The sequence below is a fragment of the Flavobacterium sp. 22659 genome (assembly GCF_052044235.1).
Taxonomy (GTDB): Bacteria; Bacteroidota; Bacteroidia; order Flavobacteriales; family Flavobacteriaceae; genus Flavobacterium; species Flavobacterium johnsoniae.
Window position 1 is genome coordinate 1 of record NZ_JBQEMU010000019.1, and the last position, 57,671, is coordinate 57,671.

A 57,671-nucleotide genomic window follows, 5' to 3' on the forward strand; every position below is an offset into this window, starting at 1 on the left:
AAAAATTATGAAAACTAATAAAATAATCAAAAAAGGACTTTTAATTCTCAGCGGAATATTTGTACTGTTTGCCGCGATTTTGCTTTTTCACATTATAACGGCCAAACCCCCAGTTTATGACACCCCAAATCTTCAGGTAAGCAGAATCGATTTTAAATCAGACATCGATTCTCTGCAGGCCAGAAAAATCTGTGCCGACCTGAGAAGCATAAAAGGCCTCACATCAGATTCTATCATCGTTAAAAGAAATGTTGTGGTGTACTTCCACAATAATAAAATTACAAACTCTGAGAAAGTTTTCAACGAGCTGATGGCTAAAGGACGTTACGATGCGCATCGTTATATTTTACCGGCAAATTTAGCAGACAAAGAAGTCTGCCCAATGAATCAAAATAGTTTGAGCTATAGACTGTCTCAAAAGATAAATCGTTTTTTTAATTAACCCTTTAATACTTTAAATTTATGAAAGTTTATTCAAAACTTACACTTAGTGTACTAATTGCTGCATCGGCAGCTATGATTTCCTGCAGCAGTAATGACGATGAAACCCCAGCACCGGTTAAGGCTTCTATCTACGAGAGATTAGGCGGAACTAAAATGGTTTCTGATCCTGATAATTCCGGCCAGATGATTGAGCAGGGACGTCTGAGTTTCCGCAAAGTGGTAAATTCAACTATCGGATTGATTGTTGCTGATATCCAATCCAACGCGTCAGGTAATCTGCAGGCACATTTTGCCCCTTTATTAGCAGAAACTGGAACTACCCAGTCTACCAATATTGCTAAATTATCAGATAACCTTACTGATTTCTTTTCGTTTAATACGGGAGGAACAAATGCTGTAAATACATATTCTGGTTTGAGTATGTCGGCTGCGCATGATCCTGCAAAAAATCCTCGTATGGGAACAAAATCAAGCAGTGCAGATTATACAAAATTTGAAGGATATGTTGGAGCTGCGGCCAATGCTAATGGCGTTGCTTCAAATACAGAACTTTATACTGATATTGTTGCTGTTTTGGAATCATTGAGAACTCCTATAGTTCAAAAATAAATTTCTTCTCAAAACGCTGCCTGAAAAAGGCAGCGTTTTATATTTCAATACTATTTGAAGTATATAAATATTTTTCAAAACCTGTCAGCTTTATGATACCTGGAAATTATATAAAACCGCAGTTTAATCCATTATTCCATAGTGATGTAAAAAGCACTTCCGGCGCTGTTATATAATTCTGCAGGCAATAATTTTTGAACCTTTTAAGGAAACCATAAATATGGAAAATTTTAATATGTCCAGATCCTCCACTTTTTATGCATTGGGGTTAAGCTACAAGAAAGCAGATGCGGTTATTAGAGGAAAATTTAGTCTAGATGCTAAAGCACAATCTGATTTATTGCTGCAGGCCAAAGCAGAAGGCATAGAATCACTCCTCGTTACTTCTACCTGCAATAGAACTGAAATTTATGGTTTTGCCCATCATCCTTATGAATTCATCAAACTGCTCTGCGAGAACAGCAATGGCTCTGTAGAAGAATTTCAGCAGGCTGCTTATATATATAAGAATGAAGAAGCTGTCAGCCATATGTTCCGGGTAGGAACAGGTTTGGACAGTCAGATTTTGGGTGATTTTGAAATCATCAGCCAGATTAAAACCGCTTTTAACAATAGTAAACAGGAAGGCTTGGTCAATACATTTCTGGACCGGTTGGTAAATACAGTTATTCAAGCCAGCAAAAAAGTTAAAACTGAGACGAAAATTTCTTCCGGGGCAACGTCAGTTTCTTTTGCATCAGTGCAGTATATAATCCGAAATGTGGCAGATATTGGAAGCAAAAATATTTTGTTATTCGGAACAGGGAAAATAGGAAGAAATACGTGCGAAAACTTAGTAAAACATACTAAAAACAGCCATATTGCCCTTATAAACAGAACAAAAAACAAAGCCGAATTACTGGCTGGCAAGCTGAATGTTATTGTAAAAGATTATGCTGATTTAAAACAGGAACTGCAGCAGGCTGATGTGCTGGTTGTAGCTACAGGAGCACAAAATCCGACTATTGACAAGACATTGCTTGCATTACAGAAACCCTTATTGATCTTGGATTTATCCGTCCCGCGAAATGTAGATATCACTGTAGAAGAAATCCCCGGTGTAACTTTGATACATCTGGATGATTTATCTCAAATTACTGATGACACGCTGGAAAAGAGAAAACAGCATATTCCTGCTGCAGAAGCCATTATTGATGATCTAAAATTAGAACTGAATATCTGGGTGAACGGCCGAAAATGTGCTCCGACTATTCATGCCTTAAAATCCAAGCTAAATGATATTGTATCAGCAGAATTTGCTTTTCAAAAAAAGAAAACAACCCATTTTGATGATGCACAGATGGATTTAATCAGTTCAAGGATTATTCAAAAATTAACAAACCATTTTGCCAGCCATTTAAAAAATGAAAACACTTCAGTGGATCAAAGCATTGAATTCATTGAAAAAGTATTTCAGATAGGGCATCTTGCACCGGATAAGGCTTCTTCACCAATAGAAGAAAAATACAAAATCAATCTGTCATAAATGCTTAATGAACTGCAGTTTTAAAGCTTACCAGAGTTCTGAAACAAGTGATGCAAAAATAGAACCCGTCAGCTGCGTTGCACGCTGCGACGGGATAGTCCATAAACATAATCTTCCAAAAAATGTTTACTTAATTCTGCATGGGGTAATCAATTCCTCATTTGGTAAAGTTAGACTAATTAATTTATTGATAATTAGATGATTATTAATTAATTTTATAATTAGCTTTTTTACTATAAATTGCCTCACATCATTGATCCATGTTATAAAAGAAGCGGCGTGCCAAACGCTTGAGGAGTAAACTAATTTACTGCCTCAGCTGAGAAACAATTGATAATCAGAGAATGAGAGCGGAAAATTCAATAAATGATAAATAGTCAACCATTTTTAATGGGTTGTCATTATTTCAATTAATAGAAATTTAAAAAAAGGATGATGTAGGCTATTCCATTTTTGGTGTTCGAATCCTATTAACTTTTAACTTACGCTAAGCTACAATTTATCTTATTTTTCAAGTCGATTGAGAAGATGATTATTTGAAATTGTTAGTCAAAAACAGTTTATAAGCATCTTTAAGGGTTAAACACTAAAAAAAACTTAAGCATAAACTTTTTAATCATATAAAGGATCAGTGGAAAGTATATAATTATTAAAAGCATTCTTTAAAATTCTACTTTGGCGGCACAAATTTAACTATTATCATTAGAGAATATTCAAATCAAAATTTGACGATGATTTTAGATTTTTTTACTACGACTAAGGGGTTTGGATAAAGTTCCGCCAGAGTATAGTTATAGTATTGAATCCCAAAAAGCGCATATTGAATAGGATCAATATGCGCTTTTTAGTTTGGACTTTTTATGGAATTAGACTTTTCCTAAAGTATAAAGCTGCTCCATTGTAGGTGTAAGGCTTCCCCCTGCAGGTTCCAGCGTGATGCCAAAAGCTTCAGCTGAATCGGTTTGGCTTACAGCGAAGATTTTTTGAGAGTTTTCTTCAAAATTATCCAGCAGACCAATACTTGTCGGGGTAAGCACCGGACTTAGTTTTAAAGACCAAACCTGGTAAACCATTCCTTTTGGAGGGTTTGGCAGACCTGCCGCGTCGATATAAGTCGATTTTGTTTCTTTGTTCCAGTACACTTTTGCAAATGATGCCGGAGATACATATTGTCCGCCCAGAGTAACGCTTGTGTTTTTAATGTCTCTCACAATGCTTAGGTTTTTCTCAGTCTGTTTATTCTGCTGATCTAAAAAAGCATATTCTCTTTCAATTTTATTTTTTTCGTCTCCGGTATCAGAGACTGCCTGTTTGGATTTTGCCAGTTCTAAAGTCTGATATCCAAAACCTAGCAATAATAATACTGTAGCTGCCCAGCCCAAGTATTGAGGCAGGTTTGATGCTGGTTTTATATTGACAACTTTAGTATGTTTAAGCTCTAAACGCGCTTTTATTTTGTCGAAATTGGCAACCGAATGGAAAGGCGAGAAGCTTGATGATAAGGCTGAAACAGCTTTTTCTATAGCAATGATTTCACTTTCAACCTCGGGGTTTTCTCTGGCCAATTCGGCAATTTCCAGGTTTTCTTTTTCTGTCAGCAGGCCGTAAACGTACAGTTCTAATATGCCTGATTCAATATATTGCTTCGCTTCCATTTATATCTTTAAATAATTTCTTAAATCGTTGATACAGTTTCTATTTTGTGTCTTTACAGTTCCCAGAGGTATAGCTAGCTCTTCTGAAGCTTCCTGCTGGGTATATCCTTTAAAGAACAGCAGATCAATAATCTCAATGCATTTTGGTTTCAGTTTTTTAACGAACTCCTGAATACCAATTGCATCTAGTTTATTAGCTAATTTATTGCTGTCATCTAACAGATTTACGAAATTATCCGAAGAAAGGTTTTTTTGGGTGTTGTTGAAATTTTTGGATCGCAGCTTGTCAATCGATGTATTCCTTGCAATATTAAGGATCCAGGTGTAGAACCGGCCCTTGCTTTCACTGTAGCTATCGATGTTTTTCCAGATTTTTACAAAGACTTCCTGCAGGACATCTTCGGCTTCTTCCCGGTTTTTTACCAGAACATTTATGACCGAAAACAAGCTTTTTGAGTACATATCGTAGAGATGGGTGAAAGCTCTTTCATCTTTTTTGCGGATTAATACCAATAATTCTTCTTGGCTCATAGGATTGGATTTAAAGCTTAAATAAATTTTAATTTCGTATAAAGTGGTAATGCCGGATAAAGGTAATTTATTTTTTACGCAAATAATCCAAAAGCAGAAATAAAGGGCATCACTTTAAAAAATCCCAATTTTAAGGGTGTATGCTGTGCTGCTGTTTTAATCTTGCAGAAATCGATAATTTTGCCTCTTTCTTAATGCCGGATGCAGAACTTTTGTCTTGTTTAGCCGCATCCATTTTTTTGCGGCTCCTTTCAGTAGAGAGTTACATTCCATTAGAGATTGATTTTTTTTCATGCAAATAGGATTATTGCTTTTAGAGATGCACAACGGCATTGAACTGATCTCCTTCTTATATTTTGAGGACATCCTTTGAATTGCTGATTTTTTGAGTTGCTTCCGTTGTTTTTAGAGTTGGAATAACAGTTTTTAAGTTTTAAATTTGTAAATATGACAAAACTGATAACCTTAAAAATATTTATGCATTTTTTCCGCTCATCTTCGGTAATTCCAATGAGTACGCTTGAGAGAAATATAAACTGTTTTCGGGACAGCTTCTGCTGGCCCAGCAGTAAAAGCTGTTTTGTTTTTAAAAGTTGTTTTTTGAGCATTGTCCTGAATGGAATGGTGTGGAAATGCAAATATAAACCGCCAGCGCGGTTCTCTAGGATATAATGTTAATGTAATGCCAATTTTGAAAGGCCTTTACATATGTGCCGATAAAACCACCAGCAGTTCAGCAATAAACTGATGCATTTTCATAAAGGACTCAAGGTGCCTGCGGAAAGAAGTTCCCAGATTTATTGGATAAAAACAGCTTCATCCATATGATGCTGCTTTTATAGATAGGTAAGGCCTAAAGATATTGGTGATATTGCCGGCCTTGAACATTCCAGCTAAATTTTAGAAGATGGGTTTTTTAATTTTTGAGCCTTTTTCAATATCGCCTGGAAAAATAGAAGAAAAATTATTTTTTTTATAAGCCTAAGAAGCAGGATTTAAAGCATTGGTGCTTTTTTATTTCATTTTTTTCAATATTATTTTTTTTTCATGAAAACCAGAAAGCAGTTTAAAGCGTAGATGACTTTATAACTTTAAAAAAAATGTAATTATGAAAACTAGAAATTTTTTAGCCTTGGCAGTCTTAGCATTGGGATTCGGATTTACGATGAACGCTCAGAAAACCGTAATGGTGGGAGGGGCAGCAATGTATCCAAATAAAAACATAATAGAAAATGCAGTCAACTCTAAGGACCACACCACACTTGTGGCGGCGGTAAAAGCGGCGGGACTGGTAGAGACGCTTCAGGGAAAAGGCCCTTTTACCGTATTTGCGCCGACAAATGAAGCCTTCGGCAAACTTCCTGCAGGAACAGTAGACAATTTACTGAAACCGGAAAACATAAAAATGCTGCAGACTATTCTGACCTACCATGTGGTTGCAGGAAAGATGAACAGTTCCGATATTGCAAAAGCGATAAAAGCAGGAAAAGGAAAAGCAGTGCTGAAAACAGTAAGCGGCGGTACGCTGACAGCCTGGATGGAGGGTAAGGATTTATATATCAGCGACGAGAACGGCAATAAGTCTAAAGTTAGCATAGCGGACGTAAACCAGTCAAACGGAGTAATCCATGTGGTTGATGCTGTGCTGCTTCCAAAGATGTAATACTGTAAAGAAATTTTAATGCGATAAGCCCCTTTAAAAAAGGGGCTTTTTGTATGCTTTTTTGTGTTTGGATTTCCCGGCGGAAAGAAGTGAAGGCCGGCAGCCTTTAAATGATGCCGCTTTTTTAATTTTATGCAGTTCTAAAGCCTGCGTCTGGAGATCATGTCTCTTATCTGAAAAGGAAGAATCAGAAAAGACGTATCAATTGAAATATTTATATTTTATAATCCGACTGACTCGTTTTCCAGCAGGTATTCTTTCCTTATTTTCTGGTTCATTTTACTTAACACCGAAGCGAATAGATAATCGGACTCTTCAGGTCTGCTTTCTTTTAGGATTTTAGCTTTTACCAGAGAAAAATAAATATGTTCGGCCGGCAGCTCTTTTTCAATCTGAGAAAGAATTTGCAGCGCCTGCTGCGTTTTTCCAATTTTTGCCAGACAAAAACAATAGTTCAGTCCTGCAATAGGAGACTGGCAGACCTGCTGCATGATTTCATGTAATTTCACAATATCAAGCCAGTCATTTTGTGTTAGCTGCGCAATGGACATGTACCTGCTGATGATAACCGCTTCAAGATAAAAACGGTTTAAGGTTTTGGGCTTTTTAAGGTAATGAAAGCCTAAAGCGATCAGTTCCGTATTCCATTTTTCGCGTTCCTGGCTGAAAAAAGAAATGAGTCTGCCATTGACAACCCGGGCTGCACTTCTTGCGGCATGAAAGCAGAAAAGAGCCAGCAGACTGCCTGTGGAGCCATACTTATAGCGGCCGTATAAAAGTTTAGTCAGAGCCATTGCGTCCAGGCATAAATCTTCATTGAAAACCCCTTGGGCCTTTTCATCAAAACAGTCGTAGCCTATATTAAAGACAGCGTAAAATATTTCTTCTGCCCTGGCGATTTCTTCCCTGACGGCTGCTATTGAATCCAGTTCGACAGTTTTGCCCTTAAATTGGGATCTTATGTTTTTCTTTGTCCTGGCAATGCTTTTGTAAACGGCTTCTTTACCCATCAAGGTGCAGCGGCTTATTTCAGATATCCTTAGTCCAAAAATATCCTTAAGAGCAAAGAGTATTTTGGCTTGGCTGGAAATATTTTCTACAGCAGATATAAAGAGAACTGTCTGAAGCCGCAGGTCAGTCTGGCAGCTTTCCGCCGCATAACCTTCCATATGTTGCGCAGAAAAACTGTTTTTTTCTTTATTCTTTTTGATCTGGTTCAGCAGGTCATTTCGGGCAACGATGAAAAGCCAGTTTTCCATATTGTTCAGGATGGTATTCTGGCTGCGTATTTTTAAGGATTTTAATAAGGAATTATGAATGGCATCCTCAATTTCAGAAATATAATCTGCACCAAACTTATTTAATAACGCTGCAAACAGCTTTCCGTACAAGGCCCGGTAATTCCTTTCTTCCCCGAAAAACAATTCATTGCCCATAATCTTCCATTTCCATTATCTGGCGGATTTCGGTAGTGCCTCCGTAAAGATGCGTGGGACATTCCTTGGCCAGTTCTACAGCCGTTTTTAAATCCTCTGCCTGCAGTAAGTAATATCCCCCAATAATTTCTTTGGATTCCAGATGAGGCCCGTCTTTGATGATGCAGTCTTTCCCGCTGATCAAAACACTTTTTTCCTGCAGTCCGTCGCCTGAAATCAAATGTCCTGCTGCGGCTAATCTCTCTGCCCACCTCATATGTGCATCAGCCAGCTGCTGCATTTCTTTTGATGAGAGCTCGTTTAGTTTTTCAATGTCTTCATGAAGTAATAATAGGAACTTTTTCATAATAAATTATTTTTAAAATTTCATTAAAGACATCTGGGTGTTCCGGTTTTGGACATTTATTTGTTTTTTTTTAAATAAAAAGCCATTTGGCCCCTTGTGTGTGATGGATGTACAATTCCAGCTGTTACTGGGCTGTATCTGAATTCAAAAAAACTAATAAAACTAAGGAGATTTTTTTAAATCTCCTCAGTTTTTATGCTTTAGTTATGAATCTGCTTTTAAATTTCTTTGAATCGGTAATCTCAATAGGATGGGATGAATTCTTGCTTTTGTGCCGCTGAAAAAACAGCTTTAACTTTTTGCCGCAAAGTTTAGAGAAGCTTTCCGCTGTTCGGCTTGCAGCAGAGAAGAGTCTGCATTTAATGAATTAAACCCCATGTGAAGAGTTCAAAATTTAAAAAAGGGCATGTTTTATAAAAAACAATCCCTTTTTAATAGTTGTAAGCAATGCAATGGAAATCTGCAGTTTAGAAATTCTTTATGGCTGCCATAATATCCTTTCGCTGCTGCTGCAGCGAATATTGTTTGGTCAGGAAAAAGGCGGCCTTGTTTTCCATGGCAAAATTCCTGTCAAGATCACTTGAGGATGTCGTATATATGATAACCGGTATATCCTTCAGGTCGGGATCCATTTTAATGTGCTGCAAGAAGGTACGGCCGTCCATTATGGGCATATTAAGGTCCAGAAAAATCAAATCCGGCTTTGTAAAGTTTTCTGATTTAAGTTTTTCAAAGGCATCTGCGCCATTTATGGCTTGCTGCAGTACAATTGAGGGATGGTCTTCGGCCAGCAGTTCAGCAAAGATTTCGCGGTCGTCTGGATCATCATCAATTAAAAAAATGGTCGTCATATGTATAATAATGGAGTGTAAATATACTATTTTCCCTCCTAATTTTTTATCATCCCCCCATTTTTTTCGCGCAGTTCAGGCATAATAATAGTAAAAACAGTGCCTGAGCCTTCCTGCGATGCGACAGTAATTTCACCATTATGGTTCTGCATGATCTTGCGGCACATGGCAAGGCCGATTCCGGTGCCTGAATACTGGTCGTTTCCATGCAGGCGCTGGAAGATATTGAAAATCTGTTCGGCGTACTGTTGTGAGAATCCAATGCCGTTATCTCGCACTTCTATTTTGATATAGGGAAGTTCCAGATCCAGTGCATGCAGCCTGAGTTGAGCTTCTGGAACAGGCTGTGCGTTAATGCTGATTTCGGGCCTGGTGCCGGGCTTGGTATATTTCAGGGCATTGGAGAGCAGATTGCCGAAAAGCTGTGACATCTGAAGCGGTATGGCCTGCACGAGGGGAAGCTGCCCGATGCTTACCTGGGCATTTTTCTGTTCGATGACCAGGTCAAAATCTGCCAATATTTCGCTGAGCACTGTATTGAGGTTTACCGGTACAAATTGATGTGAAATGTGGGTGAGCTTTGAAAACTGCAGCACATCCTTAATGAGGTTCTCCATCCTTCTGGAAGAAGAGCTGATCTTGTCGATATAAGTATTTACCTTCTCGGGGTTCTTTCCCAGATTGTTCTGCAGCAGATCGGTAAAAACGCTGATCTTTCTTATGGGTTCCTGCAGGTCGTGGGATGCGATATAGGCAAACTGCGAAAGCTCGCGGTTGTTGGCCTCCAGTTCGGCATTTTTAGTCTGCAGCTCGGCGGTCTGTTCCTTTACCTTGAAGGTAAGCTCCTGCTGGAGTTCCTTTTCTTTGGTCACGTCCTGTGCCGTACCGCTGAGTGATTTTACCACACCATCCTTGCCGTACTGCACCTGGGCGTTGGCATGGATAATGCGCTGCTGTCCTGTTATTTTGTTTACAATCTGAAATTCATAATCATAAAATTGTTCGGCCGAACCACTGAGGGCCTCTTCCAAGGCCGCAGCAATTTTATGCCTGTAGGGTTCGCTGATACGCTGCAGGAACTCTTCCCGGTCTGCGGTGCCGGCGCTTAAACCGAGCCAGTCCTTAAAACGGTCCGAACAGGTAATGGTTTTAGTTTCGGCATCGAGCGTCCATGTGGAGAGTTCGGCCAGTTCAATAGCCCCTGCGAGCGCCATCCTTGTCTCTTCGAGTTTTTTGGTGGCGATGACCTGATCGGTAACGTCAATGGCAATGTCCATAACCCCGTAAATCGTGCCTTTGGAGTCGCGGATCGGGGTATAGGTAAACTCAAAATAGTAGGTGCTGATTTTTCCGTTGAGCTTCAGGTCCGCCGGTACGGAATGGCCGTAATAGGTTTCGCCTGTACGGTAGACCTGCTGCAGGATATCCATAAAAGGCTGCCCCCTTAATTCGGGAACAGCTTCTTCCATGGGAAGCCCTATCACGGAGCTGTCCTTGCCCCAGTATCCAATCATGATATCATTGGCAATTTCGATCTTCATATCCAGTCCTGTAAAGAGGCAGATCCCCACGGGGGACTGCTGGATCATCGAGGTGAGCTGGTTCTGGCTTTCAATAACGGCCTGGCGCACGGAAATAATTTCATCGATGTCCATGCAGAACCCGGCGTAGCCCCCGTACTGTCCTTCGGCATCATAAAAAGGGTCGCCGGCGGCGCGGCACCAGATCAGCTGTCCATCGTTTTTCTTTGCCCGGAAAAGCACATCGAAATGGCTTTTCTGCTCCAGGGCCTTAAGGTATGCTTCTTTGGTTTTTTTATAGTCCTGCTCGGCAATGACCCAGGTCCATTTTCCCTCCAGCAGTTCCTGGTAGGGAACCCCTGTGAAATCAATAAGGGTTTTGTTGAAATAGGTAAACATTCCCTGCGGATTGGAAAGCCATAACCCGGTAGGGGAGCTGTCGGTTACATTTGAAAAATGGCGGTCTGCCTCCCGCTTGGTCATCTCAAGTCGTGACTGTGCCTGCTCAAGGGCCAGACGGCTGTTTTCTTTTTCGGTGATGTCGGCGACCGTTCCGGAGAACATCGGTGCTTTTGCTTCGGAATTGATGATGCGTGCCGCTGATATGGCAATGTGGTGTATGCTTCCGTCGTCCCAAATAACCCTTGGGGCATAGTTAAAGGTGCCATTTTCCATGCCGCTTTTGATGGCGCCGGTCCTCAGATGCAGGTCATCGGGATGCACGTATTTGAGGAAATCCTTCCTGCCCAGGCCGGGTTTAAAATTCCCGGTGAGTATCCTGCTGAATTCAGCGGAATACTCCAGGGTATCAGCGGCATAATCCACGCTGAAAAGTCCCAGAGCCATGCTCTGTATGGTAAGATCGGTGAGCTGTCTTGATTTTTGAAGCTCTTGGGCCGCTTTGCGGTGCTGGGTGATATCCTGCAGGATGCCGTTAAAGCGGTATGCGGTTTTAGTATTGTCAAACCATGCCTTTCCAAGGGCATGCACAATCCGCGGTATTTTGGTAATGGGGTGGATGATGGTATACTCAATATCGTATCGCCCGCCTGACTCGTATCGGAGTGCATAATTAATTGATTCAGTGACACGCTGACGGTCCTTCTCTGCGACTGCCCCCAGGGCATGTTCGAGTTTCACCTGCTGATCGGCCTTGAGCCCGAACCAGTCCTTGAGCCTTGCATTTGAAGAAAAGCGCCGTGTCCTTGGATCCAGGTCATAAGTCCCAAATTCGGCTGCGTTGATGGCAAATTCCAGCTCGTCGCTGCTTTGCTGCAGATGAAGTCTGCTGTTTACTTTTTCAGTGGTTTCATTGCAGATTACCAATACACCCTTGATCTGGCGGCGGTCGTCCCTTATCGGGCTATAGCTGAAAGTCCAGTATACGTCTTCCATTTTGCCGTTTCGGAATATTGGCAGCAGCAGGTCGTCGTACCATATGCTTTCTCCCGTTGACAGCACTTTTTGAATCAGCGGATGGATAAAATCCCATATTTCAGGCCAGCAGTCCACGGCTTTCTGTCCCATGGCTTTGGGATGTCTGCCCTCATTTCCGAAACTGGGACGATAGGCATCATTGTAGAACTGTATCAGCTGATCACCCCACCAGAGAAACATCGGAAATTTTGAGGACACGATTGTGGCAATGGTGTTTTTGAGGTTCTCCGGCCAGGTGTCCGGAGTGCCCAAAGTATGGCTTTCCCAGTCAATATTTTCAATTAGCTCGGCGGCTTCACCTCCATTTTGAAGAAAGTAAAAGTCTGAAGTATTTGGGTCTTGATTCAATTTTCTAGTTTTAGGAAGGGCTGCTGCATACAGGATAACAGTTTTGGTTTGTAAAAGTAAGCAATTTTATTTTTTGTTGCGGTTCCGATGGAACGGACTTCTTCATCCGGTATGCTGTTTCTGCCTAACAGCCAGCGTAAAAAAATAGTTTTTGTCTTGCGTAAAATTAATTTTTCCGCTGTGGCAGCTTTTATACAATTTTTATGGAAAATTTTAAAATTGTCACTTTTAAGTCTTTAGTTTTTCAACTGCATTTGCGGCATAAAACTTTAGTTAAATAATGCCAAACACTACATCTGCATACTGCAATGGCATTTTAAGGTTTTGTTTGTGGGAAGCCGGAGCCGACTATTTTTTTAAACCATTTTTTTTGGATGTGTTAATTTGGAATCCGGGCTGTTTTAAAAACATTGATCCGCATCGCTTTTAAAGAGTGTCTGATGTCTTACTGCTTATTTATTTCTAAAAAAAACGCAGGGCGGATGCTGTTAGATTTTTTATCTTTGAAATATTCAATTTTTATTTAGGCCTTTAGCTGAAACTTTTAATAAAAATTGTGATGATTTCAACTAAATTAGAAGCCCTGTAATTTGGTTAAGCATGATGGGATACTATGGCGGAAAATATAAATAATACAGCGTTTATTGAAGCGGATTTAATCAGCGAGTTATCCCGCCTTGCCGAGCAGACCAAACAGCAGGCTAACAGTTCTTCAGTGCTGCTTTTTTGGGAAATTGGATTTAAAATTAATGAAACAATACTTGATAAAAAACTATCAGAAAACGCACGACAGATCGTGACTGCCTTGTCGTTGGAACTAACGGATAAATTCGGCAGCAATTTTGAAGAAAAAAATCTTCGGACAATGATGCGGTTTGCTGATGAGTTTGCAGACAAAGAAATTGTCGCGAGACTGTCCCGGCAATTAAGATGGTCCCACTTTTTAGCTATTCTGCCTATCAACAATACAGAGGCTAAACTCTTCTATGCCAATCAGATTAAGGACCTGCTGATGAGCGTCAATGATTTAGGAGAGCAGATAGCCGCGAAAACTTTTAAACGTACTGAAACAGGAAAATATTAACAGAACATCTCCATTTGATGGACAGTACTCTTTTAAAGAACCTCCTGGGATGTTTTTTTAAATATAGGAAATGTTTTTTTAGAAAAGACTTGTTACAGGAATACTTGGTTAGGTAAAAAAATGGAGAAGATTTAATTTAGTTTTACTTTTTATCATCAAAATCAAATCGCCGGCATATAGAATTGCAGTATCTCATTATCAGTCTCTGATTGCTTTTATAAAAAATAGAGTATTTTGATGTAAATTTTTATTGCAGCCAATAAAAACCTCTGCAGACTGCTATTGCAGAGGTTTTGTACTTTATAAATCCTCTCTCTGATTGATTATGGATTGCCTTCACCGCCGCTTGAGCCATAAATCTGCCCAGTTGCATAGCTGGCATCTTCAGCGGCGAGCTGTACATAAATGGAAGCCAGTTCGGCCGGCTGTCCTGGTCTCCCCAAAGGAGTTTGGGATCCAAATTCTTTGAGTTTTTCCATACTGGCACCTCCGCTTACCTGCAATGCAGTCCACACTGGTCCTGGGGCTACACCGTTCACTCTGATTCCTTTTGGTGCCAGCTGTCTGGCCAGTGATTTGATGTAATTTGTAGTGGCGGCTTTTGTCTGGGCATAATCGTATAAATCTTCGGTGGGAGCATAGGCCTGCACAGAACTTGTTCCGATGATGGATGATCCCGGTTTCAGGTAAGGCAGCGCCGCTTTGATAATCCAGAAAGGAGCATAAATATTGGTTTTCATGGTCCAGTCAAATTCTTCTGAGGAAATATCTAAAATGGATTGGTGAGCCTGCTGTCTTGCCGCGTTGTTGACTACTATATCTAATCCGCCAAGGGCTTGGGCTGCCTGATCGACAAGAGATCTGCAGAACGTCTCATCGCGGAGATCCCCGGGAATGGCAGCAGCCTTTCTTCCTGCGGCTTCAATGAGCTGGATCACTTCCTTTGCATCTTCCTCTTCGGTAGGGTAATAGTTTATGGCAACATCAGCTCCTTCTCTTGCATAAGCAATTGCGGCGGCTCTTCCCAAACCGGAATCGCCTCCTGTAATGAGGGCCTTACGGCCTTTTAATCGTCCTGTGCCTTTGTAGCTTTCTTCACCATGATCCGGTCTCGGATCCATTTTACTGACAAGACCCGGCCATGGCTGCGACTGCTCATTGAAGGGCGGTACTGCATATTTGGTGACAGGGTCTTGCATTTCAGCAGCATGGCTGTTTTGCTGTGCGGCTGGATTTAAGGTGTTTTCGCTGTGCAGCGCGCTTTCTCCAAGTGCAGGTGCCACACCGGTCTGCTCAGCATTCTGCGGTATATTGTTTTTGCTTTCCATAATCATTTACTTTTTGCATTTTTAAAAATCATCTTCTTTTTTCCTAAAAAAAATGGAATCAAATTTAAAAAACGAACCAGCCTTCATTATTATAAGATTACAGCAATTTTTTGCAAGATATAGAGTATCGAATGGTAATCTGCTGTTTTCAGCTGTGCATTGCGATCAGCCGCTTCTTGGGAAGCTCAAAATTTAGATGGTCCTCTTTTACAGCGTTTTGCGTTTTTTGTCCCGCTTTTTAATTCTCTATCCGGGCAGCTTGGGCCACCATTCGAAACAGAGGTTCGTATTTTCTCAGCTGGTGATCCAGATTCTGGTGCGCAGCAGCAGGGCCGATGCTGCCCTGCAGGCAGTATAACTTGCCCCCACTTGCCGCCATAAACTGGAGCATGCGCACTTTCATGTTTTTTTGGGGCTCGTCCAAAATTTCCTCTATTTCCGCCATTATGCCCGGCATATCATCGATGGTAACCGGCTCTGTGCGGATCAGCCTGCTTTGCGGGGGTATCATTTCCTGCATGGATTTTTCATTAAGTGCAAGGTTTTGGTATTCTTGGGGCAGATCATGAATTACGATCAGTATCTTTTCATTTCCTTTTCCCTCACAGCTGGTAAACTGCTGCACGGCTGCGGGCATTTGGGCTTCCTGCGCCTCCCAGCTTTTGGGTATCGGCAGCACAACCACGCTTTGGTCTGCTTTGGGATGGCCCTTTGTGGAGAATTTTACCGTATGGCCGTCGATTATTTCCTGATGGGGCGCGTCATGGTAGGCAAAGGCGAGCAGGCCTTTGGGAAGAGCGGCAGCCGGGCTGAACCCTATTTTGTCTTTGACGGCCTGAAGAAATTTGGCCGTATATTCTTTCTTTTCAATAGGGTGCTGCAGCTGCTGGTTTATCAGGGAGTCAATGTGTTTTTGAAAGCTGCTGAACTGCGGATCAGCGAGCTGCTGCCGCAGAAAGAGTTCCGCATTTTTCTCTGCCCTTCCAAATACCGCCTGAGCCTTTTGCTGAAGGTCGGCCGCTTCTTTTGCAAAGGCAGGGAATTGGCTGGCGGCCTTTTTCAGGGCGGCACTCTGTCCTTTCAAAAAAGCATAGGTTTCCATGGCAAGAAGCACTTTAGGATCATGGTGCTGCTGCGGATAACACCCCCAGACAGCCAGTGCACAAAAAAGGAGCAATAGGGTTCTCATAGTCTGCAGTTCTAATTTAAAACCAAAATAATACAGATAGGCAAGGATGAAAAATCCTATAAAAACGCAAAAATAATCTTCACGGCAGCATTGTTCTTATATAATTCCAAAATAGAGTTGTAAAATTTCCACATCTGGAGGCCAGCATCCATTTGCCGCAGAAAATCGCCGTACCTTTAAGGCGGCTTTATAGGTGATTTATCTTTTTTTGCCTGCCGCGCCAAACCGCATCGGGCTAAAAACCGTATTTAACTGCAGCCGAGGAGCTTAAAAATGTATGTGCCATGTTATATAGAAATATTCTGCTTATCGATGATGACCGTGAAGATGCCGAGCTGTTTATGGAAGCGGTAGACCAGCTCAATAAAAACATACTGCTGCGATGGGAGAGCAGTCCGCAGACTGCCTTGGAAGAACTCAGGGGGTCTGATAAGCTGCCCGAACTGATTTTTCTAGATTATAATATGCCCAGAATCAATGGGCTGGAGCTGCTGGTCTCTTTAAAAAATGACGCAAGGCTGAAGGATATTCCTGTAGTGATGATCTCGACCCCCTCAGCGGATTTCATGAAGAGCAAAATCGGGCAGCATAACATCCTTGCCTATATCAGCAAGCCCAACAGTTTTGGCGAGCTTCTTTCCCAGCTGGATTCGCTTTTGCAGCCATAGCCATTTTGATGTTTCGAGCAAGAAAAAAAATAGAAAGCCTCAACAGATTTTACCTGAAGTTCAGCGGGCGGATTGGTACAATATAAATAAAGCAGAGGTGCTTTTTACAATGCTGATCCCGGAGTAAGGCTTAGGCGCCAGTATTCCACAATGTTTTTTATCATGGCTTGATAGACTGAGAAGTCTTCTTCTTTCCTAAAGTATCCCTGTACTTGGCAGCGGTACGCCCTGAGCACATTTTCTGGGTTTTTCGAGGTGGAAAGAAAGATGTAAGGAGTACATTTCTCGCGGATTTCCGTCAGGGCAAGTATCTGTTCGCGGAGTTCAAAGCCATTAATCTTGGGCATATTGATATCTGACAAAATAAGGAAAGGCCTCACCTTCGAATTGGAAAGGTAAGAAAAGGCATCCATTGGGTCTTCAATGAATTTTATTTTGTTGGGATAGTCCAGGCTTTCAAAAATATCCTTAAGGAAGAGCCTGTCATCCTCGTCATCTTCGATTATTATTATTATTTCTCCGTTACTTCTCATGTCTTAAAGATGCGCTTTAAATTAAGTAATTTAGCTTTGTCCAGTTTTGATTTTCCATTGTGAGGGCTAAACGTTTTTAAGATTCTGCCTTCCTAAAATTAAATCATTTCCTTATTTTTTTCTTACAGTAAATTTTATTTTTCTTACTAAATTAACATGTACGGTAAAATGCTGCTTGTCTTTTTTTTAACAGTACCCGGTGCTGCGGCTGCGGTCTTAATTGCTATATTTGATAGGAGAATTACAACTACCCTAACATACAGATCTTTCACAATGGAAAAAGCAATACAATTAAAGGTGAGAAAAGATTTGGACCCGCACCAGCAGCTCACCGTGATCAAGCTCAAAGGGAGCCTGATTTCGAAAGGCTATACCGAGATCATCCATATCCTGGACCAGGACGAGGAGTATCATCTCAATACCTTTGAAACGGATCTGGAGAAGCGCGGTGAAGCCCGGCAGTATATAACGGCCTTTATCGATCAGGAAAACCTTGCCGATGCGATTACCTTAAAGTAATGCGGCTTTGGCAGGCATTGGAATCCAGAGCCCGCCGTCCGGGAGGACGGCGGGCTTTCGGGCTTTGATTTCACTGCATAAAAAAAGCCGATATGCTTATCGGCTTATAATTTTGGGTTTTCTTTTTTTCATGCGCTCCTTTATCTGATACAAGTTTTGGCTCAGCAGCTGCAGGATCTGTCTGTGATGTCTGGAGGGCTTGTTTTTCATTCCCCTGCACTGCAGGATTTCCATACGGCTGAGTGAAATTTCGATGGTTTCTACGGAATTCTCGCAGACCTTTGCCGAGAGTATCAGCGAATCTTTTCTAACATAATACTCATTGGTGAACACGCAATGCCCCAAGTCGTCGCCCTCGGCCATAAAATCTTTTACTTCTTCAATAACGGAAATGCTGAGCTGCCCATCGCGGAACGACAGCCCGAAAAAGCGCTTTTTGTCGCTTGCATATCTTTTCTGCGCCTTTTCGATTTCAAGGCGCAGGTCGCGGAGTTTTTTCTTGCGAAGCAAGTCCCTTTTCTTTTTTACTAAATGGTCGTGCGCTTCACTGAGGTTATCGGGGCATACATAGAGCGCACACGAAAGGTCTTTTTTGAAATACCGCAGCAGTTCGAGATAATCCTCCCAAACGGGGACATCTGAAATTTTGTAATGGTTTCGGATGACGGTTTTGACCGCCTGCCAGTTGCGGCGGATGTTCTGCCGTGATGCGCACAGGTAATACTGCAACAGGTTCAGCTGTTTTGCCTTTAGCAGGGTCTCGGCGATGGGGTCGCTTAGAAGCGATGAAAACAATAAGTGCGGTGCAATGTCATATACCGAAGTCTTGAATCCGTTGCGTTTTAAAATCGGAAGCACTTTCATCTGCGGATAGACCTTGAAAGGATTGATATAGAATCGGGCGTTGCGGACGAAGTCCTTTGGCTTTATTTCAAGCGGGGAATAGAATTTCCAAGCATCAAGGCTACTGGAAAACACATTGGTGCTGAGCGCAAGGGTGCGCACTTCCCCTTTGGGGTTTATCCAATGCTGCATGACTTCCTTATGGAAATAGCAGGGCAGGAAATTCTTTTTCATGTGTTTATGAGATATGACCATGCGCACCACCTGATACCCTGCACATTGCTGCACTACGGCAAAATATTCGCTTTCTTTGAAATGCACCTGATTATAAGGCATCATTTTGAGTCTGCCTGCGCAGGCAGGGCAGGAAGTGAACTTGGCGCAGGTGGTTGGACAGGAGGGTTTCCAAACGTGGGCGCAGTCCAGGCAGTAGAACCTGCTGCGGGACAACACACCCCATTTGAGAAAAATAGTCTGCTCTGCCCAAGTAAATACCTCTTCTCTGATAGGCGCAAGAGAGGCGCTCAGCGCCGTCAGCTGCTTTTCGATGATGGTTTTGGGTGTCATAGGTCAAAGAGTTTCAGAGTGGTCTGCACCGCAGGTTTTACGTCTTTTTTTACGGTTGGAACAGGTTCGCTTTTGACTGGCGCAGCAGGGATTTCGGGCTGCGTAAAAAGGTCGGACGGTGCAGGGGTCTGCACCACGGCTCTGCACGCAATCGATGCAGGCTTGCCGATAGAATCATCGGTGTAGTACTTTACTGCCATGTCGAAGATTTCCTGATTGTCAAAGGCGCACAAGCCTGTTTTTTTGACCTCGCCGAAGATATAATGGATGCAGCTTTCCAAGTTTTTGGAAGCTTTGGCATAGTTTGTCTCAAAGGCGGCATCGCCCTGCGCCAAAGTGCTGAGGTATTTCTCTATGGCATTTTTAAAATTTTCAGAAGCTTTCATAAGAATAGATTTAAGGTTGAAAATTTCTATTCAAAGAGCCTAGAATAGAGCTCATAACAATATTCCTCGAAGCAGAGCCAGCAGACAAAGGTGTAATGCGGTGCCCCAAATCGGTTTTCGATCGGCTCGCCGACAGCTTCTTCCAATTCAGTACGTATATTTTCAAGGTCATCGATATGTTCGATGTAAAACGCTTTGCAGTCCGTGTGGTAGATAAATTCTGAAATCATGCCGCTCACGCATCCTCCCTGCTGCAAATCAAGGAAAAAGGATTTGAGCTTTTCCCTGCGTTTTCCGCTGTAGGAAGTAATGCTTTTTAGGATAATTTCATTAAAGGCATCGCTTACACGGTACCCACTGTAATTTGATCTTTCTAAGGCTTTCATACTATTTCATTTAGGCGTGTATAAAAATTTAATGGAGATAACAATTAGAAGGGCAGGTCGTCAGGCTCTTCGTTTTTATTGTCCTTTTCAGCCGCGGGTACTGCTTTTGTGCTCTGCGTCTGTGGGAATACAAGGATTTTAATATCCGAGGTGTGAAAGGTCAAAGCGCCGTGCGCACGGGCGTCATTTCCGATATAGACATTCAGTCCGATGCGTCCGAAGAGCTGGACGAGAGTACCTTTTTTAAGCCACTGCACCAGTCCCGACCTGAGCCAGTAAGAACAGTCGATATAGGTTACAATCTTTTTGACCTCTGTGCTTCCTTTGGGTTTATAGCTGTCGTTGACCGCTATGGAGAAGTTTACGACCTCACGGTTTTCTTTTACTTTGAAAACGGAGGCATCTTTTACAATTCGTCCTGTGATTTCCATGACAATAAAGTTTTAGTGAATACTCTTTTAAGTTTTCTTTTCCCCTGCTTCCCAAATGAAATTTTTCAAAAGAAAAAACGGGAAAAAAGAAAGCAGAAGAAAAGTGTCCGGATACCGAACCGGAGTGCTATAAGTCCCGAAGGGCGGCCAGGGGCCGTTATGCGCATGCAGGTGAGGGCGGGCACTACTTTGGCTGCCCTTTTAACCCGTTTTGAATTGAAAATTAACCTCTCTTTTTTCTGTTTTTGAGATCCGCCTGAGAATAGCTATCTTAGCGGTGAAGAAGAAAAAACAAACAGCAGCAGACCCCTAAAAACAATATGGGACCAGACCAGTATATCAGACTCTCACAGCTCACCGGCCAGATCCAGGATACGATCCATTCCCGCTTTAAGGGACAGACGTACTGGGTAGTGGCTGATATCACCAACCATTCCTTCAAGGCAGATAAAAAGATCCATTATTTTGAACTGGTGGAGAAATCAGAGAAAGGCAGTGTGATCACTGCTAAAATAATGGGCAAGAGCTGGGGAGCAGGAGCGCTGAAGATCCTTGATTTTGAAATCATCACCGGACAGCGTTTTACCAACAACCTTCATGTTCTTGTTCAGGTGAGCGTGGATTTCCATCCGCTGTACGGTCTCTCGGTAAACCTTCTGGATATCGACAGCAATTTCATGCTCGGCATCCTGGAACAGCAGCGCAACGCTACCCTTACAAGGCTTGTAAGGGAAAATGATTTTATACACAAAGAAGGCGAGGGATACTCCACGCTGAACAGCCGTCTTAAATTTGCGGCAGTAATCCAGAGAGTTGCGGTGATTTCCTCAAGCAGTTCTGCCGGGAATGAGGATTTCCGCCATACGATGCAGCATAATGATTTTGGCTATGTTTTTCAGATTGATGACTATCATACCGTTGTGCAGGGGGACAATAACGCCAAGCTGTTCCTAAATAAACTCATAGAAGTCTATAATACCGGAATTCCTTATGATGCCGTTGTCATTACAAGGGGAGGCGGATCGCAGTCTGATTTTCTGATTTTCGACAACTACAATATCGGAAGGGCTGTCGCAAAATTCCCGATCCCTGTGATAACCGGCATCGGACACCAGAAAAATGTCAGCATTACCGATCTGATGGCCCATACCCATACCAAAACCCCAACCAAGGCGGCGGAGTTCATCATAGCGCACAACCGCAGTTTCGAGCAGCACATACTCTCGCTGCAAAGGACCATAGCCATCAAATCCCAGCAGCTTTTCCTCGGGCATTACAAGGAACTCAGCGAGATCAAAAATCTGGTCAGCCATAATGCAAGGGAACTGATTGCCGCGAAGAAAGAAGGGCTTATGCTGCAAAAGCAGCATATTTCGCAGGCTAGCCGAAACCTGCTGGCAGAAAAAAAGCAGCATCTTCTGCTGGCTGCGCAAAAAGCACTGCAAAGGCCGCAGAGCATCATCCAGCAGGAAAACAGCAATCTTCAGCATTTAAAAGCGAACCTGAAGATCTTTACCAGCCAGTACCTGCGAAGCCGCAGACTCCAATTGGAGGACCACCATAAAACTATAAAGCTGCTCTCCCCGCAGAATGTGCTCAGCAGAGGATATGCCGTGATCCGAAAAAACAATAAAATTGTAAACGGAGCAGGGAGCATAAAGGAAGGCGAAGAGATTGAAATAGTAACAAAAGATGCCGTACTGAAAAGTACGGTCAACGAAAAAATAGAATATGATGGAAAACACACTGACTTATGAGGCTGCAGCCAAAGAGCTGGCCCTGATCGCCAAAGAGATGGAAGACGAAACCATCTCTGTGGATGAACTGGCTGCCAAAGTAAAAAGGGCATCTGAACTGATAGAGTTCTGCCAGGCAAAACTAAAATCGACCGAAACTGAAGTGGCTAAAATTATCAGCGGCATGGAGAACAGCAAGGAGTAAAACAGGATGATGCACACTAAAATACAGCTTTGCAGCGTTATAGTTTAAGGTACATTCAGATAACACCGCATGCATGCCTTTTATGAAAAAGTTTCAGGTACTGCCTATTATACGCCGATACAAGACAAAGCCCATTGCTGTTTGAAACAATGGGCTTTTGTATAAAAAATGATTTAAGTACCGATACGGCAATACCGCTCTGATGAGCCGGTTTTTACCATTCTTCCTTTTTACTGTCTGTATTTTAATCATTAAAAATACGGCTATCCTCACTGTCAGCAAAGCCGTTCTGCTGCTCCTGGTCTGCAAAGGGATCCGGTGCATTTTTTAAGTTTTCCTGGATATCCAGAAGTTCGGCAGGGGAAGAACCCTCAGGTTCAGCATCTGATGCGGCAGTTAGGAAACGAAACGAAAAGTCAATGGGTTTCTCTTTTCCCATTTCAAAAAAATGCACCGTGTACTGGTTTTTCTCCCTGTCCACAGCAAGCACTTTCCCTTTGTTCCAGACAGGATGCATTACAAGATCCCCTTCAATGAACTCGGTATCTTCACTGTTTTTTGAGGCCGATGCCGATGACTGTGCCGCCTGGAGGATTTCTGCTGACAGTTTTCCTTTACGCACATAAAATTCTTCCTTGATTTCAAAGAGGAATCTTGACGGGTACTTGCTCAGCCCTGTGGTGAAATTAAAGCCTTCCGAATCGGTCATATAAAACCTTTTCTCGGCTCTGGTAACGGCAACGTACATCAGTCTTCTTTCCTCCTCGATAGCCCGTTTTCTTCTTTCTTTTATGGAAAGGGCGCTTGGCAGCACCCCTTCGGTAAAACCGCATAGGAACACATAGGGAAATTCAAGCCCTTTGGAGATGTGGATGGTCATCAGGCGCACCTTATCCTGATTTTCCGTGTCTTTGTCCAGATCGGTATAGAGTGCAATTTCCTGCAGGTATTCGGCAATATTTACAGGGCCGTTGTTTTCTTTTTCCAGCAGCAGCATGGAGCTTACCAGCTCTTTTATATTTTCCAGCCTGTCCTCATCGCCGTCTTTTCGGTAGAGTTCGGACAGTCCGCTTTTATCGAGTATGATCTTAACCAGATCGGAGATGGAATTTGTCTGGGCATCTGTTTTCAGCTCTTCAACCAGAGCCAGAAAATCTACAGCCCCTTTTTTATTGAGCTCTTTGTCCTCAATATTATTTTGCAGCGCCTGAAGCAGGGACAGGTTCTGTTCGCCTGCCAGAAGGCTGAGCCTTTCGAGGAACTTTTTCCCCAGCCCGCGGGATGGATGGTTGTGCAGGCGCAGGAAAGAGAAATTATCTCCTTGTACGATAAGCCTTAAAAAGGAAAGCACATCTTTGATTTCTTTCCGTTCAAAGAAACGCACGCCGCCAAATATGGCATAGGGAATGTTTTCTTTAATAAGCGCCTGTTCAATATTTCGCGAAAGATGATTAGAGCGGTATAGGATAGTGATATCAGAATAAGCGGCATTTTGGGTCTTCAGGATTTCCTTGATTTCGGAAGCCACCCAGAAGGTTTCCTCAAAGTCATTTTTTCCATGGAAATGCACCACTTCAACTCCTTCGGGATTATCCGTGACCATATCCTTGTCCACCCTTACCTTGTTGTTTTTGATAATATGGTTGCCTACTTTGAGGATGTTTGGCGTAGAGCGGTAGTTCTGGTTCATGATAATGGTTTTCGTGTCAGGAAACATCCTGTCGAATTCCACCAGGTATTCGGGTTTCGCACCGCGCCACTCATAGATCGTCTGGTCGGGATCCCCTACCAGAAACAGGTTCTGGTGCACACGCGAGAGCATTTCCACCAGATGGAACTGGCTGTCGGAGCTGTCCTGCGCCTCATCGACCTGTATGTAATGCAGCATTTCCTGCCATTTTAAAAGCACATCAGGATTACTGTCAAGTATGAAAGCCGTAAAATGGATCAGGTCATCGAAATCCAGCGCATAGTTGCGTTTCTGCTTGTCGAGGTATTTCTGATACACGCGGCTGGAGAGCGATTCCTTCTCATCGGGCTCAAAGCTTTTATTCTCGAGCATATATCCCAGATAATCAGAGGTGCTTTTCTGTTTGGAGATAAAGCGGAGCACCTGTTTGAAAGTGAGGTTTTTGGAATTGATATCCAGTTCGTTGAACACCTCCCTTAAAATGGTTTTCTGGTCTTCGGCATCCAGTATGATAAAATTTTTAGGGTAATGGATTTTGTTGATTTCCTCACGCAGAAAACGCACGCAGAAACCGTGATAGGTTGTGATGAAGCTGACATCAAAAAGATCGCCAATAAGCGCCTTGACGCGCCTTTTCATTTCCTGCGCCGCTTTATTGGTAAAGGTCACGCAGAGGATATTGGAGGAATTGATGCCCAGCCTGTCCACAATGTAGGCAAAGCGGGAGGTAAGGGCCTTTGTTTTTCCTGAGCCGGCTCCTGCAATAACGCGCACATAGCCTTCTGTGGTTTTCACGGCTTGGAGCTGGCTGGGATTAAGGTTCTCTAGTATTGGATCGTTCATTTTTAAAACGGAATGTTTTTGATCTCTATTTATTTTTTTAAAGCAGAGGGGCAGATCAAAGAGTCTGCAGCACAAATTTATGCAATTAACTCAAAAGAAAGGTAAGAAGCAATTGTTATATTCAGGATGATTAGCTATCGGTTAATGAGACAGCGGTTATCTTAAAATAAAATCCTGAAGAGCATCATTTGACTGCTTAATCAAAAAAATGCCCTTCAGGATCTTTTCCATCTTCTTGTTTTTACTTTTTATAAAGCAATGATTAATAGGGATGCCGATACGTTTTTTACAACTTAAAGCTGTGATAGTTTTGAAGGGTCTGTTGCCTCTTCAATGCTTTTTCCTTCCTGATTGTGATGTTCACCATTCTCCTTTTCATCATGCCAGGGACCGTCTTTCAAACGGACCGTTTCAGAAGCGCTTTCTCTGGAAGGAGAATTATCATTCAAGTGCTTGGCTACTTCTTCCACAGTAGTGCCTGCTGCCCTTACGGCATCTTTTAGTATCTCCTCAGGGACATTTAACTTTTCAGCCCACTGCTGGATTTCAGCCTGCTGTGAAATATCAATATGAGCGTTCTGCTCTTGTCCGTTATTATGTAGATTTTCCATGATTTTTAAATTTAATAGTGAATTCCAAAGTTAACATGACAGAAAAATAAAGCTGTTATATTTTAATCCCCTATTATTATAGGATTGCTATGGTTTTCAGTCGGTTAGAAAGGAGTCGTTATTTTATATTTCCCTGACCTGACGAAAGGTAAGGTTGATTCTGGGCAGTACGGGACGGGCCGTCTTAGGCACCTGATGCTCCCAGTAGGTATTGGTGCTGCCTGCCATGAGAAGAAAGGTTCCGTGGTGCAGTGGAATTTCGATTGGCGCCATATTTTTGAGCACTTTATGACGCAGTCGGAACAGACGCGTTTCTCCGAAAGTCACAGAAGCGATGTTCATATTCTTATTGCTCGATGAGGTCTTGTCGCTGTGCCATCCCACACCATCGGTGCCATCTCTGTACAAATTGAGCAGTACGCCGTTAAAGTTTATGCGGGTTTCCTTTTCCACGCGCTCCCTGATCTGGAGCAGTTCCAAAGGCCAATCCGGATTTGATTTACGTTCAGGCCTGCTGCTGTCCCCGTACCACGAGATCATGCGGGGAGCTGTAACCACTTTGTCATACATGGGCATTTCATATTCCCTCCACGGTGTGCCGTGGTATAAAACATTGTAGTAATGATCGGATTCGGTTTTGCTGAAGAAATTATCAATCAGCAGCAGATCCGCATCAGGGACGTCAAATATTCTCCTGCCGCCGTTACCTGATGAAAAAATTTCGGTGTCATCAAAAAGCATCATTTTCTTTATTTTTTTAGTTCATACTCAGTGCAGGCTTAAAGCCTAAAGCCGAAGAAGCCTGTTAATTGCTCATTTTAAGCCTTGGAATATTGATTTCATGTTCCTGCGGATAGGGAGCGCGATGGGTCATGCTCACATCTTCGCGCATTCTCTGCTGCGCCCAGTATTTCCAGTCGTTCTCCTGTTCATAGCGCGGATCTGGTATAAAGGGCATTTTAGCCATCTTGGTAACCGTTATGGTGGGGAAATGGTAATCCACTTCCACACTGCCCAGCAGCAGGTAGCATCCTCCTCCCTGAAAAGGATACATGGCCAGGCTGTCGGTAAAATGCGCCGTATCAAAAAGCTGCCCTTCAGCATCTATCCAGGTGCCGAAATACATAGCGCCCATCTTTGTGGGCACATGCTTGCGGGAGATCAGATAAGCCAGCATTCGGACCTGTTTTTTATGATGGTCCAAAAGGTCTTTTGCCATGACACTGCCCCTAAAAGGAGTCTGAAGCAGATCAAAAGGGGAACAGGAGACAGGAAAGCCCAGCAGTTCAATCTCATCAAAGGCATCTTCAAAAGCAGAACGTTCCAGCTGGGGAAGAACAAATTCCTTTACAGGCTCCTGAAGCAGCATCGGTGCGCGGTTCTCAGGCTTGAAGTTTACCAGAATTAGACGGGCAATGACCAGCAGCTGGTTTTTTGTTTTCCCGGTGAACCGGAATGCGCCGATGAAAATCAGAATCTGTATGGCTTCAATTCCAATGGGTATGCGGTTGATAAAGTCTTCCAATGATTTGTAAAGCCCGTTTTTTTCCCGTTCCTGCTGGATCAAAACAGCTGTTTTGGATTCAAGGCTCTGCAGGTGCATGAACCCCAGATAGATATCAGAACCATACAAAGTGGTTTCCAACTGGCTTTTGTTCACGCAGGGATTGTGCACTGCCGCCCCTGACATCTTCGCTTCGTGGACATACACTTCGGTGCGGTAGAAACCACCCTGATTGTTGATTACCGCCACCATAAATTCGATGGGATAATGCACCTTCAGATACAGGCTCTGATAGCTTTCCACGGCATAGGAGGCCGAGTGCGCCTTGCAGAAGGAATAGCCTGCAAAGGACTCGATCTGGCGGTATATTTCCTGGCTGAGCGCCAAGGGATGCCCCTGGGCCGCGCAGGATGCAAAAAAATTGTCTTTTACTTTCTGCAGTGTCGCTTTGGAGCGTCCTTTTCCAGACATGGCACGGCGCAGAATGTCCCCGTCGGCTGCAGGAAGCCCGCCGTAATGCAGGGCAATTTTAATGACATCTTCCTGATATACCATAATGCCGTAGGTTTCCCCGAGCTGCTGCTCGAACACCGGATGGAAGTATTCAAACCTGTCGGGATGATTGTGCCTGAAGATATATTCCTTCATCATTCCTGATTGCGCGACCCCCGGGCGTATGATGGAGGAGGCCGCCACAAGGGTTTTATAATTGTCACATTTCAGACGCCGCAGCAGCCCTCTCATGGCAGGGCTCTCGATATAAAAGCAGCCTATGGTTTTTCCCATTGCAAGAAAGCTGTTGCAGCTGGCTTCATCTTTTGAAATGGTGGTGTCACGAATATTGAGCCTTATGCCGCGATTTTTCTCAATCAGTTTTACGCTGTCATCAATATGGCCGATCCCGCGCTGGCTCAGGATATCAAACTTTTCAAGCCCGATATCTTCAGCGGTATGCATGTCAAAAAGCACTATGGGAAAGCCCTTTGGAGGCATTTCCAGCACGGAATAGTTGGTGATGGGCTCTTCGGAAATCAGGATGCCGCAGGAATGCATGCTTCTTTGGTTGGGGTATTTCTCGAGCATCATTCCGTACTGCTGTACTTCACGGACCACTTCATTTGCAGGGTGCAGGGTCATCGGGTTTTTGGCAAGTGCATCGAGTTCTTCTTTTGGAAGCCCAAAAACCTTGCCTACCTCGCGAAAAATCGAACGGTATTTGAATTCTACATTGGTGCCGCAGAAGGCCACATGGTCATATCCGTAACGCGAGAAAATGTATTCCAGAATTATGTCACGTTCCTTCCAGCTCCAGTCAATGTCAAAATCGGGAGGACTTTTGCGGTTCAGGTTCAGAAAACGCTCAAAATACAGATCCAGTTCCAAAGGACATATATCGGTAATTCCGAGACAGTAGGCGATGATGCTGTTGGCACCGCTGCCGCGCCCAATATGCAGAAATCCCTGAGAATTGCTGAAACGTATGATATCCCAGGTGATTAAAAAATAACCGCTGAATTCCAGCTGGTCTATTACCTTAAGCTCGCGGAACATCCTTGATTTTGCCTCTGCATTATGCTGCCCATAGCGCCATTCGAGCCCCTTCTGGGCAAGGGTGGTCAGAAGCTGCAAGTCGTCTTTTTTATTATTGGTGTAGTATTTCTTGTTTTTCGGCGTTTTGAAATCAAATTCAAAATGGCAGTCCGCTATTATTTTTTCCGTATTGGAAATGATCTGCGGGTATCCTTCATAACATTTCAGGATCCTGCCCAGATCCACCATTACTTCTGTCTTCCTGCAGTAATCGGTATTGCCGAGTCGTGAAAGAATTACATTCAGGTCAACGGCCCGCAGTATTTTATGCAGCTTGTATTCCGTTTTGGTGCGGAAGGTAACCGGCTGTAGCACGACCATCTTGTCTATTTGGTTCTTCCAGTCACTGAGAATCAGTACAGGGGTCTGTTCAGGACGAATCCCGATAAACTCATGTTCTTTTAAAACTGCGGGCACGTTCTCCAGAGGATAAACCACAAAAACATTTTCAAAGTCCGGAGCGGACAAAGGAAGCGGGGCATTATCAAAATTATGCCAGGTAAGAAAGCGGTTCATCTCAGCAAGGCCCGCCGCATTTTTTGCCAGTCCGATAAAACGGAGCTGATGCTCTGAGCGGAATTCTATTCCGACAATAGGCTTTATATTCACAGCCCGGCATCCTTTTACAAAGTCATAAATCCCTGTTACGGTATTAATATCAGTGAGTGCCATAGCCCTGACACCCAAGGCGGCTGCCTTGGATATCAGATCTTCGAGCGGTATGGTGCCATAACGCAGGGAGTGGAAGCAGTGGCAGTTGAGATACATGATTTATTTTTTACGTTTTAAGATTTCGTCTTTGGTATTGGGCTTAAAGGAAGCACCGGCGCAGCGCATCACCGCATCAAAACCGTAACGGTTTTTCATCCGGTCCATAGCCTGGTAGAGCGCCAGCATTTCCTGGGTATCGTTAAACAGGTCGATCTGATAGGTTCCCCGCACCAGTCCGCTGAAACGCACCCCGATCAGGCGCAGGCGCATCCGGCGCTGGTAGAGCCTGCCAAAAAGATCCATTGCGGTCTGGGTCAATATGTGGTCGGCCGAGGTATACTGGACCCTGCACTGCTTGGTTTCTGTATCAAAATTGGCGTACCTGATCTTGATAGTTACAGTCGAGGTCAGCCACTGCTCAGAGCGCAGCTGATAGGAAAGCTTCTCGACCATCCCCAGGATGACCCTTCCCAGTTTATCTATATCGATTGTGTCCTGGGAAAAAGTATGTTCGGTGGAGATCGACTTTCTTTCGGTATACGGTTCCACGGGATTGTTGTCAATGCCGTTTGCTTTTTTCCAGAGTTCGATCCCATTCTGGCCGATCATGCGCTGCAGGGACTCGGCGGGCATTTCAGAAAGGGTCTTGATGGTGCGGATTCCGATTCGGGATAAGAGCTGGAAGGTCTTGTCACCCACCATCGGGATCTTACGGATCGAGAGCGGGTTCAGAAAAGACTGCACCAGATGTTCTGGGATCTCCAGGTTCTGCTTCTGTTTTCCTTCACCTGTTCCGATCTTCGATACCGTTTTATTGATCGAAAGGGCAAAGGTGAGGGGAAGGCCGGTTTCCTTTGTGATGCGGCGGGCCAGCTCGTCGGTCCATTTGTAGCTTCCGTAGAATTTGTCCATTCCGGTAATGTCAAGATAAAATTCATCAATAGAGGCCTTTTCCACCACAGGGGCTTTCTCCTGAATGATTTCGGTAACGTCATGGGAGAGCCTTGAATAGAGTTCCATATCGCCTTTCATCACTTTGGCCTGCGGACAAAGCCTGAGCGCCATCTGGATGGGCATTGCTGAGCGCACCCCGAAACGCCGCGCCTCATAAGAGCAGGAGGCTACAACGCCGCGCTCGCCCCCGCCGATAATGAGCGGAATCCCATTAAGTTCTGAATTGGTAAGCCTTTCGCAGGAGACGAAAAAGGTATTCATGTCAATGTGTACAATAGCCCGGTTCATAATCTTTATCATTTATACCTGTCAAAATTAGCACAGATGATAACAATTTTTAAAAATATTATGTTCTAAATAATAACAAAAAATCAAAACACTGATTTTACGGGCGGTCTGGATTATGCTGCAATTAAGCAGAAAGACTTTATTCAGAATTTACGGCAGGTCTTTATTTTGGATTTTTTTAAACCGGCGCCGCCAGCATATTTGGATTTTTCCAAACAGGCATTTCAGCCACAGAAATCATCTTTTTTTGGAAAGTTTTTTCTTTAAAAAAAAAAAGAATTATCTTTACAGTTACCATCAAAAAAATGTAATTCTATTTTTCAATAGTGTAAGACCTAAGTTTTTTTACCAACCACTGCGGCTCTAAGATCTCTTTTTCTGGCCGCATTATAAATTTAAAAGCTATGTCACAAAAGCAGAATTGGGAGAAAATTATTTATCTGGCAGAGGATGATGAAGATGACAGACTGCTGTTTCTTGATGCTGTCGAAGAATTAAACCTGCCTGTTCTGGTAGTGCAGACGGCAGACGGCTGCGAACTGCTGGAAACCCTTGAAAAGGCGAAGCATCTTCCTGAAACGATATTTCTGGATATCAATATGCCCCGAAAAAACGGATTTGAATGCCTTAAAGAAATTCGAAACAGCGACAGCGATTTCAAAAATATAAAGATTATCATGCTGTCCACCAGCAGCAGTGCGATGCATATCCGGACCGCCTATAATCTCGGGGCGGATTATTATGCCGTAAAACCGCCTACCTTTATGGAATTGAAAGATCTTTTAAAGGGGATTTTGGACAGGGATCTTAAGAGCTTAAGAAAAGAGATGAAAAAAAAACTGCCCGCCTGCTAAAGATAAAAATAATGATGAGGGATCTGAATACTTGCGGATCTTTAATCAGACAAGATCTGACAGGACGGGGCTTTATTCTTCAGGGACAGTTTCTTTTTCAGGGCTCCCTTGACTGGGCATGGTGCGTTTGATGTGCAAGTAAAAATCCTTGAGATGCCACCAGGCCGGGCATCTCTCTACAGGACCGTTGAAATTGCGGATGCCGATGTAGCAGCTCTTCAAAAAAAGCTGCGTATCTGTAATCTTTGCCCAGGGCTTCCATTCCACCTCAAGGGGAGGAGGAAACGCTTCAAAATGTCTTTTTATATCTTCGTAATTCATGCTGCAAAAATAATCCAAAACCATATATCAGACAAGGCCGGCATTGCTTTAACAGCCCGCCGGGCTTCTGTTTTTGATCAGGGTTTTCACTATTCTGGAGCCCAGCCCTTTGCCTGTATTTGACCTGTACTTTTTTGCCAGAATGATTTGGTTTTATATCGTTAAGGCCAAAGCGTGCTGCTTTTTTTTTTTAAAGGACGTATAAATACCATTTGTACGCCGCCTGATCCGGAGAATGATTAAATCAAATTGTCAAAAGAATGGGCTTAAGCCTTAAAAAGCTGTAATTCTGAAAGGATATACTGTAAGGGATCTACGTTAGATTTTGGTAAATTTGCTATATACTGGTAAAGGTAAACAGCAATTTAATCAGTCAGAAAAAACAGGGGACCGGCGGGGTTCGTCTGAAGGTTCTGTACAATGATTTAGTTAGTTACCGCATACCATTTCAGGCACCCGCCGGCTGCCAGAAAGCTCCTTAAATTTTGAGGGGCTTTTTTTGTCGGCGGACGTGCGCTGTAAACTTTATGCGCATCAGAGAAAATCAGAAAACTGCAATTCTTTCATTTTTTTTATTTTAGTATTGTATTTATTTCAATTGCAATTATTGGATTATCAGTGATTTAGTACTGTGTATTTTGTAAGAGCTGTATTTTAATTTTATAACGCAGCGGGGAAAAGCTGTGTTAAATTTGAAGTTTATACGAATAAAATTTAATTATTATGAAAACAGCATACTCATCCACTGTTCCTAAGGAATTAAGCAGCGGCCTGATCATTTTTGCAGGAGTTGCGCTTTTCTTTTTACTCATGGAGTTTTTGAATCTCTCCCATGTATTTTATCTGCGTTTATTGAATGTGTTTTTTATATTTTACGGCGTAAACAGGATTTTAAACATTAACCTTGCCCAAGGACAGAATAATTTTCTTTTTAATGCGGTATCAGCCATGATTACTTCGTTTATAGGCGTAGTGCTTAGTCTTGCTGCACTTATGATCTACAGTTATGCCCGGGGAGGCGACCATTACGTTGAATCCTTGTCCCAGACCTTTATGTTCGGAGCGGAACCTTCGGTTCCCATCTATATCCTTTGCCTTTTATTTGAAGGAAGCGCTTCGTGCATAGTGGTGACACTTGTTCTGATGCTCTGCAGAAACAGCAAGTTTAGAGCCGATTAAATATTTTGTTTTCAATTTTCGGCCTTTCATTGGAACAAGGATCTTTTTTTCTGCACATCGGAAAGGATTTAATGTATTGATTTTTAATTATGTAAGCATTCTGTCAAAAAAAAAGGGCTTTCTTTCCTAGCGGGCTATTTTATAAAACAGGAATGCAGGATGTTCCAATTATGAAAAACCTAATTTTAAAGCTGTAAGCTTTTTAAATCATGGGGCAGTATTTTTACGTTTTCTTTAAAAATTATAAAATCACAGCGGAATGAAACTATTTAAAAGCAATAAAAAGCACATCATCGACCGTGCACAGCAATCACAGAAGAGAAAAGGAGCTATAATAAATGCAATGGTCATTTCAATAGTATTCTTTATTGCCGTTCTGCTGGTTTCAGTAATAGTGTAATGGCGGTCTATTTAAAAAAAAACTTGCTGATTTTTAGATTTTACCATAAACTTTTGTAATAAAACACTGAAATTATGTAAGAATATAAGCAGGTTTTCTTTTAACTTGGGATTTCAAACTAAAAAAATATATTGTTATGAAAATCAATTTTAAATCTGGGTTTGCAGTTCTGCTGGTGCTTGCAGGGCTTTCCATTTCGTGTAAAAAAAATGAGACAGTTCCTGCTGAAACCAATGATACTTATGCAGACAGCTCTGCTGTTGTGGCTGATACCATCAGTACGGTTCCAGCCGATACTGTTGGGACCGATACCTCTAAAACTATGACTCCGCCGCCAGCAAAGTAGGTTCTTAATTAAAATAAATGGTTATTATTAATTCAAAAAGCCTGCAGAAATATAATTTCTGCAGGCTTTTTAATTTTTTCCAGCTTAGCCACTGCCTTGTAAATATTTGTATAAGTTTCGACCTAAGCTTTTTAGCAATTGATTTTCCTGGATTCCTATTTTATGGAAAGGCAATGCGCCACGATTTTGCCACAAAACTTAGACCGGTGAAATATCTTTAAAAACCGATTTAACTTTTTGTGGCAAAATTGAAGGCAACTCCAAATCTGGAAATATTCGAAACCATATTTATTTAAACTTGATTTTGCCAAATTTAAGATTTCAAAAAGATTGTGCCAAGGTGATTGGGGGAAATTATTGAGAACGGATTAAAAAACTGTATCTATATCCATGAAATATATATTTACGGATCTTTATCAAAAGCCAGAATAAATGCGTTTCTATTAAATGATCTGCAGGTGCGGACGGATCTGCATCGTGACGATATCGCATCTTTTTGGCTGCGAGAGACAAAACAAAGTGCTCATTGCAATATCGTAAGCTTCCAGCATCTCCAGTTTCTCAACTTTCTCATGCTGCACTTTCTTCGGATCGGTCTGCATGTCACTTGTCACAGCGCCCGGTTCAATAAGGGAAACCTTGATCCCAAGAGGATTTAGTTCCTTGCGAAGTGAGGTGCTGAATCCGCGAATGGCTGTTTTTGTGGCTACATAAATGGTGCTTTCAGGCGTGCGGCTCTCCGCACTCATTGACCCGATATTGATGATATGTCCTGATTTGTGCTTTTTCATTCGTGCAGCAGCTGCCTGAGCAAAGGCAAGATAACCGGTAATGTTGGTATCGATCGCGTATTTGTAATCCTCATAAGTTTCCTCTTTTAGTCCCGGGGCTGCAACGGCCGCATTATTGATAAGAATGTCAATTCCACCGAGCTCACTATCTGCTATTGCCAGTATTTTGTCAATGTCCTCCTTTTTGGTAACATCGGCCGGAGTACCATAAACCTCGCTGTCCGGGAACTGCTTTTTTATATCTGCAACGGCTTTTTCAAAATCTTTTTGATCCCTTCCAAAAATAAGTACGCGCCCGCCGAGAGAAACCAAGACATCGGCAATTGCTTTTCCTATTCCGGTTGTTCCACCAGTTATAACTATTTTTTTATCCTTGATGTTCTGTCCAAAGTAGTTTGTTAATTTTTCCATAAGTGTTTTTTTAAAGTTATTATTATCTATTCTGTCCGGCATTCCAAATTGAAATGTCTCAATAATACAGTTTCTTAGTATGAATATTGGTCCGCAAATCAGGTATTATCTATGCCATTTTACTATTTACAGAAGCGCATAGTAAAAAAAACGTATTTGAGATCATGCTTTCCTGTAGTTCTTTATGCTCATTTTCCACATTCTGAGCCTTTAAACTGCAGGATCAAAAATTACCATTGAATTTTTACGGTACCCCGACCTGAAATTCTATACTCGTGTATATTCGCATTTGCTGAAAAAGGTTTTTGTGTTTGCTTATCCTGCAAGACCTCCATTTTAATGCTGCTGTTTTTAATTTTTATAATTTTTAAGTTGCAGTTCAAGTCTTTATCTCCATCTAATTTTATGGTGACTGTATTTCCCCTTTTACTTTGGTGAATAATGGGATAATCAACAAACAGTAGAAACGTATCGCCAATTTTGATGTATTGCCTTGGTACGACACCAAAGGCCATTCCGGCGCCATAGACTTCTTGACCGACCTGGCCGCTTTTCTCCCATCCGTTGTATAAATCTTCAAGTGGAATCCACAGATCAGCCTGAACTTCTCCGGTTTTAACTTCTTCAGAAATCATATCTAGAGGAAGCATTGCTGGATAATAATAGGCAATCCTGCCGACAGCATATTTTATAAACTCGGGAATTAGGGTTCTCAGGGCCGGAAGAATCTTAACATCTTCTGCCTGAACCATATATTCTGACAAGGCAGCATAGACTTCCATCTCCTCATATGCGGCGGTATAAGGGGCATCATTCAAGGGAAAAATGGAGAAGAAATTGGTGTAATTTTTACCAAATCCGTACCTGCAGTCATAAAGCTGAACATTTTTAAATAATCCCGTCAGGCATGTGTAACTTAAATCGAGGTAAAGTTTTTTATTGGTAATTTTGTATAATTCCAATAATGCTCCGGCTGCAAAAGCAGTGTTATTGGCCTGATACAGAATATTTAATCCGAGTCCTTGCAGTTTTTTTGCCGCTTTTTCTGCCTCGCTTAAGTATCGTTTTTCTTTGGTTAATTTAAATAGCAGCAGCATTAAATGCGCATATGCTCCCGGGACATCCCTTTCCCCGCCAGCACCAGATGCTGTTTCTTTTTTGATTACCTCAAGGGTTTCCATATTATAAAATACAGGCCACTCATAATTAAAATGGTGCGCCGTTCTTATAACATATTCTATCGAGTCAAGCACAAGTTTTTCTGAAGTTTTATCACCCCTTAAGGCAAGTCTGGCCAGATTCATCAATGGATGATGCAAATACCAGGAATCCATCACCATTTCTTTTTTCTGCTCTTCGGACTGATCCAGTTTTTCAACCATCGAGGGAAGCCAGCGGTTTATGCAGTTTATTTTTTCATCATAAAATGCAGGTAATCCTTTAATTAAATCTTCGCAGATAGGCTCTTTTTCGCCGCTCCATTTTTCATATTCTTTAAAAGGAGCCAATACGGCAAGCTGGACCATACTTTCGGGCGGCGTTTCGTAGTCGCATAAGTAGGCATTTAAATAGGGGAGTCCCTGCTTTTGTGTCCAGGAACCCTTATTAGTCTTTAAATCTGAAACCACTTTCTGAGCGATTTGCGGCCAGTTGTGGTATTCGATCCGCGGCTGTTCAAGAAGTTTGTATACCGTGACCAGGTTATTTAAGAAATGCTCGCAGATTGTTGTTGTCTGATCAAATATCTCAGTATGAAAGACTACATAGGCATTCGAGATAGTGAATGCTTTTCCCGCCGGAAGAGGCAGTTTATCAGTGGTCGGGAGTTGAAACCCGATTTCGGGCCAGCTTCCGCCTACTGTATTTTTGGATTCCGTTTCCGTAGCTTCACAATACTCGGATAGGGATGTAAGGTTTTGAAAATAAAAAAACGAACCTGTCTGCGGTTTTGTAATGCTCGCAAAAAGAAGTCCGGAGCGGGATCCGAACTGTTCCATGTGAATTGTCCCAGAAGTGTTAGCAATATTCCCGTTTTGCGTCAGCGGAATTATGTCCCTCGGCCAAAATGGCATAAGAAGAGGAATATTAGCATTGAAGGATGTGGTGTAATGCAAAACTGGTGCTTCGGCAGAGGGAAATTCAATACGGACTTCATAAGTGCCAAGTCTGGAATTCAGTACTACGATTACAATATCCTGGTCTTCAAAAAGATTGGTAACTTCAAAACAGCTGTTCATGGCAAATGTGGCACGAAAGGCTATTTTCCCATTACCGGGCATTATAGCAACAATCCAAAGCGAATCGCCTGTATTATAAAATTGATACGTGGAAGAATGAATTTTTTTCTCCAAAATTATTTCACTATTTTCAATATCTGCCTGGGCAGTTGCGCTCCATGGTGTAACCGTATGCATATTGATCATTTTTAGTTTATAAAAAGTGAATAGGGAATAGAGATTCAGCCTGTATTTAGAAGCACATCAAAATTATTCCCAGTTAAAGAGAACAAAACCAGTCACTACCGCTCCTATAGAGAGCAGAAGGAAATAAGTTAATAGGCCGTAATTTCTAAAAAGGCATCCATCATCCAATTGGTTTATATCAAATTTCGGCATATCGCTCATTTTTCTTCTTACATAATTTATACTTGTTTTTACAAGATTTTCCAAAGACCGATGGTCATGGTAAATGATTACTCTCCTGAAATAGATCTGGACCAAAGCTGGTCTCCAGAAAAAGAACGGAGACAGTAAAATAAAAAGCTTGTAGAAGGAAATTGGAAGCATACTATGCCTATTGGGCTTTCTTGCGCGTGCCAATGACGGACCCTCTAGGCTGATTCACTAAGATAAAATTGTCTGCAGGTTATTGCCAATATGTGATGCGGAGCGGGGATCATACCTGCACAACAGTGTTTTATCTGTAAGAATTTAAAATGATCCTGTAAAATTAATGACTTAAATTATAGTTACTTAGCTGTCTATTAATTTAAAAAAGGACATCATGAAAGCAGCAGTTATTCACGGACCTGGTTCGATTAAATATGATACGGTAGAAGATCCAAAAATCATAGCACAGGATGATATTATTCTAAAAGTTACTTCCACGGCAATATGCGGATCTGATCTGCATATTTATTCTGGTGCCATGCCAACAACTCCCATGGTGCTTGGCCATGAATTTATGGGTATCGTGGAGGAAACGGGCTCGGCTGTCACCCACCTGAAAAGAGGGGACCGCGTTGTGGTTCCTTTCCCGATTGCCTGCGGGAATTGTTTTTTCTGCAATCACGATGTTCCGGGCAACTGTGAGCACAGCAACCCCGAACATTACGGTCCTGAGGGTGGAATTCTCACAGAGAAAGGCGGGGCACTTTTCGGTTATACAGACCTCTATGGCGGGTATGACGGAGGTCAAGCACAGTATGTGCGCGTACCATATGCCAATTATGGCCCCAGAGTTGTTCCTGAAGACCTAAGCGATGAGCAGCTTCTTTTTCTAACCGACATATTCCCGACAGGCTATACCGGGGTGGACTGGGGGGAAGTCAAGGGCGGAGAAACCGTAGCGATATTTGGCTCGGGACCTGTTGGTATCATGGCGGCCAAAAGCGCCTGGCTTAGAGGCGCGGCGCAGGTCATTGTAGTTGACACACTTCAGTATAGACTCGATAAAGCTAAAGCTACAGCGGGCTGTATCACAATTCTATGGCAGGATGGGCCTAAAGATGTTGTTGAACAGATTCGTTCTCTAACAAATGGCCGCGGCGCAGATGTCTGCATTGACGCGGTTGGATTTGAACCGGACCGTAATTTAGCGGACCGTATAAAGGCAACCATCAATTTCGAAAAAGGATCAACAAAAGTTTTAGAAGCCTGCATGAGCGCCGTAAGAAGAAGCGGAATTGTTTCTGTTTTGGGTGTTTATCCTGTCAACTATGATAATTTTCCGATAGGACAGTTTTTTGATAAAGGGATAATCCTAAAAGGAGGGCAGGCTCCGGCTCACAAACACATTGATAAACTTTTAGAATATGTGGTTCAGGGAAAGGTGAAGCTAGATGACATTATAACGCACAGACTACCGTTGAGTGAGATTTCACATGCTTACGATATTTTCAAAAAACGTGAAGACGGATGTGTAAAAGTAGTACTTGATCCATGGAAATAGAAATAATTTTTCAACGCGTCATGCTTATTATATTTAAAAACCGATTGCGTTAAATATAATTATCGCTCTGGTTATTAATTGTTTAAAGTACTAAATCTGTAAATACTTCATTTAATGATATAACGATCTCAACTTTTAAGATATTAACTTTGAGGTTATTGAAACTAAAATAGGACATTATGAAAACAATATTAAAAACTTCATTCCTTACACTGATCTTTACCCTGGTGCTATCTTGTAAAAACAATCAGAATTCCAGCACAGATCCATACGCAGATGAAACAGATTCAACGCAGGCAGCTGTTGACAGCATTGGAGCTGACTCGGATACGACCCGTACAAGTACAAATGGAACAACTGGTGCTACCGGCGAGGGTTCGACTGGTTCTGGTTCGGATGGAACTACGCAAAAAGGGACTACAACTATAAACAAAGATTCAACATCTAACAGTAAAGGCAGTAAATAGCTGCCAAGGTTGATTATTTATATTTCTATTTAAACCTGCATCCTGTTTGGATGCAGGTTTTTTTGTGTGCACAATCCTTCTATCTTTTGGAATTTAAACGTTTAAAAAAATCGTGCATCCATGGTGCTTGCTGCCACATTTTATGCTTCTTATAGTTTTTCTCACACATAGTAAGCGCGACGGCGGTTTCCAGCAAACTGGTTCTTCAAAATACTAGCAACCTTTAGTGTTTTTTAAGTGTAATAGGTTCGAATAATTATTGGCAGCTTTTGTTTCCGATGTATTAGTTCGCGTCTGTAACCTGCTGATTTATATTGCTATGAGGTTTGAATACTGTAAGATATAACGGATCATTATGTAAGGCTCTCTGTTGATGGCTTTGTAAATTTGGATATAATATTAAATTAAAAAATTATGGCAACTACAGCAAAAAAAACTACGGCGGATAAAGCAAAAAGTACGGCATCCAAAAGTACTGCATCAAGAAATACTGCAAAAACAGCATCTAAGAGCGCAGACGGAAAAGTAAAAGCAAAATCGACTGCTGCCGATGGACTAAGAGAACTATTTGTAGATTCATTGAAAGATATTTACTGGGCAGAAAAAGCCCTGACTAAAGCATTGCCAAAAATGGCTAAGAACTCCACTTCCGAGAACCTGGTAACTGCTATCAACGATCATCTTAGCGTTACAGAAGAACAGGTTAAAAGACTGGAGCAGGTTTTTTCTTTAATTGGCGAGAAGGCTGCGGCCAAGAAATGCGACGCAATGGAAGGACTTATCAAGGAAGGAGAAAGCATTATGGAAGAAACCGAAGCAGGACCTGTTCGTGACGCAGGAATCATAGCAGCGTCTCAGAAAATAGAGCATTACGAGATTGCAACATACGGTACATTGGCAGCTTTTGCTACTACACTTGGCGAAGATGATGCGGTACTGCTGCTGGAGAAAACATTGGCGGAGGAAAAAGAAGCAGATACACTGCTTACCGAGGCAGCCTATAATACCATTAATTTTGATGCAAACGAGGAAGATTAGGCCTAGGAATAATATAAAAGTTGGCCTGTACTGTGAGTACGGGCCTTTTTTATAAGCGTTACTAGTATGCAGATTACCTAAAGTTCAGATCAGGTATTGTAATCCGGTTAATAAATACAAATACAGTACCTCGCAGGTTATATAATCTACAGCTCATCGAAAGGAAGGTGAAATTTACAGGTCAGGCCTGCAGTCAGCTTATATTATTTGTATTAAGAACTTATAAGAGATGGCCAGCTGATGCAAGTTTTGGAGTACTGTTTTTTTTCATATATGATATTATATTTATTTTTATTATGCAACATTTAAAAATTACAAGAATAAATGAAAGATTTATTAGAGAAATTTGAAAACGATTTGAAAATACATCTCGAAAGTACTTTTGCTTCGTCCAATCAGGAAGATCCGATCAGAAAGTTGGACGAAACAGAAAAGACTGTCTTTGATTACGTCGACAATTACCTTTTGGAATCTTCCCTTATCGCAAAAGATGTAGAAAGATCTGTACAGCTGATTTTGGACGAATTTGCTAAATCAAAGATTAAATACATCCAATAACCGACGAGGAAATTTAGTTTATAAAAATTTTCGTCCTGTCTCACTATCTAGTACTGCCGCTGAGAACTCAATTCTGCCTGCCAGACCCATTTTACCCATTCCAATCCTACTTGAATTTTCCCATCTGCTGTAAATCCTATAAGTATTAGAGCATATCTTGTAATTGATTACTATTTATTGGTAATACTTTTGGATATGCAAATCAAGACTAATATTCTCATTTTAAAGTATTTGAGTAGCTATTGATAACTAATTAATTTACGCTATATGAAAACGAAATACCAGTTTACTGCATTTCTATGTGTGATGGGGCTGCTTTCCTACGGCCAGAAAGGCATACCTCCTAAAGAAGATACCAAGAAAGTGACCATTACCAATTTCCCTACCCATCTTGAGTACAGTTCCTCACTCGCATCGGGCCTTAAAACGGCAAATGGCTGGCAGGCGACCCCTGCCGCGATGGGACTTGGAAAACCAAGGATGCTGTATATCGGCAAAAAAGGCCAGCTCTATGTTACAAGACGCGATGCGGGAGATGTGCTGATGCTGACCGATACCAACAACGACGGCAGGTTTGACGATATGACACGTGTAGCTGATTTTCCAGGAGTACACGGCATTACGGCCAAAGATGATTTTATGTACCTGTGCAATAACAACAAAGTACTTAGATATGCATTAAATGCTGATGGAACTTTGGGCAAGGCCGCCGATACGCTGATTAAAGATCTGCCGAGCGGCGGGCAGCATGCGAACCGCACGATGGATTTCGGGCCTGACGGCAAATTGTATATCTCAGTGGGAAGCGTCTGCAACGACTGTAAGGAAAGCGATAAGGAAACTGCCGCCATGCTGCAGGTGGACCCGCAGACTTGGAAAAGAACGCTTTATGCGTCAGGGCTTCGAAATACCATCGGTTTTGACTGGCAGCCTCAGACCAAAGAAATGTGGGGTGTGGACAATGGCGGAGACACTAAAGGAGACGACTGGCCTCCCGAAGAATTAAATAAGATTATTATGGGAGGCAATTACGGATTTCCTTTCGCCTACGGCAAGAAGGAAGTGGATCAGAGCAGGGAAGACCCTGTGGGCAATACCAAGGAGGGCTGGGTCAAACCTACTCAGGCATCTATACTGGATTTCCCGGCGCACAGCGCCCCTATTGCTTTTGCATTTTTCGACAGCGGTAAAAATAAAGGAGATGCACTGGTGTGCTGGCACGGCTCATGGAACAGACAAAATCCGAGCGGTTACAAAGTGGAACGCATCAAATTTGACAGCAAGGGCAATCCCACAGGGTCTGAAGATTTCTTAACGGGATTTTTAATCGGCAGCGAACGGTTCGGCAGACCCGCAGGACTGGCGGTCGGTTCTGATGTGGTTTATATATCAGATGATGCAAATGGTATTATTTATGCACTCAAACAAAAATAAAGATGAAAAAATATATTATACTACTGTTAGCAGCCCAGTTAACGTGGGCTCAGCAGCCAACAAAACGCATTGAATTTGAAGCGCCTGAAAGTTATCCCGAGGGAGTGGCTTTCGATAAGGCTGCCAATGTGTTTTATGTATCCTCGGCAAGATTGGGTACCGTTGGAAAAGTTACCAAAGAGGGCAGGTATTCGGAATTTTATGCCGATAAAACCCTTAAATCAACCTACGGGCTGAAGGTGCATCCCGACGGAAAAAGGCTTTTTGTCTGTGCAGGCGATGCCAACTATAGCAAATTCAGCACGCCTGATACCAAAAAGAAAATGGCAAGGCTTCTTATCCTTGACCTTAAAACAGGTAAGAAATTAAATGATATTGATCTGGGCGGGTTTATTGCTGGAGAACATTTTCCTAATGACCTGGCTTTTGACAAAGAAGGGAATGCTTATATCACGGATAGTTATGCATACGCTGTGTATAAAGTGGATGCAAAAGGAACAGCGTCAGTATTCAGCACAAACGAACTGCTTAAAACAGCAGGAGTCGGACCCAATGGAATTGTTTATCATCCGGAAGGTTTTCTGCTGGTAGCAAACAATGGGAAAGGAGCACTTATAAAATTGCCGATTTCAAATCCCAATAGCGGGACAAAGGTAAAAATAGAGCAGTTCTTTCCAAGCGCAGACGGTATGCTTTTAAATGACAATTCTACTTTGACACTAGTGCAGAATGGAGGAGTAAACAAAATATTCAAGATTAAAAGCATCGATAATTGGACTACGGCAGAGGTTTCGGAATCCACTTCTGTAGAAGACCGTTTTGCCTTTCCTTCTACTGCGGCTGTTTCGGGCAGTGAAACCTGGATCATGAATGCGAATTTCAGCGAACTTACTGAAGGTAATAACGTACCATCAAAAAAGTTTTCCCTGCAGCAGGCCGTGTTTGCTCCTGTAAAAAAATAAAAGATTAAAAAAACAATAACATACCATACATGATAGAGTATATTCCTTACAGTGATTCGATCGAAGTTATACAGCCCGACGAACAGGAGATCAGCCAGAAAATTATAGATTCGATGGCAAGGGTTAACCGCCTGATGTACGAGAAATACCGACATGCCATACGCGATGCGCATGCCAAAAGCCATGCTGTATTGAAAGGCGAGCTTAAGGTATATGATAACCTGCCCGAACATCTGGCACAGGGGTTGTTTGCCAAGGCCAGAACCTATCCAGTAATTGTGCGCTTATCAACGGCGCAGGGCTCCATCGTACCCGATAAAATGTCAGCATTCAGGGGTATGGCCATAAAAGTAATCGGAGTGGAAGGAGAAAAGCTGTTGCCAGAACTCTCAGACGCCGTGACCCAGGACTTCCTTATGGTAAATTATCCTGTCATTCCAACCGGAACGATAAAGGAATACCTCAAGATGCAGGAGGGGCTGGAAAAGCAGGCCGACAGCGGGGAGCTCTTTCAGGAAATCGCGCAGAAGGCCGCTGTCGGGGTGCAGAATGTACTTGCCGCAGTAGGTCTTGCTGATGATACCAATCAATTGAGCGCACCGGGACCGCATATCCTTGGGGATACTTATTTCAGTATGGCAGCACTGCGTTTTGGGGATTATGTGGCCAAAATAAATGTTAAGCCGCTTTCGGATAATGTAAAGGAATTAGCGGGGAAGAAAATTGATAAGGATATTATCGACGCAGATGAGCACGCTTTTTTAACAAAAATTGTTGCTGATTTTTTCCAGTCTGCTACAGCGGAATATGAAATCGGCGCACAGCTCTGCACCGATTTGGAAATCATGCCCGTGGAAGACGGATCCGTGCAGTGGCCCGAGGACCAGAGTCCTTATCAGCCTGTTGGTAAAATTACTTTTCATCCGCAGCAAACTTTCAGTCCCGAGCGCCGTGTGTATGCAGACGACACGTTGAGTTTTAATCCGTTTCACAGTCTGGCTGATCACCGTCCGCTGGGCAATATTATGCGAGTGAGACAACTGGCCTATGAAACTTCAAGCCGCTACAGGCACCATATGAATGCTAAGGCAAGGATAGAACCAGTCAGCATTGACCAGCTGCCAGATTAATTGCCGCCCTGTAAAATAATAGATTAAAAAAGCCTGCGAGATGATTACATTACGCAGGCTTATATACTTTGGTCATCCTCGGAAAAAGTAATATCTTTAATCCTCATCATCTTCATCTGCCTCAGATTCATCTAAAGTTCTTCTGTCGGCATCGTCATGATCCAGTTCGGTAGGCTGGTGGTCGGCAGACCTTTCGTCTTTATAATTCTGGTTCACGCCAGGATCGGTATGTTCCATGGTTTCGGACTGGATGGATTCTTCCCCCATATGATACAGACTGTCGTCCTGACGGTAAGTATCGTAGTTTTCTTGTGGTATCATAATGTTAAAATTAGATAGTTAATAAATGCTGCTTTATCTGCAGTCTTTTCTTTTCTTGTAATTTAAAGAGAAGTAAAGTTACGGTAGAAAGAGCCGGACTATATTACAGTCTGTATCTGTTTAATTACATTATTTTCAGATTATTATTGTTTTTACTGTCAGCCAATTAAATGCAAAGGTCATTCCTGTGCGCACTGTAGCACGCATCCTGATGGGGAAAGGACGTATTACAAGGATGCAATACAAGAATGCAGACTCAGAAACTGTTATAAGGCGACTGAGAGCTGCCAAGCTTTCCTGCATTCATTAATTTTTTGAAACAGCAAGTGAGTCGTTTTTGATTATATAATTTTCTTTGCGGTTCGAGGCATCATTTTCATCTTCGCATAGCGCTTCACAGCTGATGTGCAGCGCCGCCATTAAAACCGATAGTATCACAACTTTGGAAAATAGTGCTTTCATAAATATTTGTTTTTTGGTTAGCTTAAAATGTACTTGACTCAATAAAAATAATGTACGCTCAAAATCCTGTTCTTACATTTTTTTTGCCCTTTGTTATATAATTTTAAGCAGCTAGGATGTATGTGATAATTCAGCAATATAGGCTGATTGGCAATAGGCAGATTATTAAATGGATGGAGTACCCGGCTGTCTGATGCGGTTATAAAAGGAAATCACATAAAAAAAACCGTTATTGGTAACGGTTTTATATGGAAAAAAAATAAGAGTATTAAAATTTTCGCTGGGATGGTCTGTAATTGTGGACTGCACCATTATCTGTTTCATCTCGGACGCGTTCATCTTCTTTAAGCTCCTCGTTGCCAAGTTCCCCAATTTCAAATTCCTTGTTTACGGGATTATCGTGATCGGGTTCAATGGTTTCAAAGCCGCCGTTTTGAGTTTCATCACTCTGGGGCGCATCAATGTCAGTTTCAAAACCTTCAGAAGGATCATTATTTATAAGATCCTCTTCAATGTCCTTCTCGGTTATATCTTTGGATCCGCTGTCGGATTCATTATCAAGATTTTCTGAATCGTATGGATTACTGTCTTTATCACTGTCCTGCACGTCTGAATTGCGGACTTTTAATTTCTGCTGCTCCGCGTCTGAAGGTTTTTGTTGATCGGAACTGCTGCCGATCTCTTCCGTGCTCAGATCATCTGCATAATCGGGTTCGGCATTCTCTGTAAACGGGTGGGCGTCAGGGGAGGCAGTTTTCTGCTGTCCCTGCTTGCCTAATGCTGTATTTTGGAAATTTTTGTCATCCTGACGCTCATTTTCCTTTGTATCTGTTTTCATCACATTATATTTTTAAATTAATTTTTTGCTGTCGTCTGCCGCTACGGGATTGTCCCGCAGGGAGGATCGTTGCGGCCGTGTAATTCTTTCTTACCAAAATTATAGCGGAGAGGTACAATTTTCTTTACAGAATAATGAATTCCAGTTATAAAATAGCTATCAGACAAGCAGGCAGATCCAATATCATACGGGTAAATGCTTCAAATACTGATATGCAGCATAGCTGCTGCATCAAGTTGCTTTGTTGCAAACAATAATTCTCTCGAAAAGAACATTTGTGACAGGGAAAATCATCCAGCCGAATGTTGCCGCAGCGCAGGGAATGATAGGCGTGGCAGTTGAGAAACATGATTTATTTTTTGCGTTTTAAAATTTCGTCTTTATTGTTAGGTTTGAAAGAGACGCATGCGCATCTCCTCACGGCGTCAAATCCGTAGTGGGTTTTCATCCTGTCCATTGCCTGATAGAGCGACAGCATTTCTTCAGTATCTTTGAACAGGACAATCTGATAGGTTTCCCTGACCAGTCCGCTGAGTACAACTGTGTAATTGATGTGGGTATACAGTTTCGAACCTAAGCTTCTTAGACCTTGATTTTGCTGGATTCTTAATTTTTGAAATACCGCTGTGCCACGATTCTGCCACAAAACTCAGAGCAATAATATTATGACATTTTCTAGTTTAATCCATATTTGGAACTAACATTTTAAAACTCTTTTCGCTTAAAGCACTAGTTTTAAATTGAAATATAGACTGTTTTTAATGTATCGTAGAGTGACCTCAACGATACAAATTCACATAAATTTTATGCATGATTTAAAGAAATTAGCTTATTTTCAAGTGAATTTGTAAGATAATTATTTTGTATTTTAAATCATCAGCGGTTTAGATGTATCGTAGGGGGTCAATGTAAAAGCGTTAAAAGTTTAATTTTCTGATTTGGTAAAGTATATGTCAAAACAAATTATATAATGAAAAAGTAATCTATAGTATTCTATTTTGGCTATTTTATATTAAACAATTATCGTTAAACTATTCAAGTTAAAATTTGATGATGATTTTAGTTTTTTCTATGTATGACTAATGGTGAGAGTAATACAGTTTCAATCCTAGAGTTTTTAGATATTGGTTTAGTAATTGTGTCTAGATTGAAGGCAACTCTAATAAAGTCCATATTGCTATCTGACACTTTTTTCGTCGAGCTTTTCAATGATATTGGCAAGTGCTTCAAGAGATTTATGATAACGGGAAATCAATTCTGTCATGTTTTCCAGCACATAATCTTTTTCCGAATTTATAGCACGCAGATCAGTGTATAAAATAGAAATGGCCGATGCTGTCTGTAGTATGCGGTTGTCCTTTGAAAGTTTGCCCAATTCCGTCATTGCAGGGTCTAAAAAATCCTCCCGTATCTTGTGCATATTATACTTTGGATTTTGATTTAAGTGTGAAATAAATCGAAAATATAAATCGAAAAAACGTTTGTACTCTACACTGGTGTATAAATTCTGAGTATCGTTTGCAATCAGGTACTTTAAAATATTGATCTGAATATTTAACGTATCCATATCCTGACTTAATTTTTTTGTATTTTCCGAAATTCCATCTTGAAATTCGTCCCATTTATTATTTAGGTGCTGAAAGTTATGGCTCAGCACATCAATGAAGCCATGTATGTGATTTGAAATCTTTGCTGCTTTATTATACTGTTCATCAATTTTGGCATCGCTAGTAAAAAGCCGCTGATACCATGGAAATTTGCTATTATAGTCTAAATAATCCATAAAATCATTTTTATCAAGTGACGAAAATCGCTCGCTGTTAATGGTGGTCATTAATTCCAGAGGATCGTAGCTCCATTCTCTTTTAGCAACGCTCAGCTTAAACTCTTCTATAGATTTGATCTGATGCTTTATCGGCTCTTCTAGAGTTTTTAGTTCAATGTTCCATCTTTTTCCGCTTTTTTGGATTTTCTTTCTATTTGTGTACCTTTCGTAAAATCTATTCAGCAGGAAACCTATGATTAATCCAGTTAATGTAGAAATCAAAGGCAGTAACTTGCCAAGATTGTTAGCTGATTCTTTTTCTTTTACAATAATAATTTTGGCAGTTGGCTCGATGGGTTTCGGTGCGTCAGTCAATTGAATCTTAACATTATCTGTTCCTTTTCTCTGCGGACTTATCTCAGTAATCCCTTTCTTAGATTCTGAGATAGATTGACCTGAAGCTGAAACAAATATAGAGAAGACTAACGCGGTAATATAGTGATGTTGCTTTCTCATACGTGTAGATTTTGACATAATCTTTTTTATAAAGTTTAGAAAAAGCGTAAGATGCAATTTCATATTTGTAATTATAGTATAAATATTTAAAGCTACACTTTCTTTTCTCAGTTTGCCTAATTTTGTTTAGACCAGTCATTAATGTTATATTGAATGTCTGTACAATTTAAAATGTCTTCAATAGTAACTGCTTGTTTGGATTTTAAAATGTAACGATGGGCAAGAAATATTTCAAAATAATAAATCAACCTAAGTTAAGAATTTAGTTTATTCTTATCGATTATTTTCATAGCATTTTGAATTTAGCGTCCATAAATTTTACATGCATATTTGATGGCAACTCAATTATTTTAGATTAATAAAAACAGGTATTTATACCTGTTTTTATTATCAATAATTAGATTTACTTTACTCTGTATTTGTAGTTAATGTGCAGAAAGACAGATGGTAAAAAAGGCTTGCTTGTGTTCGAATGATCTTAATCTCTATTGAATATCTAACTATTAATTCAAAATAATCCCATTAATTATTTTTAGTGTTTTCTAATTACTCTTACGGATAAATAGTGAAGTGGTTCAACCGTATATATAAGTCTTTCCGAATCGTTCTATAAGATGTTTGACTAATAATGGCGGCTGGCAATGACAAGACAATGTATTTGAAGGTTATTTTTAATAACAATACTTCTTTACAGAGGTAAAAACTTTTGAAAGAATTTATTGAATTATAACTTTTTTGATCAACCAAATATAAAACTAGAAATTATGCCAATAGTAAAAATTTTCAGTTCGAAAAACAAAGGGAAAAAAAATAATGGAGCTCTTGAGCTGACAGATTCGATTTGCACATACTACTTTTCTGTACTGTGGAATAAGAATTCAGCATGCAATCTTTTTCAATTAGCAGGACAGATTCCAGGAGGAGAGATGCATCAATTGATAAGCAAAATGATTGCTGATACTGATGGGGAAATTACAGTTGAAATCGGTAAGTTTGTTAAAGGAACGAAACTGAATCTCTTTTTTGGTGTTCAGGCCATAACTAAAATTGAGAATTTAAGAATAATTATTTCCAATGCTACGGAAAAAACGTCGGTTCGGGTATTGCCCAAAGATGATACAGATGTCAAAAAGATAGAGAAGGGAGAGATTTACAACGACCAAATCCTTAAGTATGATTTACAATAGACTTCTGCTATTAATGGCAATTGGCATCATCAGTATGTACAAGGGAATATGCCAAACCAAAACAGGTGCATCCACTGATATTAGAATTGATAAACCCAATGTATCAGACAGATTTATAAGCGATTTTGCAGGGGGTAGAACTTCACAAGTCAGTTTATTCAATGATATTGACCTTTCTATTTATGAATTAGCTGCCGCAAATTTTTCTTTTACAGATAAGGATCAGATCCAAAAAATTAATTTCCAGCCTTTTAAACTACTTGATAAATCAAATAACCTGTTAAATTCCATTAAATTTAATGTGGTGCAAAAGAAAGATATCACTACGTTTGGAATCGGTTTTGGGGGAGACTATTCAGACCCGCGCTCTGGAAGAGCAATTGAAATCTTAGATAAAGTATATAATGATCAGCGAGCAGCACCAGTACCAATTGTTGCTGATGAGTCACTATTTTCAAAACGTCGAGATAGTATTAACAGTTCACAAAACACTGATGAGATGAAGAAAATTTTAACAGTGGCTTTAGTTGACATACCGTATGCAAAGGCTGTGGAAAAGGCCAAACAAGAAAACGACAAACAAAATAAGGAGTTCAAAAAAAATACTTTGGATGCTTTATTGCTAAGGTATGATGAGCTTCGGGCTCATCATGTAGTAAAATGGTCAATAGGGTTTAATACACAATTCTTTTCAATTTTTTCAGCAAAAGGTACCGCTAATGATTTTGAATCCATAAACTACTATGGCAATAAAGCAAATGTATACAGTGCAACTATTAGTTACAGTTATGACAGAGGCAGTGTAAACTTAGCCGGCGCTTATAATTATATTAACTCCCGAAAAAATGCAAGTAAGGAAAGCGATAAAATTGATTATAATGGTTTTTCCTTTTCTCTGTCCAAACGTTTAGCTTCATTTCTTAGCGAAGAGAAGCTGAAAATCAATGAAAATTACAAAAAAAGTTTATTTATTCCGTCAATAATATTAGGTGCAAACTGGGAATTGAAGACAACACAAGAGGACAATTACCTCTTAATTGAAGACGGTATTATGCGTGCACAAGTATTGACAATATTTACAGACATTCTAATTTCGCCTATAGCACAATTTCGAATAGGACTTCCGATACAATACAATAAATTAGTTGATGGAGGAAAGATGAGCTATCTGGGAGCAACTGTCCAATATACATTGAAATTTTCAAATCTTAACTAACTATATGGATTTAGGTTTTTATTTAAAATAGGATATCACTGAAATAAATGTATTACAATCAGGACCTCCAAAGTCAGGTGAGTTTCCCAATTAATACCGAAAAGCGAAAGATTTAAAATTCTATCGTGGTTCAAATGTGATTTTAAATTATTATAGCACTAGTATTTAAGAGGAATTAAAGAAGATGAAAACTAAAAAAATACAGAGCTGAAAGCATGTTAGATCAAGGATGTATTTAAGTCGTATCATATCGCACTTTGTGTGATTGCTAGTGGCAAAACGAAGATATAATGGAAAAATCTTGATATATTTGATTACGTGCTAGAAGATAATCACATGATAGTGATTGAAAAGCTTGACTTTGATTGAAACCAATGTCTTGGACGAGGTTTCTGATGGTGTTGATAAGAGATTTTTTTTATACAATTTATTTAATTGCTGCAGTACGGCTGCATTTTACTAATGGACAAACCCGAAAGATATTTCACCCATGTTTTGGAAAACAGATCTAATATATTTTTAAATTCCCAGCTTCCTGATGAATGGTTTTTAGATAAGCCTGATTTTGATTACGGGATTGATTATACTGCTAATATTGTACTCAATGGGCAGGTAACCGGTCTTAATTTTTCCATTCAGATGAAATCGAAAAAGATTGAAAACCATGAAAATTCAGCAGTAATCTCTATAAAATATCGTACATTACGATTGTATAATACACGATTAGAACCCGTTCTGATTATTGCTTATGTTAATGCGGAGAATGAGGCTTATTATCTTTGGTTTGATGAGCTTAAGATTGATCTCACAAGTGAGAACAAAACCCTAAGAATAAACATTCCAAAAAAAAATAAACTCAGCGAAATAAAATGGGAGGAAGTAACGTCTCATGTGCAAAAAAGGTTCAGTATAAAAACTTTCGTTGACGGAATCGGGAATTTAGAATATCAGGAGATGTCCAATGCAGAAGTTTTGGCGTGGAATAATTACTATGGATCAAAATTTGAAGATGCGGCATTCTATTTTAAAAAGACGCTTTCTGAAGAATGTAAGTCCGGCTCTGAAATTCCACTGCTTGAGGGACTTGCCCACAGTTTGTACATGCTTTATCGCTATCAGGAGGCACTGGACAATATCAACAAGGCTATATCGTTATCGGGATCTACAGGACAGTACCTAACCAAGGCCTGCATACTTGCTGAGGACGGTATAAGCAATAAAAATAAAGCAAGGTCATTAGAGGCAAAAAAGCTGTTTTCCTCTCATATGGAAGAGAACAACAGCACTGCGAGCTTCTGGTTTAATTATGCCAATGCGCTGCGGTATCTTAATGAGTACCCGCAAGCAGCTGCAATTTATGAAAAAGGACTTGCAATAGATCCCAATCATGCAGAAGCATGGAAAAATCTAGGCTCATGCTATTATGAGTTCCGTGACCATGAAAAGGAAATAAGCTGTTATGATAAAGCTTTAAAGCTAAAACCAAAATTGGAAGAGGCGCTTTTCAGTAAAGGCGCGACCCTTTCTTTTGTATATAATAAAAATGAAGAGGGGCTTGATCTGATGATGCAGGCTTTGGAAGGGGCGGAGAAAAGCATGATTCTTAATTTCCCGTTCGGTTATTTTTGGATTGCGCAGGCCCACAAGAAATTAGGAAATGACAAAGAGGTACTTTATTTCATAGATAAAGGTTTAGCTATTGATCCAGAAAATCTTGCGATGCTGGATTTTAAGACTGATTTTTTGGCATTGCACTGGAATGATGATGAAGCATTTAAATGTAAAGCACAGGATTTCTTTTCTTTCAGATTGGAACTTGATGGAAATTTCAAGTGTCTTTATTATTTAATAAAAATTCAGTCTGGAGCTGATAATGAAAATGTGCTGAACTATCTGCAGAAACACTTGGATATACTGCAAATGGCTACATTAGAAAATCTTAGCCAGAGCAATGTCCTGCTTAGCGACTATCTTGTTTTTTTAATTCATTACGATAAGTACAGGCAGTTCAGAACTGATTTTCCGCAAAGCCGTTACAGCAGCCACTTGGTAAGCGCACACTACTATCCGGGGAAAGAATTTTTAGAAATTTTCGAATTAATGGCTGCTAGGAGCTTCAGTTCCGCTGTCTTGGTTTATGAAAAAGGAGGCGATGCGAATGCAATTGGATCCAATATTCTGGACTGCCTTGCTGGACTGGCGAACCTAATCTCCCTGCTGACTGTAAAAGAAGATCTTACCGAGCAGGATAAAATGGAAGCTACAGTTAATTTAATCATGGACTTTCCCCATGTCGCAATACGCGAATTTTCAAGCCAACTGGGGTACATAACAGGAAAGCTTAATTTCAAGACTGTTGACCCAAAAGATATTCTATCTGAAAACTGGCTGGATAAATTTAGGGAAAAAGTATATGAAGCTACATTAAATAAGATAAAATTATTATAGCTTTTATTTACAGAGAACAATTAAATTAGAAATAGAGTTTGTTGTAGTTGGTCCATTCTGTGGTGGTATATTCACAGCCAAATAGATAATTGCTGCATCCAAAGAATTTATATGTGTTTCCGTTACTGGCAGTACCGGTCTTCCTCACAACAATATCCGCAGTTTTACAATTCGGACATTTTTTGTTCGGCGAGAGTCCGGTCTTTACCTCAAGCTCGGTTATAAACTTTGATTTATTGTAGCTGTCAGCCACAAAATAGACCTGGTCTTTTGCCCTGGTCATCGCTACATAGAACAAGCGTCTTTCTTCTCCATTTTCAAATTGGTCCGCATTGCTCAATAGCAGGTTAAGTACCGGATCATCTGACATTTCAGAAGGAAAGCCAAATTTTCCTGAGTTGCAGTTCAATACTATTATAATATCTGCTTCGAGTCCTTTGGACTTATGAACGGTCATAAACTGCGCTTCTATTTTTTGTATCAACCCCGAATCCAAAGACATGCTGCAAGTTATTTTGGAGCTTGCCCTGTCGATTTTCAATAAAGCATTTTCATTTTTTATTCTGTCGATATCAAAACTATACCTTCCCAGAATCAATATTTCTTTTTTTGAAACTGACTGATCAGAAATGAGAAGTTCCCTAAATATTTCCACTATGGCGTCCGTATCGTCCTGGTAGGCTGAATTGGAGTAGCGTATTTTATAATTGGTATTCTGGGCTGGTATTCCAGAGTTTAGTTTTTTCTGAGTCTGGTTCGGATTTTTTTGAATAAAGCCGCTGGACATTTCTATCAGAGGATTATTGAAACGGTAGGTCGTCTCAATTTTGCTTTTTACAGTGAAGCCAAAATATTTTTCAAACTCTTTGAAAAGTGCAATATCACTGCCTGTAAAGCGGTAAATGGATTGCCAGTCATCTCCGACACAGAAAAGTTTGCAGAAAGGATTATTCTTTTTAACAGCTTTTACCAGCTGATATCTTCCAATCGAAATATCCTGGAATTCATCAATGATTACATAGCTGTATTTTTTGCTGAATATGCCTTTCGAAATATAAGCCGATGCTTTGTTGATCATATCGCTAAAGTCAATTTCATTTCTGTCTTTGAGATAATTTTCATAAAGCTCAAAAATAGGTTTAATGATTTCAATAAAAAGCTGATTTCTGTTTCTGGAAAAAACAACTTTTTCGGATTTATTCTTAGTCAGCAGACCTGCAATGGAATAATTATTTGATTTTAATAAGGTAATGAAGGTACCAAATAGTGTAATGAAGCCGTTTACTTCATCATTGGCGGCCCTGGTGATGATTTCCCAGATTTTTTCAGGCGCCATGGGTTTTAAGATTATTCCGGCTGCCTGCAGATTTGTCCTTAAATTGCGGTACAAAATGTTTTCACTCATTTCATAGCTGTAGCTTTCAATTAAAGTGGTTTTATTGTTTTTGTGAAGCTCGCGCTTCCATTTCATGTCATCCTGATATTTTTGCGTTGCTGTGCGGTGTGCATCTGCCGTGAACCATTTAGGAACCGAACCGTTTCTTGAAATGCCGAAATGTTCCAGATAGACTTTTTTTCCATTTTGAATTATCGTAAAATCTGGCTTGTACTGCCTGTATGTTTCATTGGCAGTATTATGCTCATAAGGATATTCATATTGATAATCAATATCATTGAATAGCAAAAAGTTGGCTATTTTGCATTCTTCAATGCTCTTAACCACTTCCATTTTATAGGTAATTTTTCCCTTTGTATTAATTTCGATCTGCTTGTAGCTCCTGAAATTCTGATCTTTTAAATATTGTATGTAATCACCTTTGTTTTCAAAATCAAACTGCGATTTAATAGGTTTAAGAAAGTCCAAAAAATACTGCGTTACTTTTTGCAGATATGCGGGATCGGCAATTAAATCCTTAAAATATCTGGTAATTAGCGGCTTGAACTGCGATTCATCAAAAATGCTGGGCTGTTTTCCTTCACATGCGACGATGATATCTTTGCCAAACTTGTGGAATGTTTTTGCTTCCACGCCTTCTATGTTTATTCTCCCGGCTAAAGTTGAAGCCGACTTGTTTGTAAAGGAGATAAGAAGTATCTCTTCGGGTTTGATTTTATAGCGGTCAATGATGTAGTTAACCTTCCCAACAATTGTAGTGGTTTTTCCTGATCCTGCTCCGGCAATGACAATATTGTTCTGCTCATCGGTCACGACTGATGTTCTCTGCTGCAGATCCAATTTACGGCCTTCGATAGTGTCAAAAAAACGGCTGTAATTTTTGAGTTCTTCTTTTACAAACTTCTGATTGAATTCATCACGCAAACTGCCGCCCTGGGTACAGTAGAGGCAAAAAGCATCAATAGTTGAAACCTCATTTTCGTTCAGGCCAATATCGCGATGCCGTTTTGCCTTTATTTCATTAAACCTGCCTTGTGTTTTAGTACTCCAGAGTGTCCATTGATAGTGTGTAAAGTAACCTGTTTTTAAGTTAAGCAGCTTACGAAATATCTGATTGGCATTTTCAAGGGACTTTAAATTTGTTTTGTAGAAATCAAAAAAATCCTGTCTTTCCAGCTCCAGCAGCCTGAGACGTTCTTCTTCTATTTTTTCTCTAATGCGTCTTTTTTCCTGTAGATTCTTATAGACTATTATCAATGTTATAAGAAATAAACAAAATAATATAAAACTGCCTGTGCCGTTCATTTGATTGATTGTATTTTATTTTCTTTTTTTAGACCGGAAATAAAACTGCATTGTTTAACCATGCTAAAGAAACAGTTATTTTTTAAATATTTGCCTAAACTACAAATAAATAAGAAAACTTTGATATTATAAAGTCTGAATTTCTCATAGATGATCAGAAAAGTAATGACAAGCTCTTAAATAAGGGAATTATTAAATAAACGCGCAAAAGTACCTGCTAATGTTCATACAATACTTAATATTTTTGAGAGCTGCAGGTCGGTTATGGTTTTCCGTAAAAATACTTTAAAATAAATTTCAATATTTGTTTTAGGTTTTTTTATGTAGGAATTGCGTGGTAGTAAATTATATATCTAATTCATAAAAAACATTTTTTAAATAATTCGAATGGAAAAAGAGACAAGCATATCAATACAGGAAATAGCGAAGAATCACCTGCATGTGACCAAAAAAGTTTATTTGCTGAGTCCAAGCAGAATGTTTGCTGAATTTAATGGTGAAGAAGAAAATGTTAAAAACTATAACAACAGGCAGCTCTTGGAAATGCTGCAGAATGCTGATGATGCTGCCTGTGAAGCAAAAGGGGAAAAGAAAATCCTAATTAGACTGCTGGGCAAAAAATTAATCATAGCCAATACAGGATATGGTTTCTCGGAAGAAGGGCTAAATTCTATTTTTCACAGCCATTTAAGTCCAAAACAGGCTATGGAAGGCCAGATCGGCAAAAAAGGATTAGGGTTCCGTTCCATTTTAAGCTGGGCAAAAAAGGTTACTATTGACAGTCATGACTTATGTGTGGGATTCTCAAAAGATTACAGCAGAAAAGTGCTAAAAGAACTTTTGCAGGACCAGAAATTTAAGAGAGCTTTTGATAAATTAAAAAATGACGAAGAATTCCCTATTTCAACCCTGGTATGTCCAAAGGCGGAAGGCGCGGTAGTTGACTATTTTGAGGGCAAGGAAGATTTTGACACCATCATTCAAATTGATTTGCTGGACAATGCAGTCGAGCAGGTCATAAAACAATTGGAACAGGACATTGATTGTGAAGTATTATTGTTCCTAAACAATCTTGCCTCAATTTATATAGACATAAACGGAGTAAAATACAGTTTTAAAAAAGAACATTTATCGGCCGGGATAATAAAGATTACTAATGAAGAAGAGAATAACACCACTGAAAGCGTCTGGAATATTTATAATTTGGAAGGCAGATTTGAAGATATTAAAAGAGATTACCATTTAAGCGTTGCATGGCAGAATGACTTTGCCCATACTAAAGATGTGGTCTATTCCTACTTCAGAACAAAAGTGCCAATCCAATGCAAAGGAATCATCCACGGATCATTTGAACTGAATGCTGACAGAAACCTTATAATTGATGACGGTGAGCATTATAATAGAAGGCTAACCGCTTTGCTACCATCTCTGTTAGCGGAAGCTTCTGAGCAAATTGCACAAATAGAAGATGATTTTAATTATAAAGCAGTACTTTTTCTGGGGGCCGATTTCCAGTCTTTAAATCACCTTTCCGATAATAAAGATTTAAAAAACAGCATTATGAGTCTTGCCAAGGATAAGAATATTTTTCCTGTTACAAGCAATCAGTATATAAAATGGGATGATGAAAACAAACCGGTTTATTTTGCTGAAGAAATCATTCCGCAATACTTGGATCCAGATCGCTACCCTGATCTTCTGCTTTATACGGAAGATGCATTTGTT

Annotated in this window: 49 protein-coding genes (1 of these 49 running past the window's edge); 24 read left to right on the plus strand and 25 right to left on the minus strand. The window is 40.8% G+C overall.

The genetic code is table 11. The annotated features are described in order from the left end of the window. From ACTJIW_RS17460 to hemA, 3 genes are all read left to right on the plus strand, one after another. Positions 1 to 442: hypothetical protein (locus ACTJIW_RS17460; RefSeq protein WP_440718462.1), on the plus strand; the 442-nt coding region annotated here is incomplete at its 5' end. A gap of 20 nt (positions 443 to 462) precedes the next feature. Then, positions 463 to 1,053 (plus strand): hypothetical protein, encoded by a 591-nt coding sequence (locus tag ACTJIW_RS17465; RefSeq protein WP_095955078.1) that lies wholly within the window; start codon positions 463 to 465, stop codon positions 1,051 to 1,053. 220 nt (positions 1,054 to 1,273) lie between these two features. Further along, complete coding sequence (gene hemA, locus ACTJIW_RS17470; protein WP_440718463.1) at positions 1,274 to 2,578, plus strand: glutamyl-tRNA reductase; 1,305 nt, start codon at positions 1,274 to 1,276, stop codon at positions 2,576 to 2,578. Positions 2,579 to 3,444: 866 nt separating this feature from the next. Here the strand turns inward: hemA and ACTJIW_RS17475 are convergent. Continuing rightward, positions 3,445 to 4,233 (minus strand): anti-sigma factor, encoded by a 789-nt coding sequence (locus ACTJIW_RS17475; protein WP_440715766.1) that lies wholly within the window; start codon positions 4,231 to 4,233, stop codon positions 3,445 to 3,447. Then, positions 4,234 to 4,764 (minus strand): RNA polymerase sigma factor, encoded by a 531-nt coding sequence (locus ACTJIW_RS17480; RefSeq protein ID WP_109193296.1) that lies wholly within the window; start codon positions 4,762 to 4,764, stop codon positions 4,234 to 4,236. A 1,108-nt stretch (positions 4,765 to 5,872) separates the two neighbouring features. Between ACTJIW_RS17480 and ACTJIW_RS17485 the strand changes: the two genes are divergently transcribed. After that, entirely contained in the window at positions 5,873 to 6,427 is a 555-nt protein-coding gene (locus tag ACTJIW_RS17485; protein ID WP_440715765.1) for a fasciclin domain-containing protein, read from the plus strand. Between the two features lie 221 nt (positions 6,428 to 6,648). Here ACTJIW_RS17485 and ACTJIW_RS17490 read toward each other — a convergent pair whose 3' ends face one another. From ACTJIW_RS17490 to ACTJIW_RS17505, 4 genes are all read right to left on the minus strand, one after another. Next, the gene (locus ACTJIW_RS17490) at positions 6,649 to 7,863 is read right to left on the minus strand and encodes a DUF6596 domain-containing protein (protein ID WP_440715764.1); all 1,215 of its coding nucleotides are present in this window, start codon (positions 7,861 to 7,863) and stop codon (positions 6,649 to 6,651) included. Continuing rightward, a complete protein-coding gene (locus ACTJIW_RS17495; protein WP_149207815.1) occupies positions 7,853 to 8,209 on the minus strand; it encodes a YciI family protein in 357 nt (118 codons plus the stop codon). The genes ACTJIW_RS17490 and ACTJIW_RS17495 overlap by 11 nt, the downstream gene beginning before the upstream one ends. Positions 8,210 to 8,676: 467 nt before the next feature. Continuing rightward, positions 8,677 to 9,060 carry a response regulator gene (locus tag ACTJIW_RS17500; RefSeq protein ID WP_149208524.1) on the minus strand — a complete coding sequence of 128 codons (384 nt, stop codon included), beginning with the start codon at positions 9,058 to 9,060 and terminating at the stop codon, positions 8,677 to 8,679. A gap of 38 nt (positions 9,061 to 9,098) precedes the next feature. Next, a complete protein-coding gene (locus ACTJIW_RS17505; protein WP_440715763.1) occupies positions 9,099 to 12,365 on the minus strand; it encodes a PAS domain-containing sensor histidine kinase in 3,267 nt (1,088 codons plus the stop codon). 613 nt (positions 12,366 to 12,978) lie between these two features. Between ACTJIW_RS17505 and ACTJIW_RS17510 the strand changes: the two genes are divergently transcribed. Next, a complete protein-coding gene (locus ACTJIW_RS17510) occupies positions 12,979 to 13,449 on the plus strand; it encodes a DUF1016 N-terminal domain-containing protein (RefSeq protein ID WP_184160504.1) in 471 nt (156 codons plus the stop codon). A 323-nt stretch (positions 13,450 to 13,772) separates the two neighbouring features. Here ACTJIW_RS17510 and ACTJIW_RS17515 read toward each other — a convergent pair whose 3' ends face one another. Together ACTJIW_RS17515 and ACTJIW_RS17520 are read right to left on the minus strand one after the other, a co-directional pair. Next, positions 13,773 to 14,777, minus strand: coding sequence for an SDR family oxidoreductase (locus ACTJIW_RS17515; RefSeq protein ID WP_149207812.1), 1,005 nt, complete (start codon positions 14,775 to 14,777; stop codon positions 13,773 to 13,775). A gap of 238 nt (positions 14,778 to 15,015) precedes the next feature. Next, positions 15,016 to 15,879: a hypothetical protein gene (locus ACTJIW_RS17520; protein WP_440715762.1), complete on the minus strand. Its 864-nt coding sequence runs from the start codon at positions 15,877 to 15,879 to the stop codon at positions 15,016 to 15,018. Positions 15,880 to 16,250: 371 nt separating this feature from the next. Between ACTJIW_RS17520 and ACTJIW_RS17525 the strand changes: the two genes are divergently transcribed. After that, the gene (locus ACTJIW_RS17525; RefSeq protein WP_184160508.1) at positions 16,251 to 16,634 is read left to right on the plus strand and encodes a response regulator; all 384 of its coding nucleotides are present in this window, start codon (positions 16,251 to 16,253) and stop codon (positions 16,632 to 16,634) included. Positions 16,635 to 16,738: 104 nt separating this feature from the next. Here ACTJIW_RS17525 and ACTJIW_RS17530 read toward each other — a convergent pair whose 3' ends face one another. Continuing rightward, positions 16,739 to 17,167 (minus strand): response regulator, encoded by a 429-nt coding sequence (locus ACTJIW_RS17530; protein WP_184160510.1) that lies wholly within the window; start codon positions 17,165 to 17,167, stop codon positions 16,739 to 16,741. Between the two features lie 273 nt (positions 17,168 to 17,440). On the opposite strand from ACTJIW_RS17530, the gene ACTJIW_RS17535 reads away from it, so the two are divergent. Further along, positions 17,441 to 17,686 (plus strand): hypothetical protein, encoded by a 246-nt coding sequence (locus ACTJIW_RS17535; RefSeq protein WP_149207808.1) that lies wholly within the window; start codon positions 17,441 to 17,443, stop codon positions 17,684 to 17,686. A gap of 96 nt (positions 17,687 to 17,782) precedes the next feature. Here ACTJIW_RS17535 and ACTJIW_RS17540 read toward each other — a convergent pair whose 3' ends face one another. Genes ACTJIW_RS17540 through ACTJIW_RS17555 form a run of 4 tightly spaced genes read right to left on the minus strand, consistent with a single transcriptional unit; the run spans position 17,783 to position 20,299 of the window. Continuing rightward, a complete protein-coding gene (locus ACTJIW_RS17540; protein WP_184160512.1) occupies positions 17,783 to 19,096 on the minus strand; it encodes a PcfJ domain-containing protein in 1,314 nt (437 codons plus the stop codon). Continuing rightward, complete coding sequence (locus ACTJIW_RS17545) at positions 19,093 to 19,482, minus strand: Cas9 inhibitor AcrIIA9 family protein (RefSeq protein WP_184160514.1); 390 nt, start codon at positions 19,480 to 19,482, stop codon at positions 19,093 to 19,095. Before ACTJIW_RS17545 ends, ACTJIW_RS17540 begins: the two co-directional genes overlap by 4 nt. A gap of 26 nt (positions 19,483 to 19,508) precedes the next feature. After that, positions 19,509 to 19,868, minus strand: coding sequence for a DUF7222 domain-containing protein (locus ACTJIW_RS17550; protein ID WP_184160516.1), 360 nt, complete (start codon positions 19,866 to 19,868; stop codon positions 19,509 to 19,511). Positions 19,869 to 19,912: 44 nt separating this feature from the next. Continuing rightward, positions 19,913 to 20,299 carry a single-stranded DNA-binding protein gene (locus tag ACTJIW_RS17555; protein WP_184160518.1) on the minus strand — a complete coding sequence of 129 codons (387 nt, stop codon included), beginning with the start codon at positions 20,297 to 20,299 and terminating at the stop codon, positions 19,913 to 19,915. Positions 20,300 to 20,619: 320 nt separating this feature from the next. Here ACTJIW_RS17555 and xseA point away from each other — a divergent pair, with 320 nt between their 5' ends. Together xseA and xseB are read left to right on the plus strand one after the other, a co-directional pair. Then, positions 20,620 to 22,056 carry an exodeoxyribonuclease VII large subunit gene (xseA, locus tag ACTJIW_RS17560; RefSeq protein ID WP_184160520.1) on the plus strand — a complete coding sequence of 479 codons (1,437 nt, stop codon included), beginning with the start codon at positions 20,620 to 20,622 and terminating at the stop codon, positions 22,054 to 22,056. Then, positions 22,031 to 22,240, plus strand: a complete 210-nt coding sequence (gene xseB, locus ACTJIW_RS17565) for an exodeoxyribonuclease VII small subunit (protein ID WP_379786629.1) — start codon at positions 22,031 to 22,033, stop codon at positions 22,238 to 22,240. Before xseA ends, xseB begins: the two co-directional genes overlap by 26 nt. Positions 22,241 to 22,484: 244 nt before the next feature. On the opposite strand, the gene ACTJIW_RS17570 is transcribed toward xseB, so the two are convergent. From ACTJIW_RS17570 to dinB, 5 genes are all read right to left on the minus strand, one after another. Next, positions 22,485 to 24,773, minus strand: a complete 2,289-nt coding sequence (locus ACTJIW_RS17570; RefSeq protein ID WP_440715761.1) for an ATP-dependent helicase — start codon at positions 24,771 to 24,773, stop codon at positions 22,485 to 22,487. A gap of 293 nt (positions 24,774 to 25,066) precedes the next feature. Continuing rightward, positions 25,067 to 25,384: a DUF3606 domain-containing protein gene (locus ACTJIW_RS17575; protein WP_440715760.1), complete on the minus strand. Its 318-nt coding sequence runs from the start codon at positions 25,382 to 25,384 to the stop codon at positions 25,067 to 25,069. A 123-nt stretch (positions 25,385 to 25,507) separates the two neighbouring features. Further along, positions 25,508 to 26,128, minus strand: coding sequence for an alpha-ketoglutarate-dependent dioxygenase AlkB family protein (locus ACTJIW_RS17580; protein ID WP_179005260.1), 621 nt, complete (start codon positions 26,126 to 26,128; stop codon positions 25,508 to 25,510). Positions 26,129 to 26,189: 61 nt separating this feature from the next. Further along, positions 26,190 to 29,246, minus strand: a complete 3,057-nt coding sequence (locus ACTJIW_RS17585) for a DNA polymerase III subunit alpha (protein WP_440715759.1) — start codon at positions 29,244 to 29,246, stop codon at positions 26,190 to 26,192. A gap of 3 nt (positions 29,247 to 29,249) precedes the next feature. After that, positions 29,250 to 30,431, minus strand: a complete 1,182-nt coding sequence (gene dinB, locus ACTJIW_RS17590; protein WP_440715758.1) for a DNA polymerase IV — start codon at positions 30,429 to 30,431, stop codon at positions 29,250 to 29,252. A gap of 404 nt (positions 30,432 to 30,835) precedes the next feature. On the opposite strand from dinB, the gene ACTJIW_RS17595 reads away from it, so the two are divergent. Next, the gene (locus ACTJIW_RS17595; RefSeq protein WP_440715757.1) at positions 30,836 to 31,285 is read left to right on the plus strand and encodes a response regulator; all 450 of its coding nucleotides are present in this window, start codon (positions 30,836 to 30,838) and stop codon (positions 31,283 to 31,285) included. Positions 31,286 to 31,357: 72 nt separating this feature from the next. Here the strand turns inward: ACTJIW_RS17595 and ACTJIW_RS17600 are convergent, their stop codons facing one another. Further along, positions 31,358 to 31,606, minus strand: coding sequence for a DUF6965 family protein (locus tag ACTJIW_RS17600; protein WP_440715756.1), 249 nt, complete (start codon positions 31,604 to 31,606; stop codon positions 31,358 to 31,360). A gap of 723 nt (positions 31,607 to 32,329) precedes the next feature. Between ACTJIW_RS17600 and ACTJIW_RS17605 the strand changes: the two genes are divergently transcribed. From ACTJIW_RS17605 to ACTJIW_RS17615, 3 genes are all read left to right on the plus strand, one after another. After that, complete coding sequence (locus ACTJIW_RS17605; RefSeq protein ID WP_219071281.1) at positions 32,330 to 32,785, plus strand: hypothetical protein; 456 nt, start codon at positions 32,330 to 32,332, stop codon at positions 32,783 to 32,785. A 259-nt stretch (positions 32,786 to 33,044) separates the two neighbouring features. Continuing rightward, on the plus strand, positions 33,045 to 33,185 hold the full coding sequence (locus tag ACTJIW_RS17610; RefSeq protein ID WP_179005270.1) for a hypothetical protein: 141 nt from the start codon (positions 33,045 to 33,047) through the stop codon (positions 33,183 to 33,185). 136 nt (positions 33,186 to 33,321) lie between these two features. Beyond that, a complete protein-coding gene (locus tag ACTJIW_RS17615; protein ID WP_044047735.1) occupies positions 33,322 to 33,531 on the plus strand; it encodes a hypothetical protein in 210 nt (69 codons plus the stop codon). Between the two features lie 443 nt (positions 33,532 to 33,974). On the opposite strand, the gene ACTJIW_RS17620 is transcribed toward ACTJIW_RS17615, so the two are convergent. Next, positions 33,975 to 34,733 (minus strand): SDR family oxidoreductase, encoded by a 759-nt coding sequence (locus tag ACTJIW_RS17620; RefSeq protein WP_440715755.1) that lies wholly within the window; start codon positions 34,731 to 34,733, stop codon positions 33,975 to 33,977. A 230-nt stretch (positions 34,734 to 34,963) separates the two neighbouring features. Then, positions 34,964 to 37,156: a hypothetical protein gene (locus tag ACTJIW_RS17625; RefSeq protein ID WP_440715754.1), complete on the minus strand. Its 2,193-nt coding sequence runs from the start codon at positions 37,154 to 37,156 to the stop codon at positions 34,964 to 34,966. Between the two features lie 580 nt (positions 37,157 to 37,736). On the opposite strand from ACTJIW_RS17625, the gene ACTJIW_RS17630 reads away from it, so the two are divergent. The 7 genes from ACTJIW_RS17630 to ACTJIW_RS17660 all read left to right on the plus strand — a co-directional run bounded on the left by ACTJIW_RS17630 (position 37,737) and on the right by ACTJIW_RS17660 (position 44,492). Beyond that, positions 37,737 to 38,903 carry a zinc-dependent alcohol dehydrogenase gene (locus tag ACTJIW_RS17630; RefSeq protein ID WP_440715753.1) on the plus strand — a complete coding sequence of 389 codons (1,167 nt, stop codon included), beginning with the start codon at positions 37,737 to 37,739 and terminating at the stop codon, positions 38,901 to 38,903. 179 nt (positions 38,904 to 39,082) lie between these two features. Continuing rightward, the gene (locus ACTJIW_RS17635) at positions 39,083 to 39,370 is read left to right on the plus strand and encodes a hypothetical protein (protein WP_219071278.1); all 288 of its coding nucleotides are present in this window, start codon (positions 39,083 to 39,085) and stop codon (positions 39,368 to 39,370) included. Between the two features lie 414 nt (positions 39,371 to 39,784). Continuing rightward, the gene (locus tag ACTJIW_RS17640; protein WP_223704600.1) at positions 39,785 to 40,408 is read left to right on the plus strand and encodes a YciE/YciF ferroxidase family protein; all 624 of its coding nucleotides are present in this window, start codon (positions 39,785 to 39,787) and stop codon (positions 40,406 to 40,408) included. 324 nt (positions 40,409 to 40,732) lie between these two features. Next, the gene (locus tag ACTJIW_RS17645; protein WP_149207790.1) at positions 40,733 to 40,966 is read left to right on the plus strand and encodes a hypothetical protein; all 234 of its coding nucleotides are present in this window, start codon (positions 40,733 to 40,735) and stop codon (positions 40,964 to 40,966) included. Positions 40,967 to 41,233: 267 nt separating this feature from the next. Then, the gene (locus ACTJIW_RS17650) at positions 41,234 to 42,400 is read left to right on the plus strand and encodes a PQQ-dependent sugar dehydrogenase (protein WP_440715752.1); all 1,167 of its coding nucleotides are present in this window, start codon (positions 41,234 to 41,236) and stop codon (positions 42,398 to 42,400) included. Positions 42,401 to 42,402: 2 nt separating this feature from the next. Then, the gene (locus tag ACTJIW_RS17655) at positions 42,403 to 43,362 is read left to right on the plus strand and encodes a beta-propeller domain-containing protein (RefSeq protein ID WP_219071276.1); all 960 of its coding nucleotides are present in this window, start codon (positions 42,403 to 42,405) and stop codon (positions 43,360 to 43,362) included. Positions 43,363 to 43,391: 29 nt separating this feature from the next. Beyond that, positions 43,392 to 44,492 (plus strand): catalase family protein, encoded by a 1,101-nt coding sequence (locus ACTJIW_RS17660; RefSeq protein WP_219071275.1) that lies wholly within the window; start codon positions 43,392 to 43,394, stop codon positions 44,490 to 44,492. A 627-nt stretch (positions 44,493 to 45,119) separates the two neighbouring features. Here ACTJIW_RS17660 and ACTJIW_RS17665 read toward each other — a convergent pair. The 3 genes from ACTJIW_RS17665 to ACTJIW_RS17675 all read right to left on the minus strand — a co-directional run bounded on the left by ACTJIW_RS17665 (position 45,120) and on the right by ACTJIW_RS17675 (position 48,394). Then, positions 45,120 to 45,275 carry a hypothetical protein gene (locus ACTJIW_RS17665; RefSeq protein ID WP_219071274.1) on the minus strand — a complete coding sequence of 52 codons (156 nt, stop codon included), beginning with the start codon at positions 45,273 to 45,275 and terminating at the stop codon, positions 45,120 to 45,122. A 268-nt stretch (positions 45,276 to 45,543) separates the two neighbouring features. Continuing rightward, entirely contained in the window at positions 45,544 to 46,113 is a 570-nt protein-coding gene (locus tag ACTJIW_RS17670; RefSeq protein WP_219071273.1) for a hypothetical protein, read from the minus strand. Positions 46,114 to 47,290: 1,177 nt separating this feature from the next. Beyond that, a complete protein-coding gene (locus ACTJIW_RS17675; protein WP_440715750.1) occupies positions 47,291 to 48,394 on the minus strand; it encodes a hypothetical protein in 1,104 nt (367 codons plus the stop codon). 764 nt (positions 48,395 to 49,158) lie between these two features. Between ACTJIW_RS17675 and ACTJIW_RS17680 the strand changes: the two genes are divergently transcribed. The 3 genes from ACTJIW_RS17680 (at position 49,159) to ACTJIW_RS17690 (ending at position 53,245) form a co-directional block, all read left to right on the plus strand. Next, entirely contained in the window at positions 49,159 to 49,581 is a 423-nt protein-coding gene (locus ACTJIW_RS17680; RefSeq protein WP_440715749.1) for a hypothetical protein, read from the plus strand. Continuing rightward, positions 49,568 to 50,797, plus strand: a complete 1,230-nt coding sequence (locus ACTJIW_RS17685; RefSeq protein ID WP_440715748.1) for a hypothetical protein — start codon at positions 49,568 to 49,570, stop codon at positions 50,795 to 50,797. The genes ACTJIW_RS17680 and ACTJIW_RS17685 overlap by 14 nt, the downstream gene beginning before the upstream one ends. A gap of 462 nt (positions 50,798 to 51,259) precedes the next feature. Then, on the plus strand, positions 51,260 to 53,245 hold the full coding sequence (locus ACTJIW_RS17690; RefSeq protein WP_440715747.1) for a tetratricopeptide repeat protein: 1,986 nt from the start codon (positions 51,260 to 51,262) through the stop codon (positions 53,243 to 53,245). Between the two features lie 25 nt (positions 53,246 to 53,270). Here ACTJIW_RS17690 and ACTJIW_RS17695 read toward each other — a convergent pair whose 3' ends face one another. After that, entirely contained in the window at positions 53,271 to 55,898 is a 2,628-nt protein-coding gene (locus tag ACTJIW_RS17695) for a UvrD-helicase domain-containing protein (protein WP_440715746.1), read from the minus strand. A 435-nt stretch (positions 55,899 to 56,333) separates the two neighbouring features. On the opposite strand from ACTJIW_RS17695, the gene ACTJIW_RS17700 reads away from it, so the two are divergent. After that, positions 56,334 to 57,671, plus strand: partial view of a DUF3883 domain-containing protein gene (locus tag ACTJIW_RS17700; protein WP_440715745.1) — the beginning only. 3,477 nt of this gene lie beyond the right edge of the window; only the first 1,338 of its 4,815 coding nucleotides appear in the window; its start codon is at positions 56,334 to 56,336; the stop codon falls past the right edge of the window.

Excerpts from the sequence above, each read along its gene's own strand:
- ACTJIW_RS17465 (WP_095955078.1), top strand. The coding sequence starts at position 463 with ATGAAAGTTTATTCAAAACTTACACTTAGTGTACTAATTGCTGCATCG.
- hemA (WP_440718463.1), top strand. The coding sequence starts at position 1,274 with ATGGAAAATTTTAATATGTCCAGATCCTCCACTTTTTATGCATTGGGG.
- ACTJIW_RS17475 (WP_440715766.1), bottom strand. The coding sequence starts at position 4,233 with ATGGAAGCGAAGCAATATATTGAATCAGGCATATTAGAACTGTACGTT.
- ACTJIW_RS17480 (WP_109193296.1), bottom strand. The coding sequence starts at position 4,764 with ATGAGCCAAGAAGAATTATTGGTATTAATCCGCAAAAAAGATGAAAGA.
- ACTJIW_RS17485 (WP_440715765.1), top strand. The coding sequence starts at position 5,873 with ATGAAAACTAGAAATTTTTTAGCCTTGGCAGTCTTAGCATTGGGATTC.
- ACTJIW_RS17490 (WP_440715764.1), bottom strand. The coding sequence starts at position 7,863 with ATGGGCAATGAATTGTTTTTCGGGGAAGAAAGGAATTACCGGGCCTTG.
- ACTJIW_RS17495 (WP_149207815.1), bottom strand. The coding sequence starts at position 8,209 with ATGAAAAAGTTCCTATTATTACTTCATGAAGACATTGAAAAACTAAAC.
- ACTJIW_RS17500 (WP_149208524.1), bottom strand. The coding sequence starts at position 9,060 with ATGACGACCATTTTTTTAATTGATGATGATCCAGACGACCGCGAAATC.
- ACTJIW_RS17510 (WP_184160504.1), top strand. The coding sequence starts at position 12,979 with ATGGCGGAAAATATAAATAATACAGCGTTTATTGAAGCGGATTTAATC.
- ACTJIW_RS17515 (WP_149207812.1), bottom strand. The coding sequence starts at position 14,777 with ATGGAAAGCAAAAACAATATACCGCAGAATGCTGAGCAGACCGGTGTG.
- ACTJIW_RS17520 (WP_440715762.1), bottom strand. The coding sequence starts at position 15,879 with ATGGAAACCTATGCTTTTTTGAAAGGACAGAGTGCCGCCCTGAAAAAG.
- ACTJIW_RS17525 (WP_184160508.1), top strand. The coding sequence starts at position 16,251 with ATGTTATATAGAAATATTCTGCTTATCGATGATGACCGTGAAGATGCC.
- ACTJIW_RS17530 (WP_184160510.1), bottom strand. The coding sequence starts at position 17,167 with ATGAGAAGTAACGGAGAAATAATAATAATAATCGAAGATGACGAGGAT.
- ACTJIW_RS17535 (WP_149207808.1), top strand. The coding sequence starts at position 17,441 with ATGGAAAAAGCAATACAATTAAAGGTGAGAAAAGATTTGGACCCGCAC.
- ACTJIW_RS17540 (WP_184160512.1), bottom strand. The coding sequence starts at position 19,096 with ATGACACCCAAAACCATCATCGAAAAGCAGCTGACGGCGCTGAGCGCC.
- ACTJIW_RS17545 (WP_184160514.1), bottom strand. The coding sequence starts at position 19,482 with ATGAAAGCTTCTGAAAATTTTAAAAATGCCATAGAGAAATACCTCAGC.
- ACTJIW_RS17550 (WP_184160516.1), bottom strand. The coding sequence starts at position 19,868 with ATGAAAGCCTTAGAAAGATCAAATTACAGTGGGTACCGTGTAAGCGAT.
- ACTJIW_RS17555 (WP_184160518.1), bottom strand. The coding sequence starts at position 20,299 with ATGGAAATCACAGGACGAATTGTAAAAGATGCCTCCGTTTTCAAAGTA.
- xseA (WP_184160520.1), top strand. The coding sequence starts at position 20,620 with ATGGGACCAGACCAGTATATCAGACTCTCACAGCTCACCGGCCAGATC.
- xseB (WP_379786629.1), top strand. The coding sequence starts at position 22,031 with ATGATGGAAAACACACTGACTTATGAGGCTGCAGCCAAAGAGCTGGCC.
- ACTJIW_RS17570 (WP_440715761.1), bottom strand. The coding sequence starts at position 24,773 with ATGAACGATCCAATACTAGAGAACCTTAATCCCAGCCAGCTCCAAGCC.
- ACTJIW_RS17575 (WP_440715760.1), bottom strand. The coding sequence starts at position 25,384 with ATGGAAAATCTACATAATAACGGACAAGAGCAGAACGCTCATATTGAT.
- ACTJIW_RS17580 (WP_179005260.1), bottom strand. The coding sequence starts at position 26,128 with ATGATGCTTTTTGATGACACCGAAATTTTTTCATCAGGTAACGGCGGC.
- ACTJIW_RS17585 (WP_440715759.1), bottom strand. The coding sequence starts at position 29,246 with ATGTATCTCAACTGCCACTGCTTCCACTCCCTGCGTTATGGCACCATA.
- dinB (WP_440715758.1), bottom strand. The coding sequence starts at position 30,431 with ATGAACCGGGCTATTGTACACATTGACATGAATACCTTTTTCGTCTCC.
- ACTJIW_RS17595 (WP_440715757.1), top strand. The coding sequence starts at position 30,836 with ATGTCACAAAAGCAGAATTGGGAGAAAATTATTTATCTGGCAGAGGAT.
- ACTJIW_RS17600 (WP_440715756.1), bottom strand. The coding sequence starts at position 31,606 with ATGAATTACGAAGATATAAAAAGACATTTTGAAGCGTTTCCTCCTCCC.
- ACTJIW_RS17605 (WP_219071281.1), top strand. The coding sequence starts at position 32,330 with ATGAAAACAGCATACTCATCCACTGTTCCTAAGGAATTAAGCAGCGGC.
- ACTJIW_RS17610 (WP_179005270.1), top strand. The coding sequence starts at position 33,045 with ATGAAACTATTTAAAAGCAATAAAAAGCACATCATCGACCGTGCACAG.
- ACTJIW_RS17615 (WP_044047735.1), top strand. The coding sequence starts at position 33,322 with ATGAAAATCAATTTTAAATCTGGGTTTGCAGTTCTGCTGGTGCTTGCA.
- ACTJIW_RS17620 (WP_440715755.1), bottom strand. The coding sequence starts at position 34,733 with ATGGAAAAATTAACAAACTACTTTGGACAGAACATCAAGGATAAAAAA.
- ACTJIW_RS17625 (WP_440715754.1), bottom strand. The coding sequence starts at position 37,156 with ATGATCAATATGCATACGGTTACACCATGGAGCGCAACTGCCCAGGCA.
- ACTJIW_RS17630 (WP_440715753.1), top strand. The coding sequence starts at position 37,737 with ATGAAAGCAGCAGTTATTCACGGACCTGGTTCGATTAAATATGATACG.
- ACTJIW_RS17635 (WP_219071278.1), top strand. The coding sequence starts at position 39,083 with ATGAAAACAATATTAAAAACTTCATTCCTTACACTGATCTTTACCCTG.
- ACTJIW_RS17640 (WP_223704600.1), top strand. The coding sequence starts at position 39,785 with ATGGCAACTACAGCAAAAAAAACTACGGCGGATAAAGCAAAAAGTACG.
- ACTJIW_RS17645 (WP_149207790.1), top strand. The coding sequence starts at position 40,733 with ATGAAAGATTTATTAGAGAAATTTGAAAACGATTTGAAAATACATCTC.
- ACTJIW_RS17650 (WP_440715752.1), top strand. The coding sequence starts at position 41,234 with ATGAAAACGAAATACCAGTTTACTGCATTTCTATGTGTGATGGGGCTG.
- ACTJIW_RS17655 (WP_219071276.1), top strand. The coding sequence starts at position 42,403 with ATGAAAAAATATATTATACTACTGTTAGCAGCCCAGTTAACGTGGGCT.
- ACTJIW_RS17660 (WP_219071275.1), top strand. The coding sequence starts at position 43,392 with ATGATAGAGTATATTCCTTACAGTGATTCGATCGAAGTTATACAGCCC.
- ACTJIW_RS17665 (WP_219071274.1), bottom strand. The coding sequence starts at position 45,275 with ATGAAAGCACTATTTTCCAAAGTTGTGATACTATCGGTTTTAATGGCG.
- ACTJIW_RS17670 (WP_219071273.1), bottom strand. The coding sequence starts at position 46,113 with ATGAAAACAGATACAAAGGAAAATGAGCGTCAGGATGACAAAAATTTC.
- ACTJIW_RS17675 (WP_440715750.1), bottom strand. The coding sequence starts at position 48,394 with ATGAGAAAGCAACATCACTATATTACCGCGTTAGTCTTCTCTATATTT.
- ACTJIW_RS17680 (WP_440715749.1), top strand. The coding sequence starts at position 49,159 with ATGCCAATAGTAAAAATTTTCAGTTCGAAAAACAAAGGGAAAAAAAAT.
- ACTJIW_RS17685 (WP_440715748.1), top strand. The coding sequence starts at position 49,568 with ATGATTTACAATAGACTTCTGCTATTAATGGCAATTGGCATCATCAGT.
- ACTJIW_RS17690 (WP_440715747.1), top strand. The coding sequence starts at position 51,260 with ATGGACAAACCCGAAAGATATTTCACCCATGTTTTGGAAAACAGATCT.